Annotated in this window: 44 protein-coding genes, 8 tRNA genes, 1 rRNA gene and 1 other RNA gene (1 of these 54 running past the window's edge); 8 read left to right on the forward strand and 46 right to left on the reverse strand. The window is 53.6% G+C overall.

Annotated elements, in window-relative coordinates; translation table 11 throughout:
• The 14 genes from FE783_RS09745 to FE783_RS09815 form a co-directional block, all read right to left on the reverse strand.
• Positions 1-539, reverse strand: the 5' portion of a protein-coding gene (locus tag FE783_RS09745) for a diaminopimelate dehydrogenase (protein WP_138879140.1). 436 nt of this gene lie to the left of the window's left edge; only the first 539 of its 975 coding nucleotides appear in the window; the start codon lies at positions 537-539; its stop codon lies beyond the left edge, outside the window.
• Between the two features lie 181 nt (positions 540-720).
• Positions 721-1,269 (reverse strand): 50S ribosomal protein L25, encoded by a 549-nt coding sequence (locus tag FE783_RS09750; RefSeq protein ID WP_138879141.1) that lies wholly within the window; start codon positions 1,267-1,269, stop codon positions 721-723.
• 1,114 nt (positions 1,270-2,383) lie between these two features.
• Positions 2,384-3,682, reverse strand: a complete 1,299-nt coding sequence (locus tag FE783_RS09760; protein WP_138879142.1) for a HEPN domain-containing protein — start codon at positions 3,680-3,682, stop codon at positions 2,384-2,386.
• A 762-nt stretch (positions 3,683-4,444) separates the two neighbouring features.
• Positions 4,445-4,808, reverse strand: a transfer-messenger RNA (tmRNA) gene (ssrA, locus tag FE783_RS09765).
• 183 nt (positions 4,809-4,991) lie between these two features.
• Positions 4,992-5,471 (reverse strand): SsrA-binding protein SmpB, encoded by a 480-nt coding sequence (gene smpB, locus FE783_RS09770; protein ID WP_138879143.1) that lies wholly within the window; start codon positions 5,469-5,471, stop codon positions 4,992-4,994.
• Between the two features lie 127 nt (positions 5,472-5,598).
• On the reverse strand, positions 5,599-8,184 hold the full coding sequence (rnr, locus tag FE783_RS09775) for a ribonuclease R (RefSeq protein WP_138879144.1): 2,586 nt from the start codon (positions 8,182-8,184) through the stop codon (positions 5,599-5,601).
• A gap of 227 nt (positions 8,185-8,411) precedes the next feature.
• Positions 8,412-8,648 (reverse strand): preprotein translocase subunit SecG, encoded by a 237-nt coding sequence (gene secG, locus FE783_RS09780; RefSeq protein ID WP_138879145.1) that lies wholly within the window; start codon positions 8,646-8,648, stop codon positions 8,412-8,414.
• 158 nt (positions 8,649-8,806) lie between these two features.
• Positions 8,807-9,511 (reverse strand): M50 family metallopeptidase, encoded by a 705-nt coding sequence (locus FE783_RS09785; RefSeq protein ID WP_138879146.1) that lies wholly within the window; start codon positions 9,509-9,511, stop codon positions 8,807-8,809.
• Between the two features lie 23 nt (positions 9,512-9,534).
• Complete coding sequence (eno, locus tag FE783_RS09790) at positions 9,535-10,827, reverse strand: phosphopyruvate hydratase (protein ID WP_138879147.1); 1,293 nt, start codon at positions 10,825-10,827, stop codon at positions 9,535-9,537.
• Positions 10,828-10,898: 71 nt separating this feature from the next.
• A complete protein-coding gene (gene gpmI, locus FE783_RS09795; protein ID WP_138879148.1) occupies positions 10,899-12,440 on the reverse strand; it encodes a 2,3-bisphosphoglycerate-independent phosphoglycerate mutase in 1,542 nt (513 codons plus the stop codon).
• A gap of 1 nt (position 12,441) precedes the next feature.
• The gene (tpiA, locus tag FE783_RS09800) at positions 12,442-13,194 is read right to left on the reverse strand and encodes a triose-phosphate isomerase (RefSeq protein ID WP_138879149.1); all 753 of its coding nucleotides are present in this window, start codon (positions 13,192-13,194) and stop codon (positions 12,442-12,444) included.
• Positions 13,195-13,248: 54 nt separating this feature from the next.
• Entirely contained in the window at positions 13,249-14,430 is a 1,182-nt protein-coding gene (locus FE783_RS09805; RefSeq protein WP_138879150.1) for a phosphoglycerate kinase, read from the reverse strand.
• Positions 14,431-14,566: 136 nt separating this feature from the next.
• Positions 14,567-15,571, reverse strand: a complete 1,005-nt coding sequence (gene gap, locus FE783_RS09810; protein WP_138879151.1) for a type I glyceraldehyde-3-phosphate dehydrogenase — start codon at positions 15,569-15,571, stop codon at positions 14,567-14,569.
• A 73-nt stretch (positions 15,572-15,644) separates the two neighbouring features.
• Complete coding sequence (locus tag FE783_RS09815; RefSeq protein ID WP_138879152.1) at positions 15,645-16,667, reverse strand: sugar-binding transcriptional regulator; 1,023 nt, start codon at positions 16,665-16,667, stop codon at positions 15,645-15,647.
• Positions 16,668-16,936: 269 nt separating this feature from the next.
• On the opposite strand from FE783_RS09815, the gene FE783_RS09820 reads away from it, so the two are divergent.
• Positions 16,937-17,008, forward strand: a tRNA-Arg gene (locus FE783_RS09820).
• 343 nt (positions 17,009-17,351) lie between these two features.
• Positions 17,352-17,933 carry an ATP-dependent Clp endopeptidase proteolytic subunit ClpP gene (gene clpP, locus FE783_RS09825; protein ID WP_138879153.1) on the forward strand — a complete coding sequence of 194 codons (582 nt, stop codon included), beginning with the start codon at positions 17,352-17,354 and terminating at the stop codon, positions 17,931-17,933.
• Between the two features lie 82 nt (positions 17,934-18,015).
• Here the strand turns inward: clpP and FE783_RS37960 are convergent, their stop codons facing one another.
• Both FE783_RS37960 and FE783_RS09835 read right to left on the reverse strand, forming a co-directional pair.
• Entirely contained in the window at positions 18,016-19,965 is a 1,950-nt protein-coding gene (locus FE783_RS37960) for a glycosyl hydrolase family 28-related protein (protein WP_202916163.1), read from the reverse strand.
• A 69-nt stretch (positions 19,966-20,034) separates the two neighbouring features.
• Positions 20,035-20,910: a helix-turn-helix transcriptional regulator gene (locus FE783_RS09835; RefSeq protein ID WP_138879154.1), complete on the reverse strand. Its 876-nt coding sequence runs from the start codon at positions 20,908-20,910 to the stop codon at positions 20,035-20,037.
• Positions 20,911-21,332: 422 nt separating this feature from the next.
• Between FE783_RS09835 and FE783_RS09840 the strand changes: the two genes are divergently transcribed.
• Positions 21,333-22,676 (forward strand): ABC transporter substrate-binding protein, encoded by a 1,344-nt coding sequence (locus FE783_RS09840; protein ID WP_138879155.1) that lies wholly within the window; start codon positions 21,333-21,335, stop codon positions 22,674-22,676.
• Positions 22,677-22,745: 69 nt separating this feature from the next.
• Here the strand turns inward: FE783_RS09840 and FE783_RS09845 are convergent, their stop codons facing one another.
• The 22 genes from FE783_RS09845 to FE783_RS09950 form a co-directional block, all read right to left on the reverse strand.
• Complete coding sequence (locus FE783_RS09845; protein ID WP_138879156.1) at positions 22,746-24,512, reverse strand: stalk domain-containing protein; 1,767 nt, start codon at positions 24,510-24,512, stop codon at positions 22,746-22,748.
• Positions 24,513-24,716: 204 nt separating this feature from the next.
• A complete protein-coding gene (locus FE783_RS09850) occupies positions 24,717-24,986 on the reverse strand; it encodes an HPr family phosphocarrier protein (RefSeq protein WP_138879157.1) in 270 nt (89 codons plus the stop codon).
• 109 nt (positions 24,987-25,095) lie between these two features.
• On the reverse strand, positions 25,096-26,025 hold the full coding sequence (gene whiA, locus FE783_RS09855; protein WP_138879158.1) for a DNA-binding protein WhiA: 930 nt from the start codon (positions 26,023-26,025) through the stop codon (positions 25,096-25,098).
• Positions 26,026-26,031: 6 nt separating this feature from the next.
• On the reverse strand, positions 26,032-27,018 hold the full coding sequence (locus FE783_RS09860) for a gluconeogenesis factor YvcK family protein (protein ID WP_138879159.1): 987 nt from the start codon (positions 27,016-27,018) through the stop codon (positions 26,032-26,034).
• A complete protein-coding gene (gene rapZ, locus FE783_RS09865; protein ID WP_138879160.1) occupies positions 27,015-27,917 on the reverse strand; it encodes an RNase adapter RapZ in 903 nt (300 codons plus the stop codon). The genes FE783_RS09860 and rapZ overlap by 4 nt, the downstream gene beginning before the upstream one ends.
• Before the next feature lie 61 nt (positions 27,918-27,978).
• A complete protein-coding gene (locus FE783_RS09870) occupies positions 27,979-28,935 on the reverse strand; it encodes an ROK family glucokinase (protein ID WP_138879161.1) in 957 nt (318 codons plus the stop codon).
• Between the two features lie 197 nt (positions 28,936-29,132).
• A complete protein-coding gene (trxB, locus tag FE783_RS09875) occupies positions 29,133-30,080 on the reverse strand; it encodes a thioredoxin-disulfide reductase (RefSeq protein ID WP_138879162.1) in 948 nt (315 codons plus the stop codon).
• A gap of 37 nt (positions 30,081-30,117) precedes the next feature.
• Positions 30,118-31,860 carry a tetratricopeptide repeat protein gene (locus FE783_RS09880; RefSeq protein WP_138879163.1) on the reverse strand — a complete coding sequence of 581 codons (1,743 nt, stop codon included), beginning with the start codon at positions 31,858-31,860 and terminating at the stop codon, positions 30,118-30,120.
• Positions 31,861-32,058: 198 nt separating this feature from the next.
• Positions 32,059-33,009, reverse strand: a complete 951-nt coding sequence (locus tag FE783_RS09885) for a ribose-phosphate diphosphokinase (RefSeq protein WP_138879164.1) — start codon at positions 33,007-33,009, stop codon at positions 32,059-32,061.
• Between the two features lie 400 nt (positions 33,010-33,409).
• Complete coding sequence (hisIE, locus tag FE783_RS09890) at positions 33,410-34,099, reverse strand: bifunctional phosphoribosyl-AMP cyclohydrolase/phosphoribosyl-ATP diphosphatase HisIE (protein ID WP_138879165.1); 690 nt, start codon at positions 34,097-34,099, stop codon at positions 33,410-33,412.
• A complete protein-coding gene (gene hisF, locus FE783_RS09895) occupies positions 34,096-34,854 on the reverse strand; it encodes an imidazole glycerol phosphate synthase subunit HisF (RefSeq protein WP_138879166.1) in 759 nt (252 codons plus the stop codon). Before hisF ends, hisIE begins: the two co-directional genes overlap by 4 nt.
• 136 nt (positions 34,855-34,990) lie before the next feature.
• The gene (gene hisH / locus FE783_RS09900; RefSeq protein ID WP_138879167.1) at positions 34,991-35,593 is read right to left on the reverse strand and encodes an imidazole glycerol phosphate synthase subunit HisH; all 603 of its coding nucleotides are present in this window, start codon (positions 35,591-35,593) and stop codon (positions 34,991-34,993) included.
• Positions 35,594-35,596: 3 nt separating this feature from the next.
• Complete coding sequence (gene hisB, locus FE783_RS09905; RefSeq protein ID WP_138879168.1) at positions 35,597-36,205, reverse strand: imidazoleglycerol-phosphate dehydratase HisB; 609 nt, start codon at positions 36,203-36,205, stop codon at positions 35,597-35,599.
• Positions 36,202-37,494: a histidinol dehydrogenase gene (gene hisD, locus FE783_RS09910; protein WP_138879169.1), complete on the reverse strand. Its 1,293-nt coding sequence runs from the start codon at positions 37,492-37,494 to the stop codon at positions 36,202-36,204. The genes hisB and hisD overlap by 4 nt, the downstream gene beginning before the upstream one ends.
• 19 nt (positions 37,495-37,513) lie before the next feature.
• Complete coding sequence (gene hisG / locus FE783_RS09915) at positions 37,514-38,152, reverse strand: ATP phosphoribosyltransferase (RefSeq protein WP_138879170.1); 639 nt, start codon at positions 38,150-38,152, stop codon at positions 37,514-37,516.
• Between the two features lie 247 nt (positions 38,153-38,399).
• Positions 38,400-39,605, reverse strand: a complete 1,206-nt coding sequence (locus FE783_RS09920) for an ATP phosphoribosyltransferase regulatory subunit (RefSeq protein ID WP_138879171.1) — start codon at positions 39,603-39,605, stop codon at positions 38,400-38,402.
• Positions 39,606-40,077: 472 nt separating this feature from the next.
• The gene (locus FE783_RS09925; protein WP_138879172.1) at positions 40,078-40,566 is read right to left on the reverse strand and encodes an acyltransferase; all 489 of its coding nucleotides are present in this window, start codon (positions 40,564-40,566) and stop codon (positions 40,078-40,080) included.
• A 14-nt stretch (positions 40,567-40,580) separates the two neighbouring features.
• Positions 40,581-41,219 carry a pyrophosphatase PpaX gene (ppaX, locus tag FE783_RS09930; protein WP_138879173.1) on the reverse strand — a complete coding sequence of 213 codons (639 nt, stop codon included), beginning with the start codon at positions 41,217-41,219 and terminating at the stop codon, positions 40,581-40,583.
• Between the two features lie 40 nt (positions 41,220-41,259).
• Positions 41,260-42,204 carry a prolipoprotein diacylglyceryl transferase gene (gene lgt / locus FE783_RS09935; RefSeq protein WP_138879174.1) on the reverse strand — a complete coding sequence of 315 codons (945 nt, stop codon included), beginning with the start codon at positions 42,202-42,204 and terminating at the stop codon, positions 41,260-41,262.
• A gap of 36 nt (positions 42,205-42,240) precedes the next feature.
• Positions 42,241-43,182 (reverse strand): HPr(Ser) kinase/phosphatase, encoded by a 942-nt coding sequence (gene hprK, locus FE783_RS09940; protein ID WP_138879175.1) that lies wholly within the window; start codon positions 43,180-43,182, stop codon positions 42,241-42,243.
• Between the two features lie 153 nt (positions 43,183-43,335).
• Positions 43,336-44,454: an ABC transporter ATP-binding protein gene (locus tag FE783_RS09945; protein ID WP_138879176.1), complete on the reverse strand. Its 1,119-nt coding sequence runs from the start codon at positions 44,452-44,454 to the stop codon at positions 43,336-43,338.
• Between the two features lie 86 nt (positions 44,455-44,540).
• A complete protein-coding gene (locus FE783_RS09950) occupies positions 44,541-45,629 on the reverse strand; it encodes a PucR family transcriptional regulator (protein WP_238402962.1) in 1,089 nt (362 codons plus the stop codon).
• A gap of 242 nt (positions 45,630-45,871) precedes the next feature.
• Between FE783_RS09950 and FE783_RS09955 the strand changes: the two genes are divergently transcribed.
• From FE783_RS09955 to FE783_RS09975, 5 genes are all read left to right on the forward strand, one after another.
• Positions 45,872-47,107: a nickel-dependent lactate racemase family protein gene (locus tag FE783_RS09955; protein ID WP_138879177.1), complete on the forward strand. Its 1,236-nt coding sequence runs from the start codon at positions 45,872-45,874 to the stop codon at positions 47,105-47,107.
• Positions 47,108-47,147: 40 nt separating this feature from the next.
• On the forward strand, positions 47,148-47,540 hold the full coding sequence (locus FE783_RS09960; protein WP_238402963.1) for a hypothetical protein: 393 nt from the start codon (positions 47,148-47,150) through the stop codon (positions 47,538-47,540).
• Between the two features lie 6 nt (positions 47,541-47,546).
• A complete protein-coding gene (locus tag FE783_RS09965; RefSeq protein WP_138879179.1) occupies positions 47,547-48,137 on the forward strand; it encodes a gluconate 2-dehydrogenase subunit 3 family protein in 591 nt (196 codons plus the stop codon).
• Entirely contained in the window at positions 48,134-49,711 is a 1,578-nt protein-coding gene (locus FE783_RS09970; protein ID WP_138879180.1) for a GMC family oxidoreductase, read from the forward strand. Before FE783_RS09965 ends, FE783_RS09970 begins: the two co-directional genes overlap by 4 nt.
• An 88-nt stretch (positions 49,712-49,799) precedes the next feature.
• Positions 49,800-50,114, forward strand: coding sequence for an MTH1187 family thiamine-binding protein (locus FE783_RS09975; protein WP_138879181.1), 315 nt, complete (start codon positions 49,800-49,802; stop codon positions 50,112-50,114).
• Positions 50,115-50,201: 87 nt separating this feature from the next.
• Here the strand turns inward: FE783_RS09975 and FE783_RS09980 are convergent.
• The 8 genes from FE783_RS09980 to FE783_RS10015 all read right to left on the reverse strand — a co-directional run.
• Positions 50,202-50,274, reverse strand: a tRNA-Lys gene (locus FE783_RS09980).
• Between the two features lie 22 nt (positions 50,275-50,296).
• Positions 50,297-50,382: transfer RNA gene (locus FE783_RS09985), tRNA-Tyr, on the reverse strand.
• Positions 50,383-50,425: 43 nt separating this feature from the next.
• Positions 50,426-50,501, reverse strand: a tRNA-Phe gene (locus FE783_RS09990).
• A gap of 84 nt (positions 50,502-50,585) precedes the next feature.
• Positions 50,586-50,662 (reverse strand) — tRNA-Asp (locus tag FE783_RS09995).
• Between the two features lie 57 nt (positions 50,663-50,719).
• Positions 50,720-50,795: transfer RNA gene (locus FE783_RS10000), tRNA-Val, on the reverse strand.
• Positions 50,796-50,804: 9 nt separating this feature from the next.
• Positions 50,805-50,881, reverse strand: a tRNA-Met gene (locus FE783_RS10005).
• 16 nt (positions 50,882-50,897) lie between these two features.
• Positions 50,898-50,983 (reverse strand) — tRNA-Ser (locus FE783_RS10010).
• A gap of 81 nt (positions 50,984-51,064) precedes the next feature.
• Positions 51,065-51,193: ribosomal RNA gene (locus tag FE783_RS10015) — 23S ribosomal RNA — on the reverse strand; the annotation flags it as partial.

The raw sequence follows: 51,193 nt of genomic DNA on the forward strand, positions 1-51,193 counted from the left end.
AGGTTAACCGCTTCCTCATTAGGAACCGTATACTGCACCGCGTTGTTTACGCCTTGAATTCGACGAATCGCATCCGAATGCCCTTGACTCACCCCTTTGCCCCAGAACGTATATTCCTTTCCTTCAGGTAATACGGCTTCAGCCAGCAAACGGTTTAGCGAAAACAGTCCCGGGTCCCATCCCGTTGAAATTACACTGGCATGTCCGCTTTTCTTTGCCGAAGCATCTACCGAATCAAAATATTCATTGATTTTAGCGTGCCTGTCAAAGCTGTCCACGGTATGGAACATGGAGGCGATAGACGGGCCTTGCTCCGGTAAATCCGTTGCCGAACCGCCGCATAATATCATTACATCGATTTTCCCTATATAATTATCGATTTCAGACATATGTACCATTTTTGCAGTTGAAGGCATGCTTTCGGGTTGACGTCTAGTAAAAATCGCTGCAAGCTCCATATCCGGATTTTGCCGAATGGCCGATTCAACGCCACGGCCCAAATTTCCGTAACCCACTATGCCTACTTTAATCTTGTCCAAGTTAATTACCCCCATCATAATTGAATATGTTTCCAGTAACCTCTCTTCGGCCGCCACTGGTTATACAAAGAAACCGCCTAAAGCGCATAGGAATAACGCCAGCTATGAGCCAAGCTGGACAAAATATCGTGCCTGCAGGCACGCTGCAAGCACAATATTCTCCTTACACGAATGGGTGAAGTTAAGGTTTAACGACCGAGAGAAGAAACTCATTATCCTCTGAAATGACCGTAACCTCTGACGTAAACTTCGCATCTTTTACATACAACGCTTCTCCGACATCCATACCGCCGATGTCAAATTCAACCTCAGTCGGCAAATATCTCGGTAATGCCTCCACCTCGATAAATGCACGCTGGATTTGCACAACCCCGCCTTGTTTCGTGCCGATCGGTGTGCCATAGAACTTGACCGGAATTTTTGTACGCACAATTTCGTTCGTCTGCACCTGCTGAAAATCGACATGCAGCAAATCACGTGTAACCGAGTCACGCTGGATATCCTCCAGCAGTACGGTGAGTGGATCTTTCCCTTCAAATTGCAGCTCGATAAAACCGGCTGCGCCTTGCTTCAACCATCTTTGAAACTGTGCCGTTGAAATATGAATCATCTCATTCTCCGCATGTTTACCGAAGACAATGCCAGGCAGACGTCCGGATTTGCGCAAATCCCGAAGTCCGGATGAATGTAATCGCATGCGGGGCTCCGCTTGAAAATAAGTAGTGGTCATGCTATGCTCGCTCCTCATTGTACGATTTTTGAGTACTTTTCATAGACAAACAATCTACCCCTGACGGGGCTACGAAGAGAAACATAGCATCACCACCTCCACATCCAATCGGATACATTTAATGTAAAATCCCCGTAAGTATGCACGAAGGCACTCCACTCCGAAGAGTAGAATGCCTATGGGATGCTTCTACCATATCATAGAATGACCATCTTGTCGATTAGATCAAGGCGCTGTACGGAAGCGGTTTACAGGAATGACGGCACTAAACTGTTCAAGTTTGTTCCCTTTGCAGATCGCAGCGGTTGATTTCGATTGCGCGCTCCCTCCGCTTCGCTCCAGTCCGCGCGATCGACCCCAATGTCCTTCGAACAGGGCCTCTCTCCCCTTCTCCCAGTACCAGACAAAAAAGCACTCTAAGGGTGCTCTTGTTTGGTATGGAGGCGAACCGTGCCTGTGTAAGACCACAATTCGCCGCTACTTGATGATTCGGTTGTTTGGGGAAGTGGCTTGAATAAACCTGAGTCGTTTTCTGTAATAGTCAGTCTTTCTTAATTTTCTTGGAACATCACCATCCCAATCGACCAGCCAAAGAGTCAAGGTATCGATGGATGGTAAGGGCCGAGCGGCGGATCACAGTCGCATAGAACTCTATTTCCGCTCGCTCAAATATGAGTGCATCTATTTGAATGAATTCGAAGACCCTCGCACGTTACGCAAAGGGTTAGCTCGTTATGTCCAATTTTTATAACCAGGAACGCCCGCACCAATCTCTTAATGAAGCGAAGCCCGACCAATTTTACGCCCACACTGTTGAAAAAATCGCATCCAAAAACACTAGGCCCACGAGAAGGAGGACATAACTTATTCCTCAAAAATCGTGTCTTAGGGGGAGCATTACACTAGAGGTGAACCCCTATCTTTGCACATAGGCAATGCGAGTTAGAAGCACGAGAGCAGGTTGCGGTGCTCCATCTGATAGGTTGGTAGAGGTAAAACCATTTCCTATGTAAAAACTCCATTCTACTTAGCATGATAATGAGAATTGATTAATTCGAACATAGCTCTTCCTATCCAACTTAATATTAATTCAATGCTATAATAGTAGTACACTTTAGTTAATATTATTCTCTTGTTCGATTATTTCATTTTTTGTTAAATCTTCTTCGGAAAGCCCTTGCTGCATTTCGAGATGCTCTATATCCGTAATTGATTCTAATTTATATATTATGTTGACTAATGCCGCGGTCAAAATATTTATTTGATCTTGATTCAATAAAACAGTAGAACTATGCACTATATAATTTCTTAATTTACTTAAATTATCAATCTCATTTCCTAAATTCTCATCAATCACTTTCTTTTCAACTAAGGTCTTAGTTAAATACGCCACGTTAAATCTTTTCTTCAAAAAATCATGCTCCGAATAAAGATTTTGAGAAATCGCAGTTCTAGCTAAAGCGAATTCTAGCTTTTTATAATGAGAAACAAATTTAAAAAATAAATCATTTTTACTCGAAATTACATTTTCCGCCACTATATCCTTTTCTTCTGCTGATATTACAATTTTATCTAAACTATCAATCGCCTTATTAAGTTTATCCTTTAACTCATCGTATAATTTCTCAATCTGGTCATACTCAAATTTTGTAATTGAATTATTATGTGCAATTTTACATCTAAGTTTATATAAAGTTTCCCATCTGTTTTTCAAAAATGTATGATCACAGTCTACTATTTTGGAAAAGTATCTGTCCCAATTTGATCTAGGTACATATTTGGTTAAATCATCTAATGATAAATCCTCTACCTTTTCTATTTTGCTTATTTTATCTATTAAAGTTGATGGAGGGAATGGAGAATATTCTTTAAAAAGAAAGTTTGCAAGCTGAATAAAATCAGTCTGATATAAATAGTCAGGACTTTCTTCCTTTTTATCCATCCTCACAGAGTTTTTTACCTCTTCAGGTACTGAATCTTTTGTCCACTCTAAACCTACATTTGTAAGCATAAATTTAGTTATTAATTTTCTCATTAGATTTTCTATTTGATAAATGAAAGGATACGCTTTACTTGAATAGAAGAAACTGACATCGTCCCACAAAGTCTGGGGATGCCTTATGCTTGCTTTATGTAATAGATCTCTGACTGCTTTCAATAACTGTTCAAACTCTGAAGTCCTTTCGTAATCTGCACATGAGAACCTAACATGGAAAAACCGTTCATTTTTATCTTTCAACTGGTCCGTTTGCACTTCATAATCTACTTCAAGTTTTTTATGTTTAAGCTTTCGATTTCTAATATCTATGTCGGAATTGGCCTTTAGCAGGTTATTAAAGGCTGCCTCATTTGAGCAAAATGAATTTTTTGTATCCACGATAACCAGATACTCAACCTTTAAAGCTGTTGTCAATATAGCCACACTCCCTGAAAATTTATAGGACTATTGTACCGGATAAATCATTTATCTACAATATTTTCCTATAGCTTTCTTACTGTACCCTATAATAACATCAAATTAGAACACAACCTAATGCTGATGCGGATTTACATTGTGGGGGCGAGGGGAGTATTGATATCTTGATTTAATTTCGGAGCTTACTCGCCGATGATGATATTAGCATTCGATGCCGCGTTCGTTCGCTATGCTCCCTGCGCGCGGGACTGAACCCTCTGCAGGGTTTGCCTCCACATATTCGTACACCAAAAGAAACAGAACACCGCTAAGGGTCCTTTTTCTTTTGGTGTAGGCGATGGGAGTATCGACAATCCAGATTAAACTTCCTGCCTAAGCCACTCTACGATGCAGATCGCAGCGGTAGATTTCTATTGCGCGCTCCCTACGCTTCGCTACGGTCCGCGCGATCGACCCCAATGCCCTCCTTCGCACAGGGGTTCTCCTCCCGAGCCTCCTTGTATACGAATAAAGGCACTGACCAAGGTTACGGTCAGTGCCTTTTCGTACTAGTATGGAGTCGAGGGGAGTATCGACAATCTCGATTAAATTTTCTGACGAAGTTTATTCGACGATGCAGATCGCAGCGGTAGATTTCGATTGCGTGCTCCCTTCGCTTCGCTCCAGTCCGCGCGATCGCCCCCAATGTCCTTCTTCGCACAGGGGTTCTCCTCCTTGCTCCATAGCATGCAAAAAGCACCCTTTCGGGTGCTCTGCATGCTATGGAGGCGAGGGGAGTCGAACCCCTGTCCGAAGATAACGCCACACCAGCTTCTACGGGTGTAGTTACAGCTTTGATGTCACCCTAGAGTCGTCCTGTAACCGACTACCCTTTGGGTCAGCCTGATTGTCTTCTTCAGCTAGCCCCAGGCGGAGACTAGACAGCGTATCCCACTAAGGTTGAGCCCCTATCCCGGCACATGGGCGATGCAGGGTAGAAGCCGCGTCACAGGTTATTAAGCTGCGAAAGCGAGTTTTGGTTGTTGTTTGCCAGTTAATTGGCGTTCGCGTTGATGAAGTGGACGCAGCCCCACTACCCGCTACTCATGCTCGAACTATCCCCGTCGAATCCAAAAACGCCCCCGAGATCGGAAGTCTCGTCATCTGGAACGAGGTGCTTCGCTAAGCGGCTTACGGAGCCGGAACCGACAGCGCAATGTATCGCTGTAAACTTATTATAACACAATTCCCGATTCGTGCGACGGCTTCTTGATGGAAGCGATAGTGCACCTTGGCAGTCTTGCCATGGAAACTATCGACTCACTTGCTACCGCGCGACCTTCTGCTTCTCGCGAAGAGCGCGCTGGATGTCGCGCTGCGCATCGCGCTTGGCGTCGCTTTCGCGCTTGTCGTATTGCTTCTTGCCTTTGGCGATACCGATCAGCAGCTTGGCGTAGCCATTGCGGATATACACCTTGAGCGGCACGATCGTATAGCCCTGCTGCTTGGCCAAGCCGAGCAGCTTGTGAATCTGTTCCTTCTTCAGCAGCAGCTTCCTCGCTCGGGTAGGGTCCGACGGATTGCTGCGGTTTCCCTGCGCGAACGGGCTGATATGCATGTTGTTGACGAACGCTTCGCCATTCCGAATCGTACAGAACGCGTCTGAAATGTTGGCACGGCCGCCCCGAAGCGACTTGATTTCCGTTCCGGTCAATACAAGACCCGCTTCATACGTATCCTCGACGAAGTAGTCGTGAGACGCTTTCTTGTTCTGCGCGAGCAGCTTGCCGTCGCTTTTCTTGCTCAATCCGGTTCCCTCCTTTCGCTAGAAGGAACGGACGACCCAGGCGGGCCGTCCGCTGCCGTTCTTACAACGCTAGGAGTTAATTGTATCAACTTCAACGGTCAAAATCAATGCGAGCCTACCGCTATAGTTATTTTTTCCCGCGCTTCTTCGCTCCTGCCAGCGCGCCGCCTTTCACGCCGCCGTTCTTCGGCTTGCGCGATGCGCCGAAGCCTCCCGGCCGCTTGCCGCCACGCGCTCCGCCGCCTTCCGTCCCCGCTCGGCTGCCGCCACCGCTTCCGCGCGGACTGCCCCCGGCTCCGCTGCGCCCGCGACCTCCGCGTCCGCCTCCAGCGCCGGTCCCGCTTCGTTCCGGCCGCACGTTCGTCCACTCGCCACCGCCGTTATCTCCACCGGCTCGGTTACCTTCACCCGCTGCCGCTCCGCGCTCGCTGCGCTTGCCTGTACCGCCGGCTTTGCCGCTGCGGCTGAAGCCCCAAGCGTCCACTCCGCCTTTGCCGCGGCCTCGCTCCCGATCCCGGCCTTCGTCGCCCGGCTTGCCGCGCTTTCCGCGATTGCCATCGACGAAGCTAACTTTTTGCTGGCGCGGCTGCGCATCCACCATCTCGAAATCGATGTTGTGCTCATCCATATTCACGCGAGCAACGCGTACTTTGACATCGTCGCCGATCCGGTATATTTTGGACGTCCGCTCCCCGATCAGCGCATGCTGCATTTCATGGTAATGGTAGTAATCGTCGTGCAGATCGCTTAGCCGGATTAGACCCTCTACCGTGTTCTCCAATTCGACGAATATGCCGAAGTTCGTTACGCTGCTGATCATGCCTTCGAACTCTTCGCCCACTTTATCAAGCATATACTCGGCTTTCTTCAAAGCTTCCGTATCCCGCTCTGCATCTACCGCAAGCCGCTCACGCTCGGACGACTGCCTTGCGATATCGTCCATCCGAGCGGTCAAATATTCGTGCCGCTTATCGGTCAGCGAGCCGCTCTCCAGCACTTCGCGGATGACGCGGTGTATGATCAAATCCGGGTAACGCCGGATCGGCGAAGTGAAGTGCGAATAAAACTCCGCGGCCAAGCCGAAATGGCCCAAGCTGTTCGCATCATACCGCGCCTGCTTCATCGAACGGAGCATGACCGTACTGATGATCGTCTCTTCCTTCGTGCCACGAATTTCCTCCAAAAGCGTCTGCAGCGCGCGGGGATGAACGGAGTTCCCCTTCCCTTTCACCACATAGCCGAAATTCGTAATAAACTCCATGAAATGCTGCAGCTTGTCGCCGTCCGGGTTTTCGTGAATCCGGTACAAGAACGGCACTTTCATCCAATGGAAATGTTCCGCTACCGTCTCGTTGGCCGCCAGCATGAATTCTTCGATAATTTGTTCCGCAATGGACCGTTCCCGCTTGACGATATCGGTCGGCTTGCCGTTCTCGTCTACAAGTATTTTCGACTCTTGGAAATCGAAGTCGATCGCGCCGCGCTGCATTCTCCGGTTGCGCAGCTTCATCGCCAGTTCTTCCATCAGCTTGAAGAAATCGACCAGATCCTTGTAGCGCTCCGTTACCTCTTCATCTTCGCCGCGCAATATTTTACGGACGTTCGTATAAGTCATCCGCTCCGTCGTCTTGATGACGCTCGTGAAAATATCGTGGCGAACGAGGTTGACGTTGCCGTCGAATTCCATCTCGCACGACATCGTCAGCCGGTCCACCTTCGGATTCAAGCTGCATATCCCGTTGGATAAACGATGGGGCAGCATCGGAATAACCCGGTCGACCAAATAGACGCTGCTTCCGCGGTTATAGGCTTCACGATCGAGCTCTGAATTTTCCCGCACATAATAGCTTACGTCGGCTATATGAACGCCAAGCACGTAGTTACCGTTCGGCAGCTGCTCCACGTTCACCGCATCGTCCAAATCTTTGGCATCCTCGCCGTCGATCGTCACGATCCGTTTTCCCCGCAAATCTCTGCGCCCTTGAAGCTCTTCTTCGCCGATGGAATCCGGTACTTGTTCGGCTTCGGCCATCACTTCCTCCGGAAATGCTTCCGGCAGCTGGTACTTGCGGATGATGGACAAGATGTCCACGCCGGGATCGTCCTTATGGCCCAAAATCTCGACCACCCGTCCTTCGGCCGCTGCGCGTCCTTCCGGATATTGAACGATATCGACTACAACCTTCTGTCCGGTTACGGCCCCTTGGAAAGCATCCTTCGGAATAAAAATATCTTTCGTAATCCGTTTGTCGTCCGCAATGACGAAAGCGTAGCTCTCGAAGCTTTGGAACGTACCGACGACTTGCGTCACCGCCCGGGTAACCACTCGGACGACTTCGCCCTCGAGCTTGCCTCCGGCCGCACTCTTCGACGTAATACGCGCAAGTATGATATCTCCGTTCATGGCGCCGTTCATATCGTTGGCGTGAATGTAAATGTCCGGATGATCTTTATCATCCGGCAGCAGGAAGCCGAAGCCTTTCGCATGCCCCTGCAGCTTGCCCTTGATCAAATTCATCCGCTCCGGCACTCCATAGCGCTCCGTACGGGTCCGTATAATTTCTCCGGCGTCCTCCAGCTGATTCAGCATTTTCAGAAATTGCTTGAACGACTCCGCGTCGCCGATGTCGAAATTTTTCTCGAGCTCCTGGTACGTCATCGGCTTGTACGCCTTCTCGCGCATGAAATCGAGCAACTCTTCTTTTGTAATCATCAATGTTCACCTGTCTCATTAGAAAATAAGTTCTCTCTGCTTAGTATTGACGTTTTCGAAACGCTCAACCCCCTCAAAGAGCTTCAATTGTAAGTTTAAGCCCTTACAAATCATTACCCATAAATGGAAGTGCTGCACGAATGGAACCCGTCCGCATGTTACTCCAGCTTCCAACAACTAAAAAAGCAGCAGGAGCACTTGCACCCCTGCTGCGTTCGTTTCGATCTTTAAGATTTCACAACGTATGCGACGATAAGGGACAACAGGAAGAACGATACCGCAAATCCGACCGTCACCCTGGAAAGAAGCAGCTCCAGACCGCGCGCCTTCTGCTTGCCGAATAAATGTTCCGCACCGCCGGAGATGGCGCCCGAGAGTCCCGCGCTCTTTCCTTTTTGCAGAAGCACAACGGCGATCAGCCCGATCGACGCAATGACCAGCAAAATTTTCAAGAAGATTTCCATCTGATCCACCTCCTGTTCGAATGCCTTATGTATCTACGTGTATGATCCGCGATCAACATGTTCAGAAGCCATAGTACAAAGCAAATATAAATATACCACATCGAACGTCCAATTACAAGGATAGAGACGACGAGGCAAATTCTGCCGGTTCTCCCCGTTCAAGCCTGGCTTTCCCACCGTGAGGAGCGCGCTCTTCCGGACCGGCTCTTCCCGATGAAGGAAGCGATCGCTTTTCTGGCGCAGAGCAGCGCTATAAACAGAAATAATATAGCCCATACGATAGCGGGAACTCCCGTGGAACGGCTTAAACCCGTTGCATCGCCTGCCCGGCCGGGTCCCGACAGCGACAGTACGATCAAATTGATCGGTCCCATGACCGACTCTTCGAGGCAAATAAAGGAAACGAGCAAATAATAAAATTTGCGAATCGATTCGAAAGGAAGAAACATGGCGATGCCGTTGACGATAATGAAGCCGATAAGCCACAAGACGCCAAACGTGTTGTTGACGAAAAAAGCGAGCGACAATACGGCCAGCAGCGTCATAGCCGCATAACCGACGGTCAATTTGCCTTTGCCGTACATTGTGAACAGAAAAGCGGCAAACAGCGAAGCGGTAATATAACCGGACAAGCCGAGCGGAATCGTCTTCCAGCCGCGCTCGATAAAGGAATACGTAACCCCGCTATGATTCGAGTATAGCTGAATATAGAGAACTTTGCCGGACAGCAGCAGCGTCGTAACCGCATGGCCCAATTCATGAACCATCGTGTCCACATTGCGGAAAAAAGAAGAGAAGGGGATCCAGTGCGTCAAAATGGCGGACCCTACCAAAAACAAAATCGTTGTCATCCATCGACTCACGGGAATCCCCTCCTTATCCGTGCTTATTTGAAGTTTTTCAGGTTATAGAACGAGGCGCGGCCCAAATATTTCGCCGTGCTTCCCAATTGGTCTTCGATGCGGAGCAATTGGTTGTACTTCGCTACGCGGTCCGTACGGGACGGTGCACCCGTTTTGATTTGACCCGCATTCGTTGCTACGGCGATGTCGGCGATCGTGCTGTCTTCGCTTTCGCCCGAACGGTGGGAAATCACAGCCGTGTAGCCGGCGCGTTGCGCCATTTCGATCGCGTCGAACGTTTCCGTCAGTGTGCCGATTTGGTTTACTTTGACGAGAATCGAGTTTCCGATGTTTTGCTCGATGCCTTGGGACAAACGGCTCGTGTTCGTTACGAACAGGTCGTCGCCGACGAGCTGAACTTTGCCGCCGAGCTTCTCGGTGAGCAGCTTCCAGCCAGCCCAGTCGTCTTCGGCGCAGCCGTCTTCGATCGTGATGATCGGATATTTGTCAACCCAGGAAGCGAGGAAGTTTACGAACTCTTCGGACGTATACGTTTTGCCTTCGCCTTCGAGGTGGTATTTGCCGTCCTTGTAAAACTCGGTGGAAGCGACGTCCATGCCGAGGAATACGTCGACGCCCGGCTTGTAGCCCGCACGCTCGATCGCGGAGATGATCGTTTGGATCGCTTCTTCGTTGGAGCTCAAGTTCGGCGCGAAGCCGCCTTCGTCGCCTACTGCCGTATTCAAGCCTTTGTCTTTCAGTACGGCTTTCAGGTTATGGAAAATTTCCGTGCCCCAGCGAAGAGCTTCTTTGAAGGAAGATGCCCCTACCGGCAAAACCATGAACTCTTGCACGTCTACGTTGTTGTCCGCATGAGCACCGCCGTTGATGATGTTCATCATCGGAACCGGAAGCTGCTTCGAGTTGAAGCCGCCCAAGTAAGTATACAAAGGCACGTTCAAGGCGTCAGCTGCCGCGCGGGCAACGGCCATTGATACGGCAAGAATGGCGTTGGCGCCAAGCTTCGCTTTGTTCGGCGTTCCGTCCAGAGCGAGCATTTTGTTGTCGATGGCAACTTGGTCCAAAGCGTCGAGTCCGATAATTTCCGGAGCGATGATAGAATTCACGTTTTCTACCGCTTTGATAACGCCTTTGCCGAGGTAACGGCCTTTGTCGCCGTCGCGAAGCTCAACGGCTTCGTAAGCGCCGGTCGAAGCGCCGGATGGAACGATAGCATGGCCTTTCGCACCGGATTCGAGGAATACTTCGACTTCTACAGTCGGGTTGCCGCGGGAATCGAGCACTTCGCGTGCGTAAACGTCGGAAATAATAGTCATGGTTCGTTGAACACTCCTTCACCTGAATAAAATATGCTGTCCGCAAATGAGGCAGACCAAAAAGAAGCTTCTTACTTGGAAACGATCATCGTCGCCCCGGTCATCTGCACCGGCTTGGCCACCTGCAGCAGATCGAGAATCGTCGGTGCGATATCGGCCAAAATTCCGTCGTTTCTTAGTGTAACAGATTTGTCCGTTACAATGAAAGGGACCGGATTCGTCGTATGCGCGGTAAACGGACGGCCATTCTCGTTAAAAACCATGTCGGCGTTGCCGTGGTCGGCCGTAATGATCGCGACGCCGCCTTTGGCGAGCACCGCTTCCACCACTTGGCCCATGCATTCGTCCGTCGCTTCGACCGCCTTGATCGTAGGCTCCAGCATGCCGGAGTGCCCTACCATATCCGGGTTGGCGAAGTTCAGGATGATCGCGTCGTGCTTGTCCGCCTCGATTTCCTTCACTGCTGCCGCCGCTACCTCGTATGCGCTCATTTCCGGCTGCAGATCGTACGTGGCCACCTTCGGCGAAGGGATCAGGATACGAGTCTCTCCCGGAAGCTCGACGTCGCGGCCGCCGCTGAAAAAGAACGTCACGTGCGGATATTTCTCCGTCTCGGCGATGCGAAGCTGCTTCATGTTGTTCTGGACGAGTACTTCGCCGAGCGTATTGTCGAGATCCTTCGGTTTATACGCAACGAAGCCCCCGACGGTTTCGCTGAACAGCGTCAAGCAGACGAAATACAAGTCGCGCGGAGCACCCGGTCCCCGGTCGAAGCCACGGAAATCGGCGTTCGTGAACACTTGGGACAACTGAATCGCCCGGTCCGGACGGAAGTTGAAGAACACGACGCCGTCTTCCGATTCGACCAAGCCGACCGGCTTGCCCTGGGCATCAACGATAACCGTAGGCATGACGAACTCGTCAAACACGGACTTCTCGTAAGAATCGGTTACGGCTTGGATCGGATCGGTGTACTGCGGTCCGTCCCCGTATACCATCGCACGGTAAGATTTCTCTGTACGTTCCCATCTTTTGTCACGGTCCATCGCATAATAACGGCCTTGTACCGTGGCGATTCGCCCGACTCCGACCTTCACGATGTGGGCTTGCAGCCGCTCGATGTATCCTTTCGCGCTATCCGGGGCGACGTCACGTCCGTCCAAGAAGGCGTGTATGAACACTTCGGTCAAGCCTTCCTTCTTCGCCAAGTCCAGCAGTGCGAGCAGATGATCGATGTGGCTGTGCACGCCGCCGTCGGACAAAAGTCCGTACAGGTGCAGCTTCTTCCCTTTTTCCTTCACATGGCGAATCGCTCCGAGAAGCGTCTCATTATCGTAAAATTCCCCGTCCCGGATCGACTTGGATATGCGCGTCAAGTCCTGATACACGATACGTCCCGCACCGATGTTCAGATGGCCGACCTCGGAGTTGCCCATCTGGCCTTCCGGCAGCCCTACGGCTTCGCCGCAAGCGGTCAACGTCGTGTTCGGGTACGTCGCCAAGTAACGGTCGTAATTCGGCTTCTTCGCCTGGGCGACGGCGTTGCCGCTCGTCTCCCCGCGCAAGCCGAAGCCGTCCATGATGATTAGCGCAACCGGTTTCGGTCTGGACATTTTAGCGCGCCCCCTCGACAAGCTGAATGTAGGAAGCCGGCTCTAGGCTGGCGCCGCCTACAAGCGCGCCGTCGATGTCCGGCTGCTGCATGAACTCGCGGATGTTGTTCGGCTTCACGCTGCCGCCGTATTGGATGCGCACTTTGCCGGCGACGTCGGAATTGAACTGGGCCGCAATCCGCTCGCGGATAAAGCCGATTACTTCGTTCGCATCGTCGGCCGTCGACGTTTTGCCCGTTCCGATCGCCCAGATCGGTTCGTAGGCTACGACGACTTGAGCCGCCTGTTCGGCGCTCAATCCTTGCAAAGCGGCTTCCGTTTGCACGCGGCATACGTCCTTCGTCTTGCCCGCTTCGCGCTCCTCCAGACTTTCCCCTACGCAGACGATCGGCAGCAGGCCGTGCTTGAACGCGGCATGTACTTTTTTATTAACCGTCTCATCCGTATCGGCGAAATAAGCGCGGCGCTCGGAGTGTCCGATAATGACGTAGTGTACGCCCAAATCTTTCAGCATGACGCCGCTGATCTCGCCGGTGAAAGCGCCGTTGTCTTCCCAATGAAGATTTTGCGCCCCTACCTTTAGCGTTGTGCCTCTTACCGCTTCGACCAAAGCCGGCAAATTCGTATACGGCGCACAGATGACGCTCTCTACGCCGTCCACCTCTGCCTTGCCTTTAACATCCTCCACGAAAGCTACCGCTTCTTTAACGGTTTTAAACATTTTCCAGTTGCCTGCAATAATCGGCGTTCTCATCGGAATCGCTCCTTTGTTCGCATATAGGGATGGAGAAGTTAGGGCCGTTACCTTTTACTTATCGTTCAGAGCAACGACGCCCGGGAGCGCTTTGCCTTCCATAAATTCAAGCGATGCTCCGCCGCCCGTGGAAATATGGTCCATTTTGTCGGCCAGGTGGAATTTCTCGGCCGCCGCCGCGGAATCCCCGCCGCCGATGACCGTGTAGCCTTCCGTCTTGGCGCAAGCTTCCGCGACCGCTTTCGTTCCGTTTAAGTATGGGTTCAGCTCGAATACGCCCATCGGTCCGTTCCAGACGACCAGCTTCGATTTGGCGATGACGTCGGCGTACAGCTCGCGCGTTTTCGGTCCGATGTCGAAGCCTTCCCAATCGGCCGGAATTTCGTTGATCGGCACGATCTTCGTATTCGCATCGTTGCTGAAATCGTCCCCTACGACAATGTCGACCGGCAGCATCAGGTTGCAGCCTTTTTCTTTCGCTTTCTTCAAGAAGGAGAGCGTCAGGTCAAGCTTCTCGTTGTCGACGAGCGATTTGCCGATTTCGTACCCTTGCGCTTTCAGGAACGTATAAGACAAGCCGCCTCCGATAAGCAGATTATCAGCGATGTTAAGCAAATTCTCGATGACGGCGATTTTGTCCTTTACTTTGGAGCCGCCCACGATGGCGGTGAACGGACGCTCCGGATTGTGCAGCGCTTTGCCCAGCACCTCCAGTTCCTTCTCCATCAGCAAGCCGGACACGGCAGGCAAATGATGAGCGATGCCTTCCGTCGAGGCGTGAGCGCGGTGAGCGGCGCCGAAAGCGTCGTTCACGTACAGGTCCGCAAGCTCGGCGAACGCTTTGGCCAGCTCCGGATCGTTCTTCTCTTCGCCTGCGTGGAAGCGCACGTTCTCCAGGAGAAGCACGTCGCCTTCGTTCAGCTTGGCGATTTGCGCTTTCACCGTTTCTCCGATCGAATCATCGGCTTTGGCAACCGGCTTGCCGAGCAGTTCGGACAACCGGGCGGCGGCCGGGGTCAATCTGAGCTCTTCGACGACTTGTCCCTTCGGACGGCCCATATGGCTCGCCAAAATGACTTTGGCTCCCTTATCCGCCAAGAAGCGGATCGTCGGAAGCGTCTCGCGGATGCGGGTGTCGTCGGTAATTTGACCGTTCTCGAGCGGTACGTTGAAGTCTACGCGGACAAACACCTTTTTGCCGGATACTTCGACGTCTCGAACGCTTTTTTTGTTCATAGTTATCCTCCTTAGAGCTTTTGCGTCAGCAAAAGCTTGCATCGTAAGCATAAACTGAGCTTTTCCTATTATAACGTATGCCGGTACACACAGGGAAAGAGGAGAATCGCTTCTCCTCTCCCCGGGTGCTATTCGATTACAGGCCTTTGCTGGCGATGAAGCCGGCCAAGTCTACGACGCGGTTGGAGTAGCCCCACTCGTTATCGTACCACGATACGACTTTCACGAGGTTGTCGCCTACGACCATCGTGGACAGTGCATCGATCGTCGAGGAAGCCGGGTCTCCGTTGAAATCGCTCGATACGAGCGGCTCTTCCGTGTAGAACAAGATGCCTTTCAAAGCGCCGTTAGCTGCTTCCTTCAAGGCAACGTTCACTTCGTCAACGGTTACGTTCACTTTCAGCTCGGCTACGAGGTCCGTTACCGATACGTTAGGAGTCGGTACGCGGAATGCCATGCCGTTCAATTTGCCTTTCAGCTCAGGCAGTACGAGGGATACGGCTTTCGCTGCGCCCGTCGTCGAAGGGATGATGTTCTCCGCGGCTGCGCGCGCACGGCGCAAGTCTTTATGCGGCAGGTCGAGCACTTGCTGGTCGTTCGTGTAGGAGTGGATCGTGCTCATCATGCCTTTGACGATGCCGAACTTGTCGTTCAATACTTTGGCGAAAGGAGCCAAGCAGTTCGTCGTACAAGAAGCGTTGGAAATAATCGTATGTTTGGTCGGGTCGTATTGGTCGTCGTTAACGCCCATAACGATCGTGATGTCTTCGTTCGTCGCCGGAGCGGAAATGATAACTTTTTTCGCGCCGCCCTTCAGGTGAGCTTCCGCTTTTTCCTTCGCCGTGAAAATACCGGTCGATTCCACTACGATTTCTACGCCTACGGATGCCCATGGCAGGTTGCCCGGGTCGCGCTCTGCGAATACTTTGATTTCTTTGCCGTTTACGAACAGCGCGCCTTCGCCAGCTTCGACCGTTGCGTTCAAGCGGCCATGAGTCGTATCATATTTCAACAGGTGAGCGAGCGTGCTTACGTCCGTCAAGTCATTGATTGCGACGATTTCTACATTGTCGTTGTTCAGCGCTGCGCGGAATACGTTCCGCCCGATCCGTCCGAATCCGTTAATACCTACTTTTACCATTTGTAATTCCTCCTTGAGCATGTGGACTCTTTTATGTCAAGACAAGCTCGGAAGCCCGTCAAGATAACAACCTTTAACCCAGCTTCATCAGCTCCGCCGCAGCCGCCTCATCGGTCACCAGCACATCCTCGTGGCCGAATTTCATAACCGCCGCTATCGCTTCGCCTTTGCTTTTGCCGCCGGCTACCGCGATGACGACTTCCGTAGATTGGATATCCTCCAACCGGAGTCCGACGGTCGGCATTTTGTGGACGACTTTGCCGTTGCGGTCGAAATAGTAGCCGAACGCTTCCGCAAGCGCACCCTCCGCGACAAGCTCGCCGATCGTTTGCTGATCGACCTTCCTTCGTCTTGCCATCACCATGGCGTCCCCGATGCCGTGGACGACGATCCGGGCGCTGCGAATGACTTCGACGACTTCCAGTATGTTCGGATCCTGCATGAGAGATACATAAGCTTCTTCGCCCAAATGATCGGGAACGTGAAGGAGTCGGTACTGACCTCCCGTTTTCTTGGCCATCGTGGATGCGATCGAGTTCGCCTGAAGCTCCACGCTCTCGCCCAAGCCGCCGCGGGCGGGTACGAACAGATTGCCTTTCATTTGTACGGAGGCCGTCAGATGATCCGCCACTTCGGCAAGCGTAGAACCGCCCGCCACAGCTACGACATCGTCCTTGGACGCGTATTTGCGAAGCGCTGTCGCGCCTGCACGGCCAAGCTCCTTCTTCGCCAGCTCCGATTGATCGCAGTCGCCCGGTACGATAATGACCTGGCGCAGCGAGAACCGTTCGCGCAGCGTTTCCTCAAGCTCCGACAACCCAAGCAGTTCCCTTACGATCGGCTCCATGTCCGCAAGCAGCTTCCGGCCCGCTTCGCTCAGCTTCATTCCCGATGACTCGGTTACGAGCAAGCCTTGCTCCTTGAGGAAATCGACCTCGGACCGGAGCACGCGCTCCGTCAGCTCCAGATGAGCGGCCAAAGCCCGTCTGCCGACCACGCCGGTCGTAGAGATATGATGCAAAATCGTATATCTTTTTTTCAATACATCGGTCAAATCCGGCAGCAGCCGCTTCTGAATATCCAAAATCAGTCTCATCGACTACGGACACACTCCCGCTTTCGATTACCGCGGCATGCAATCGGGACTTTTATGGTCCCGCATATACATTTTCGGTCCCGCTAGTTCATTTTTATTATATGCATCTTTTTCTGAAAATGCAAGCCGACAGAAGCTTGTTCAAACGTAAAAATTTGATGATGTCAAATGTTTCATCGAAAAAATTTATACGGAACAGCTTGCAATTTGCCGGCCCATTGTATATAATCAATTTTGCGTCTGAAAACAGCCTAAGACGAACACAATATGCGCTCGTGGTCCAATGGATATGACGTAGGCCTCCGGAGCCTGAGATCAAGGTTCGATTCCTTGCGAGCGCGTCATACTATGCAAACGACAAAACGCCCTTCGGGCGTTTTTTTAATTTATCAATATAGATCGCGGTACACGACAGATCAGAGTCGCAAGTATCTGTTATTTTCTTCAAAAATAATTTGACCTTTCTTGACCTTTGATCCATTTTGCGCTATTATAATTTACACATACCCGATATGGGTTGAATCCGCTTGATTCCATTAATCGGGCGAAACTTGAACGGCGGATCTGTAAAATGGTATGCGGCTGGGCTTACCGGATGGACAATCCGGAAATAATAGCGAGTAAGCATATCATTTCGGAGCTGCAATTAGGTTTCTTGCCGGAATTCCAAAGGAGGCTATGGTCATGAGTTTTATTCCAATGGTAGTCGAACAGGACGCTCGCGGCGAACGCGGGTACGATATTTACTCCCGTCTTCTGAAGGACCGCATCATTTTCCTCGGTACGCCCGTGAACGACGCGGTCGCCAATGCGATTATCGCGCAGATGCTGTTCCTGGCCGCGCAAGACCCGGATAAACACATCAGCCTGTACATCAACAGCCCGGGCGGCTCGATTACGGCCGGCATGGCGATTTACGATACGATGCAGTTCATCAAACCTGACGTTTCCACCATTTGCGTCGGCATGGCCGCCTCGATGGGCGCGTTCCTGCTCGCTGCAGGAGCCAAAGGCAAGCGCTTCGCACTGCCCAACAGCGAAGTGATGATCCACCAGCCGCTCGGCGGAGCCGAAGGCCAGGCAAGCGACATCGAGATTCGCGCGAAGCGGATCATCAAGCTGCGCGAGAAGCTGAACGGAATTTTGGCCGAACGCAGCGGTCAGCCGCTTGAGCGGATCGACAAAGACACGGACCGCGACTATTTCATGAGCGCTGAAGAAGCCGTCAACTACGGCCTGGTCGACAAGGTCGTAACGAAAATATAACATTCTGCAAAACGAAGAAGCTTGAAGAACCGACCACCGGTCTTCAAGCTTCTTTGCCGTTTCCGCAGGCGCCGCCGCCGCTCTATTTGCCCACCCATCCGGTAGAGCCGCTGCCGCTCTCTTTCACATACAAAGTCTGTGCGGAACCGCCATCTCTGCGAAGGAACACGGACCCGCCAGGCGCGCTCTGCACGCCTTCGGGCGAGCCGCTGCCGGCCATAATGCCCGTCCCCCCATACAGCCACGTAACAGGTCCATTCAACGTGCTGTTGGCGACCGACGCCCCTTCCTGCCCGCCCAATGAATCGTATCCGTTGGCGAACATATTGCCGACTACGTTCATATGGACGGCCGCACCGGTCACCCGCATGCCGGAAGAGGCTTCGTTTCCGACTTTTGCCGTCATATTCATGGCCACAATGAGCATATCGCCCGCCAACGTCGAGAAATATAACGAATAGGTTGCTGCACCGAGCACCGTATTGCCTATAACCGTAAGATTCGGAACCCTGTACATATGGATCGCGGTAGTCACATTCGCGCCGTCGCCGATAATCACGTTGTTCGCCACCGTAATCGCGCCGAAGGCTCCGGCCGGCGAAGCGCCGAATTCTTCGGCTACGATTCGGCAGCCTCTCAAGCTGTTTCCGGCGATGACGATTCCGGTAGTCAGCTTATTCGGCTCGTCCGAATAGCCTTGACGCGTCACGCGTATTCCTTTTGCATTCGAGGTGCCGGTGATTGCGTTTCCCGTAATCGTGACATCGATCGAATCGTCTACCCATATGCCGTTGACGTTATCGGTGCACGTATTTCCCGTAACGGCGATCAGCTTCCCGCCATTTTCAATCTGGATGCCTGCCGCGTTTGGCCCGGACCCGGTGACGGAACAGCCGGTAACGGTTGCGTCATGCACGCCGTACAGACCTACTGCCGCGGACGTAACCGGATCATGTATATGGCACGACTCTACCGTAACACGGCTGATCCGACCGTTCGGAGTCGACCGAAAGTTGATGCCTCCGCTGCTTTTCGCCGTCTTGTCATGGTAAGAACGGACGCCTCGCACGATAATGTTCCGGGCCGTCTTGCCCGAACCGTCCGAGAAATGGAACTTGACCGGGTGCCAAGAACGGTAGACGGTAACGTTCTCGATCGTAACATTCTCGATATGGACGGACAGCGAAGCGTCGAACCCGTCGCCGGCCCCGAATTCGATGCTGGATAAGTTGCCTCCCGGCGAGATCGGATACGTATTCTCGATCCGCAAGCTCCGAATGGAAATATGAGAGCCCTCTAAATAAAACAGAACTCGTCTATTCGTGTACGTAATCGCTTGCGTCACGGACGTGCCGGCCGTCCCGGCAATCGTAACGTTGGCGGGGACACGCAGGGCATAGCCGAAGTCGAGAGAGCCCGGCGTCTGAAACGTATAGCGGGACGCTATAAGGTACGTTCCCGGAGGGAGGAATGCTTCGCCGCCGACTTCCGCCGCTGCGTTGATCGCCTTCTGTATAGCGGCGGTGTCGTCCTGGATGCCGTCGCCCGAAGCCCCGAACCAGTTGACCGGAAAGACGCCGTTTACTTGCATTCTTTTGAACCGCGCACCGTACAACGAAACAAGAATGGTACCTGTATTATCGGATGTCAAAGCATCTGCCGGATCGTATCGGAAATATCCTTCCTTGCCGGGATCGGTCAAATAGTACAGGTCGGCATCCGGGGCCGTCGTCATAGCTCGCAGCTCCGCCATGGACGCACACTGCGCGCACCATTCGTCCGGCCCCGGGTTGCCTGGGCCATATACCGAGTCGTTTACCCCTAGATGCCGTCCCGGACCGCTCGCGCTCGCTTGGAGCAGCCCGCCCGCAGCGAATGCTACGCCGGCTGTCCCTATTGCGGCCAGCATCTTTCTCCGGCTGATCGCACGTCCCCGATTCGGATCGCTATGCCGGCCATCACAATCGAGATTGCCGGGATTAGTCAAATCTCGGGCGGTGTCCTGCCGCCCATAGTTTTCCCTGTCGTTCATCGTAATCCACTCCTCGCTAGAAACGATCTGCAGATTATCCGGAGGGAAACCGCTTTCAAATTTGAAATGTCATTTCCGCTGTTGAAGCGGCCCGCCCGCCGAATGAGCCAGTTTTTTGTACGTTTCCGGCGTATGCCCGACCTGCTTTTTGAATAGCCGGCTGAAATGGGCCAAATGCTTGAACCCGACTTCATAGCACACCTGGGTCACGGAAACTTCCTTTTCGTACAGAAACAAAATTTTCGCCTGATTGATGCGCCGTTCGTATAAATAGTCGGTTATCGTTTTACCCGTCGCTTCGCGAAACAATTTCATCAAATGAAACTTGCTGATGTGAACTTCTTTGACGAGATCGTCCAGCTTCAAATCTTCCATGAAATGCAGATCGATGAAGCCGATCAGCCTCTCCACATACTGCTCCCGCTCCGAATCGCTGCTCCGCTTCTCCTCGATGACCGAGCGGCCTTGAACAAGGATGAACATGAGCAGGTCGTAGAACGCCATCAGGAAGCGGTTGTAATGGACAATGTCATTCCGATAGTAGAACCGGTTGATTCGCTCCAAAATGTCCTCACATTCCTCCTTCGCTTCGGGCGATAGACGGAAGTGATGATTTTTAAGCACATTAAACGGCTTCAACGGATCGCAGGAACGCAAATTCGCATCGAAAATTTGCACCAAATACGGGTCGAACGAAAACATCGTGCGAACGTACTCGGACGGCTCGTATACTTTTGGACCATGGGGCGTCATGCCGTTCATAATAATCAGATCGCCGGGCGCAAGACGGATGATCCGCTCCCCCAACATGTAGTCGCAGTCGCCGCTGTGGAAATAGTAAATTTCGTATTGCGGATGCGTGTGGAAAAAGGACAAGCCGTTCTTCAACCCTCTCCAGTTGTAGTAATAGTCCGTCAATACACGATAAGGATGTCGTGGATTCATCTGGTCGGGCTCTCCTTCCCTGAACCGGGCATAAATTCTGCATAACGATCGTCAAGCCGAGAAGCGGATGTTTATTGGAATCATTATACAACAGAACCGGACAGGCGGCGAGGTTGCCCCGTTGGCTTCACCCCTTTGGTTGGATGGGGATATGGTTCTCCCCAAATGTAGCACATCGGCGGCGGTTCCGTTTGATCCTGATTTCGCTAATGACGGCTGCCATTTGATTCGGATTGCGATATTGACCGCTTCGGTCGCTCGAATCGGGCGGCTCTTTTTCGTCGTACCGCAGAAACCGCAACTTCAATCAAATCGCCGTTGAATTGCCGCAATGCCGATCAATTCGCCCAAAATAATCTGTGCTATAGTTACTCATGCGACCGATTTCCATCGTTTGCAAATTAAAGACGAGGTGAGCACAGTTGGCCAAATTAAAAAAACAAGGATGGGGCGTCATTTTGGCGGCAACCGCGGTCTTGCTGACAACCGCCTGCGGGTCGGGGGCTGGCGGCGGTGCGGGTACGAAGGACGGGGACTCCAAGCAAGCGCAATCGCCCGAACAAACTCCGCCGAAGCCGGTCGAGCTCGTATTCTATGACGGGGGAGGCGACTGGCCGGCAGAACGGTTTCAAAGGGAAATCGGCGAGCCGATCAAGAAGAAATTTCCGCATATTACCCCTACGTTCGTCCCCTATACGAACGGGAAGAAGGTGCAGGAAATGATCACGGCCGGGCAACAGCTGGACGTCATTTTCAGCTCGACCGGCTTGGTATACAACAACGTGCTTCAATACAATCTACAGTACGACATTACTCCACTAATTCAAAAGTACAAGTACGATTTGAATCAAATCGAGCCGATGGCCGTGGATCAGTTGAAGCAGCTTGCAAACGGCGGCATGTACGGGCTGCCGGTCTTCATGTCCCCGTCGCCGCTGTATTACAATAAAGATATTTTCAATAAATTCGGCGTCGCTTATCCCAAGGACGGCATGACGTGGGATGAGCTTTACACATTGGCCAAGCAGCTTACCCGGGAAGAAGGAGGAGTGCAGTACCGCGGCTTCTTCGCTTCGATCTCCCATTTGGCCAGGCTGAACCAGCTTTCCTACCGGACCGTAGATCCGGCTACCAATAAAGCGACCTTGGATAACGACAATTGGAAAGCATTCATGAACAACATCGTCCGCTTCTACGAAATTCCCGGCTACAAGATGGACGCCAATCTGACCTTCGTTACCAACAAGCGGAATAAGTTCATTCAGGAGAAGTCGGTCGCCATGTGGCTGCCCGTCAGCACGCAGCATACGGCGCAGGAGCTGGCCGACCTGAACTGGGATATCGCTTCGTTTCCGGTCGACAAGCAGAAGCCCGGCGTAGGTCCGCAGCCGTACCCGAACGCCTTCTGGCTGACGAGCATAAGCAAGGAAAAGGACGCGGCGTTCCAAGCAATCGCATACTTGGCATCCGAATCGTTCCAATTGCCGGGAGTGAAGCGCGGCGAATTCGTATCCGCGCTCAAGAGCGAGACTCTGCGCAAATCGTTCGGCCAAGAATCCGACTTGTATAAAGGTAAAAATGTTAAAGCGATGCTGCCGGCCTCGTTCGCTCCGGCCGTGCCGATTACTCGCTTCAATAGCATCGCCGAGTCGAACTTGCTGACCGCCTTCAACGATATTATTTTGGGCAAGAAGGATGTCAATACCGCACTGCGATCGGCCGATGAAGCTTCCAACAAAAAAGTTCAGGAAGAGCTTAGCAAATAAACGGCCAAGCAGCGAAAAAACCTTCACTCCACTAAAAAGTGGGTGAAGGTTTTTTGGTGTCAAGCCATTCTAATCGAGCGGATAGAAGATCAAATTAATCGGGAACGCTGAGCCCGCAGGCGGCGTGAACTCGATATCGAGCGACGGCTCCTTGCCGGTCGTGCGCGCGAGCAGCTGCACGGTTTCGAACGCCGTGATAACGCCGGAGGTCGGTGCCAGCACGAACTCGCCGTTGATTTTGAACGGGCCTTTGAACGGACCGCCGCGGGCTTGGAGCAGGATCGCCATTTTCCGGGGCTTCTCCGAGTGGATTTTGTAAACTACGCCGTAGTTGCCGTCATCCGTCACTTCTTTTTTGCGGGTAGGGTCATAACCGATCTGCCATTGATCGTACTCGTTGTCTCCGAAAATGAGACGGGTCGATTCCGTAAACCAGCTGGCGTCAATGTCCCATCGCTTCTCCGTGATCGGGAACGTGCCCCGGATATGCTGATCGTTGGGCAGCTGCTTGTACAGCAGCGGGTACATCGAGATCGGCGTCTCGATGCTTGCATCCATAGCCATAAACGCAAAATCCACCGGACCGTCCGTCTCCACGTCATAAATGACGTTCACGCCTTGCCCCGGCAAGAAGTCCGGCATTTGCACATACGTCCGCGACTCGCCCGGCGGAACCACGATTTCCCCTTTGGGAGCGTCGCCCAGCAAAAATTCGACGGATGCCTCATGGCCGATCAAATTGGCGTATATGGATGGATACACTTCGCCTTTATTCGTTGTCTTGATCGTGACCGGTTTCTTGCCCGAATTCGTCGCCATAATGACGAACTGAACCTTCTCCTTCATCCCATTGACGTGATCCGCATACAGCCGCGCTTTGCCGTTCACCGTGTCGGCATAGAAGATGCCCTTCTCCTCGAACGTTTCCGGACTGTCGCTGACGAGCAGCTTGCGGGAACGGTCTTCGGTCACCGTTTTCTTGAACGCCGGCAAATCGTTGAAATACGCGTACACTTCCGTCCAGTTCGTCTTGATTAACGACTGAAGCGGATATGTATTGATTTTGAACGCCATCGGAGACTTGTAAACGATTTTGTCCGACACTTCGATGTAACGGGAATACGTATCGCTGATAAGTCCTTGGCCATCCTTGACTCTTAACGTGACTAAATATTTGCCCGGCCAGAAGAAAGCTTCCTCCTTGCCTGTCCATTCGTATTGCAGCCCTTCGGCGTCGGGATCGTAGCTGAGATCGATATATTGGACCGGTTCGCCGATCATGTAAGTCGGCTTGCCGAACGTAAATCTCGCTACCGGGCGGGAGTTCCCTTTCTCGTCGACGCGTGACGGAGGCTTCTTGACGTAGGTCACCTCGAGTCTCTTCTTCTCGGCATTGAATTCGTATTTGGCCCCCAGAAAATCGTACAGCCAGCTTTCCTTCACCATCAGCTTGTCGTTGAACGTACGCGCCACGGAGTCGAAGGTCAAATAAACGCCGTTGATGAATACCGACTTATTGACCGCATCGATCTCGATTTTGGCCCGCGAAGTTCCGATTTCCGTCCGCTTCGTCTTGTCGTTGAACTTGAGCTCGATGCCCATCTGGTCGCCCAGAAACTTGATCGGAACGAACCGGTTGCTTCCGTCTTTCAATACGCCCGGGGTGTCCAGATCGATTTTCTTGCCGTCTACGTAAGCGATCGGCTCATCTTCGTTCAACCAGATGTTCATCGTCGTTGTCCCGACCCCTGCGCCCGATGCCGGTACGACCGTCGCGATCATAAGCGCGAACAGCATCGCAAGCGCCGCCCATCTCCTTAGTCCTTTCGTAATCATGCGTTCTCTCCACTCTATCTATACTTGGCATTTGCCTGTCGAAACATTAGACGCCCATCTGGGTAAAAGGTTGCATATTTCCGCGCGGAGCAACACAAAAAGCTTCCTCGCGAAAGGAAGCTTCGTGACGCTTGAACGGTCATCCGTCAAGCGGATATTCGCTTTCTCGGGAACTATCGCGTAATTACCTTACGAGATAGTTCCTTATTGGTTCTCCAGTTCCTCTTTGCCGACCAAGGCGACTAAAGCGGTTACAGCCTGCTCTGCGTCCGAACCTTCGGCACTAATGTAAACTTCGGTTCCCGAGCTGATCGCGAGGCTCATAATGCCCATAATACTTTTGGCATTAACTTTTTTATCGTCCTTCTCGACGAAAATCTCCGACGAAAACTTATTCGCTTCCTGCACGAACAGTGCGGCCGGTCTTGCATGCAATCCCGTTCTCAGTCTTACGACTGCTGGACGTCTGGTCATCAAACGATACCCCCTACCTTATGGTCAACGTTCAGAAAATCAATTATTTACATATTATATCATTTATCATCGGACAGTTAAAGGAGACGAACCCGCTATTTCCGAACATTCAGGAATTCCTCAATTTTTCGGCCAGATCGTCCAGCTTGCGGAGCCGGTGATTCACTCCGGACTTGCTGACGCTGCCCTTCAGCAGCTCTCCCACTTCCTTCAGATTCATGTCCGGATGCAGCAGGCGGATTTCCGCCACTTCCCGCAGCTTCTCCGGCAAATTGTCGAGCCCGAATTCCTTCTGCAAATACCGGATGTTCTCGATTTGCCGCACGGCCGCGCCAATCGTCTTGTTCAGGTTGGCCGTCTCGCAATTGACGATCCGGTTGACGGAGTTGCGCATGTCCTTCATGATGCGGACATCCTCGAACCGCAGCAGCGCCTGGTGCGCGCCGATCAGGTTCAGAAACTGGATAATTTTCTCGCCTTCCTTCATGTAGAAGACGTAGCCCTTCTTCCGCTCGATGCACCGGGCGTTCAACTGGAACCGGTTGGCCAATTGGCATAGGGCATGGCAATGCTCCTCGTACATGGAGGCGATCTCCAGATGGTAGGAAGAGCCCTCGGGATTGTTGACCGATCCTCCGGCCATGAAAGCCCCGCGCAAGTAAGCGCGTTTGCAGCAATTCCCCCGTACGATCCGCTTATCGATACCCGGCGTAAATTGGAACCCTTCGGACACGATATGCAAACTTCCGAGTACTTCCTGCACTTTATTCGGAACCCGAACGATATAGACGTTGTTCTTTTTAAGCCGCATTTTTTTGCGGACTAACAGCTCCGTGTGCAGGTTGTAGTTTTTTTTGATCAACATATAGATGCGCCGGGCGATGGCTGCGTTCTCGGTGGAAATATCGAGTACGATACGCTGATTGGTCAGCTGCACCGCTCCGTTCATCCGGATCAGCGCCGCCAACTCCGCTTTCTCGCAGCATTCCTCGCCTTCCACCATCGTTAGCTCTTTCTTCGTTTGCGCCGCAAAAGACATCCCCCGTCACCTCTTTCGAACCATCCAGCTATCCACTAGTTGAAAAATATGATGGCTAAGCCTCTCCGCGTCGTGGCGCAAGTAGGTCCGGAACAAGACAAGCCGGTCCGCGATAACTTTGTACCCGAGCTTCGTTACCTCATCCATATCGAGGTGAACCGCTTTAGCGCCTTGTTCGGCATATTTGCTCTGCACTTGCGGAGGAATTTCTCCGTTATTGACAATGACATAATCGAACATATGATAGCCGACATGATCGTAGACCGCCTGCAAATGATCGCTGACCGTAAAATTGTCCGTCTCGCCCGGCTGCGTCATGACGTTGCAGACGAATATTTTGACCGCTTCTGACTGCATGATCGTCTCCGCCAGCTTCGGGACGAGCAGATTCGGCAATATGCTCGTATACAGGCTGCCGGGTCCGATCAAGATCGCATCGGCTTCGCGGATCGCTTCCACGGCTTCGTCAAGCGGAGAAACGTCGGCGGGTTCGATGAACACACGCTTAATTTTTCCTCCGGCCTTCGGAATATTCGACTCGCCCTCCACAATCGAACCGTCGATCATTTCCGCCTTCAAAATGATTTGATGGTCGCTTGCGGGCAGCACTCTTCCCCGGACGGCGAGCACCCGGCTGAGCGCCTTGACCCCGGCTACGAAATCGCCGGTAATGTCTTTCATCGCCGCCAAAATCAAATTGCCGAGACTGTGTCCGGCAAGGCCGGCCCCGCTCGAGAAACGGTGCTGCAACATTTGCGACAAAAGTGGCTCGACATCGGCGAGCGCTATAAGCACATTGCGAATATCGCCGGGCGGCGGAATTTGCAGCTCGCTGCGAAGCACGCCCGAGCTCCCCCCGTCGTCGGCCACGGTCACGATAGCCGTAATGTCCAGCGGCTTCTCCTTCAAGCCTCGCAGCATGACGGACAAGCCGGTGCCTCCTCCGATGACGACGATGCGGGGTAGATCGGTTTCATTGTTGTCCGCGCTCATCGGCTCACCTCGGGACGGCGATCGCGATCGGCGTCCCGGTGGCTTACCCGCACGGTCTCGGTTTCGCTGTTGCCTAACATTTTGCCCAAATATTCGGCGATGGCGACAGAGCGGTGCTTGCCGCCCGTGCAGCCGATGCCGACGACGACTTGGCTTTTGCCTTCCTTCGCATATTGCGGGATAAGAAACTGGAGCATGTCGATCAGCTTGGTCAGAAACTCTTTCGTCTCGTTCCATTTCATCACATAATCATAAACGTCCGGATCAAGGCCCGTATTCGGCCTAAGCTGCTCCACGTAATGCGGATTCGGCAAAAACCGGACATCGAAGATGAGATCGGCGTCGATGGGAACTCCATACTTGAAGCCGAACGAGATGACGTTCACGGAGATGCTTCCTTTGCCTATACTCGTAAAACGGGAAACGATCCGCTCCTTTAGCTCCGCCGGCTTCAGGCTGCTCGTATCGATAACCTGGGTCGCCATTCCCTTCAGCTCTTCGAGCAGCTTGCGTTCCAAATGGATCCCGTCTAGGGGCAATCCCTCGGGGGCAAGCGGGTGGCGGCGCCGGCTCTCCTTGTATCGTTGAACGAGAGTCGAATCGGTCGCATCCAGGAACAAGATTTCGTACGTTAACGTATAGTTTTCCTTAATCGTTCGAAGCGATTCCGACAGAGCTGTAAAAAATTCACGCCCACGCAGATCGATAACTAGCGCGACTTTCCCGATCCGGCCCTTCGATTGGTCGATCAGCTCCGCAAACTTCGGAATGAGCACGGGAGGCAAATTATCGACGCAAAAAAAACCAAGATCCTCCAGGCTTTGTACCGCGATTGTTTTGCCCGCTCCCGACATTCCCGTGATGATGACCAGCCTCGCCACGTTCGTGCTGTCCTCCATGCGCGTTCCCTCCCATCGCTTGAGACTGTCGGCGGTCCGGACATTTGCTTCTTACTTGATTTTATGAGCGCTGCATCAAATTTAATCCGGCTGCTCCGACAACTCCCGCGTTATTGCCAAGCTTGGCCGGCACGATGTCGACCCCTTGCGTGAACACCTCAGGCACGTTCTGCGCATATACTTTGCGAATTTCGTCGAACAAAATATCTCCGGCGCGAGATACGCCGCCGCCGATCACAAATCGCTGTGGGTTCAGGACGACCGCTACCGCCGCCATCGACTTGCCCAAATAATAGGAAGCTCTCTTCACGATGCGAATCGCTACTTCGTCCCCGTCTTTCGCCGCGTCGAATACGTCCTTGGCCGTAATCGTCTCGTTCAACGACAACGAGGTGGCCTCTCCGCGCTGAACGGCATCCTTGGCCATCCGGATGATGCCGGTAGCGGACGCAACCGTTTCCACGCAGCCCAGCTGGCCGCAGCCGCATTGAATCGCTTCGAGATCCGGAACGACCTTGATGTGGCCGAGCTCCCCGGCCATACCGCGGAAGCCTTGATAAATCCGGCCGTCTACGATAATGCCTCCGCCGACGCCCGTTCCGAGCGTGAAAGCTACAATATTTTTGAGTCCGGCACCGGCGCCGCTCCACGCTTCCCCGAGCGCGGCGACGTTGGCGTCGTTGTCGATCGCGACCGGCAGTCCGAGACGCGACTCGAGTTCTTGCTTCACGGCGACATCTTTCCATCCCAAATTCGGAGCTAGCAGCACCGTTCCGTTAGCCAGGTCCAGGAATCCGGCGATTCCGGCTCCCACCCCGGCCACTTGCTCCCACTGGTATGTCGAGTCGGACACGATTTTTCTCACGTACTGCGCGATGCGGTCGAGCACCGCTTCCGCCCCGTCTTCAGTCCCCGTCGGGCCTTCATACGTATGCAGCAGACTTCCTTGCTCGTCGCAAATGCCCACCTTGATACTGGTGCCGCCCAAATCGACGCCGATATAAATCTTCTCCGACATTACCCCATGTCACCTCAACCGAAAATGTATTCTACTGTTCCAACTATAAGCCAACGTACCGGGAAGGTCAAGTGATGCCGGGCTTTTCCAAAATGGCATAAAACCGCGGCCCTAACGGTATTGTCCCTCTTCTGAGAGGCAAAATTTGAAGCAAAAAGGAAAAGGAGAACACGAGGTTCTCCTTCGACCCGTTCTATTTAAAGCGAGACGCTCCAATCGTGTACGGAGTGCCCTTCCAAAAACTTCTCGCAATCGAGCGCCGCCATACAACCGCTGCCGGCTGCCGTAATCGCTTGACGGTATTTGTGATCCTGTACGTCCCCGCAAGCGAACACGCCCGGAACGTTCGTCTCGGACGTTCCCGGATTGACGACCAAATAACCGAGCTCGTCGGTTTTCAGTTGGCCCTTCAGGAAGCCCGTATTCGGCGTATGTCCGATGGCAACGAAAATACCGTTCGTTTCGATAACTTCTTCCTCGCCGGTATCGCCGTCCTTCACCTTCAAGCCCGTAACGCCTTTCTCTCCGGCTACGACTCCTACCGGCGCCTTGTTCAAGCTCCAAGTAATTTTCGGGTTTTCCCGCGCGCGGTCCTGCATGATCTTCGAGGCGCGCAGCTCGTTGCGGCGGTGTACGACGCGTACTTCGGTCGCGAATCGGGTCAAGAAATTCGCTTCCTCCATCGCCGAATCTCCGCCGCCGACGACGATAATTTTTTTGTTGCGGAAGAAGAAGCCGTCGCATGTAGCGCATGTGCTGACGCCGCGTCCGATATTGTCCTTCTCGTTCTCGATCCCGAGCAGCTTGGCGGAGGCGCCTGTCGAAATGATCAGCGTTTCCGTTACGAGCTCTTCGCCGCCCTCGATTTTAAGCGTAAACGGACGTTTCGACAAATCGACTTCGTTCACCCAGCCGGTGCGGAATTGCGCGCCGAACCGTTCCGCCTGCTTGCGCATATTGTCCATCAGCTCCGGACCCATGATCCCTTCCGGAAAGCCGGGGAAGTTTTCCACTTCCGTCGTCGTCGTCAATTGTCCGCCCGGTTCCGGTCCCTCGATGACGAGCGGGTTCAGGTTGGCGCGTGCCAAGTAGATGGCAGCCGTCAGTCCCGCAGGGCCTGTGCCTACTACAATCGTTTTGTACATGCTGCTTCCTCCTTCTGTCTCCAGCTTACATTCTTATTTAGAACGGTTCCGAGCTCGACAGCTTCGGAAAAATCGCGTCCATTTTTTCCTTCAAGCCGCATGCCCGATCGATGATTTTAACGTTTTTGCTGACCGTCGTCACCGAGATGCCGTAACGAAGCGACACTTCGTGATACGAAATTTCGCGGCGGTGCATTTTGGCGGTCAAATATTCCAGCGCCGCAGCCCAGCCTTCCACCTTGCCGATCTTGGGCGCGTCCGGGTACACGCGGGTCAGAAACTCCACCCATAACGTCTCCAAATCGTGCTGCTGGATCATGTCGTACCGTTTATCCATTTTGTGAAGCGCGGCTTCCATCACTTCCTGCCATTTGTCTTTCCAAATCGGCAAATTCGGCGACCACGGCGAAGAGGCAAGAGGAGTTTCTCTCCCGTCCAGATTGACGTAGATCGGTTCCTTCGCCCGCATGCTGCGCAAAACGAATATGGCGACCTTCTTCAAATACTCGTCTTCCTCCGGATCGAGCAAAAATTCCCGAAGCGCGTCCTCCACCTCGCTATCGGCGATAATGCCGAACGCTTGGATCACCTGCAGCTTCGTCTCGACGTCTCCATGACGGAGCGCCCAGAAAAACGAAGAGCGAACGAGCGGATCGCGCTTCATATGATCCGGGATGCCGTCGGCGGCTTTCTCCAGTACGCGGAACTGCTCTTCAAACGGCAAATGATAATGGTAGCCGAGCGCCTTCTTGTTCCCGTTCTCCGCTTCCTTCATCTGCTCCAAGTAGTAGCGGGGAATATCCGTCCCGGGATCGAGCTTCTCGACCGTACGCCACAGCTTCTCGGCCTCGGCGTATTTGCCGATATTGCAGGCCGCCACCGCGGTATAGTGGTAAAGGCAAGGGTCAAGCCCGGACTCGCCCGTTTTCAGCAAACGGCGAAACAGCCGGTACGCCGTCTCGTGTTCCGACAAGATGCCCATCGTCGTCGCAAGCTTGAAAATGTGATCGTAATGCATCGGATACGTCTTGCGCAAGCTGAGAAGCAGTTCGTTAAGCTGCTCCTGATCGCCGTTGTGCTGATGGAATATCGCCAGATTGCAGAGGGCATGCAAATTGCCCGGCTCCAGCTCCAGCACCTGCCGGATCGTAGCCAGCGCTTTGTCGAACAAGCCCATATAGTAATAGGCCAGCGCCAAATTGTTACGGGCTGCCAAAAAGTCGGGAGACTTCTTGACCAGCTTCTCCAAAATCCGCACCGCTTCCGAAAACTTCCCTTCCTCCAGCAGCGTACGGGCCTTGTCGTGCTCGAACAATCCTTCGCGGCTCTTGATCGAGGTCAGCTTGGTCGGGCGCTCGAGCTCATAGCCGAGCAGTTCCATCATTTCTTCCGATTCCTCGAGAAAATGGCCGTTCGGATCGTGCTCCAAATAGTAAACGAGCGCTTCTTCCGCCGCCTCATAATTTTCCATATTGGCGTAATTGTTGGCCATATAGAAATAACATTCGGTCATGGTCGGATCGATTTGCTCGACGATTTGCTGCAGTATGCGGTTCGACTCTTCGTAATTTCCCGTTTCCGACAGAACGCCTGCCAGGTTGCAATGGTTGACCGGATTGTCCGGCTCGAACTCGACGGCCCGGCGGAAATATTTCAGCGCCTTATCGTAGCGGTTTCGGTCCAACGAATGGACGGCTCTCTCGAAAAAGAACGTGGCATCCATCTGGACCGTGATGACGTTGCGTTTCTTCGTCTTGGCCACATGCTTTTTCTTTGCCATGCTTCAGGCACCTCCGGCAACTATACTTACCTCAGAGTATATCACACATCGTTTCGATTACCTAGGAGCTGTTACGTGATGCCGCGTCCAGTAAAACATCCCATCTTGTCCGGAAAATACGCGGCAGCTCCTGCTGCTGTACGGCAATATCGCGATGCGCGGCCGCCGGAGACCGAAGCGGTTGAAAGACAGCCCGGCTTATACGCCGCCGTATTTGAACAGCGTGCTGATCGAACCGCCGTCGATGATGATGCGGATCGCATCCGAGAACAGATGAGCGAGAGACAATACTTTGAACCGTTCCGGGTGGCCGTTCGGCAGCGCGATCGAGTCGGTAATGACGACCTCCTGGATATTCGGATGGTCGAGACGCTGCAGAGCCGGTCCGGAGAACACCGGATGGGTCGCGCAGACGAAGCTGTCTTCGGCCCCTCTTTCCTTTAGCCCTTCCACAACTTTGACGATCGTATTCCCCGTATCGATCATGTCTTCGATAATGATCGGAGTGCGGCCTTCCACGTCGCCGATGACGTGGGTGATCGTCGCTTCGTTGTGCGCATGGCGCTTCTTGATCATAATCGCAAAAGGCGCGTTCAGGATGTTGGCCAAGTTTTCCGCCGTGGTGGCGCGTCCGGCATCCGGCGAGACGACGACCGGATTTTTTATTTTTTTGTTGCGGATATAGTCGCTGATCAGATCGAGCGAAGTCATATGGTTAACCGGTATGTTGAAGAACCCTTGGATGGCGGGCGCGTGTAAATCTACCGTTAAAATGCTGTTAGCCCCTGCCGTCGTAAGCAAATCGGCTACGAGCTTGGCGGAAATCGGTTCGCGCGGGGCGGCTTTGCGTTCCTGTCTGGAATAACCATAGTACGGGATGACAAGGTTGATCGTTCTCGCGGATGCCCTCTTGGCCGCATCGATCATGACGAGAAGCTCTACGAAGTGGTCGTTGATCGGATGCGAGAAAGTCTGCACCAGGAAGACGTCGCAGTTGCGGACCGACTCTTCGTACAGGCAGTACACCTCGCCGCTCTTAAAGCGGGACAGCTTGATTTGCCCGAGCGGAATGCCCAACTCGGCGCAAATGCGCTCCGCCAGCTTCGGATTGGACGATCCGGAAAAAATTTTACAATTGTCCTTGTACATGGTTACCTCCTAAAAATGGTTAAAGCCTCTCAGCATAGTTCAACGAAACTTAACTTGACTTGGGGAACGCTTTATAAGTTGTCCAAGTTTATTATACTCCCTCGACATGTTTTTTCAAAAGGATTCGCGCCCGCTTTTCATGAATTCGTCACAAAGTGACGGGTATATCCAGCAGACGACGGGATACGACCGCCTTTTACAGCAGCCTTTATCCAGCAGTTGGATAAACATTGCTCCTCTTCATGGCATGATGGCCTGACGCGAATGTTGTCGAATGTTCTGAATATGATCTGCTTCATGGGGGTAATCGATTCGTCGGGGAGGTTGCTTTGTGAAAAAAAAGACCCGCCTTCTATCCGGTGACCGGGACATGGCAGATCTTGCTCCCTTAAGCGCGGGATCAGTCGCTGATCGCGTATTCGCTTTTCTGCTTCAGATGGCGCCGGGCAAGCTCGGAGAGAAGGTCGTCGAGCGGCAGCTTCTGTTCCCGCAGCAGCACCATCAGATGAAAGATCAAGTCGCTCGCCTCGTAGCGAAGCTCCTCGTGACTGCGGTTTTTGGCCGCGATAATGACCTCGGCCGCTTCTTCTCCGACCTTCTTCAATATTTTGTCGACGCCTTTCTCGAACAAGTACGTCGTATAAGCTCCCTCCGGACGCTCGGCATCTCGCTGTGCAATGATATGCTCCAGCTTCTCGAGAATGTCGAACCGTCCTGCTTGCTGATTCGATCCGCCTGCCGCTCCTTCAGAAGAGGCAATTTCATTGAAGAAGCAGCTATATGCGCCGGTATGGCAAGCCGGACCTGTCTGCTCGACCGTGACGAGCAGCGTGTCGCCGTCGCAATCGTAGCGGAGCGAGCGTACTTTCTGGATATGCCCGCTCGTTGCGCCTTTATGCCACAGCTCGGAACGGGAACGGCTCCAGAACCAAGTTTCCCCGGATTCGACAGTCAGCCTGAGCGATTCCCGGTTCATATAGGCGAGCATGAGCACCTCTTTGCTGACCGCATCCTGAACGATAGCCGGCACGAGTCCTTGTCCGTCCCATTTGACCGCTTCCGCCACCTGCTCGAACGTAAGTCCGCTCATCGGATCTCCACCCCTTTGCCTTTTAAATCTTGTTTGACTTCCTCTATCGTCATTTCTTTATAGTGGAAAATGGTCGCGGCCAATCCGGCGTCGGCTTTTCCTTGCGTGAACACGTCGTAGAAATGCTCCTTCCGTCCCGCGCCGCCCGAGGCGATGACCGGAATGCCCAAGCTTTCCGAAACCGCGCGCGTCAGCTTCAGGTCGAAGCCGTCCTTCGTCCCGTCCGCGTCCATGCTTGTGAGCAATATTTCGCCCGCTCCGAGCCCTTCCACCTGCTGCGCCCATTCGAGCGCCTTGATGCCGGTCGCATTGCGTCCGCCGTGAGTGTATACTTCCCATTCGTCCCATGCTTCATTGTACTTGGCGTCGATCGCCACAACGATGCACTGGGAGCCGAACTTGGCCGCTCCGTCGGCTACCAGGCGCGGATTTTTCACGGCCGCGGTATTGATGCCGATCTTGTCCGCGCCCGCACGAAGCAGCCGCTTCATATCGTCGACGCTTGAGATGCCTCCGCCAACGGTGAACGGGATCGTGATTTCACCGGCCGTTTTCTTCACGACCTCGACCATCGTCGCCCGTCCTTCGAACGAAGCCGATATGTCCAGGAAGACAAGCTCGTCCGCCCCTTCCTTGTCGTAGGCGGCCGCCAGCTCGACGGGATCTCCGGCATCGCGCAGATTGACGAAATTTACGCCTTTTACGACCCGCCCGTCCTTAACGTCCAGACAAGGTATGATTCGTTTCGCTAACATACACTTCTCCCCCGGTTCGCTTCAATTGACGCGTAAGCCCGCGTCGTTTAGGAAATTTAACGGAATAACGTACCAACCTTCTCTCTGACGAGCAGGACTTGCCGGTCCACGAAGCCCCGGATTCCGTTAAAGTTCCTCATTTGCTCAGCGTCAGAAACCGTTCCAGCAGCCGCATGCCCAGCTCGCCGCTTTTCTCCGGATGAAACTGCATGCCGTATACGTTGTCGCGGCCGACAATAGCGGTAACCGCTTGATAATAGTCGGTCGTGGCCAACAGATCGGCCGTCTGCTCGGGAATCGCATGATACGAATGAACGAAGTAGACGTACCCTTCCATAAGCCCCTCCAGCAGCGGCGAAGGCTTGCGGAACGAGAGCTTGTTCCATCCCATATGCGGCACCTTGTAAGGCCCGCGGAACCGGATCACCTTGCCCGGAAGCAAGCTCAGCCCTTCATGGCGTCCGTGCTCCTCGCTCTCCGCGAACAGCAGCTGCATCCCGAGGCAAATGCCGAGCAGCGGCTTGCCGCTCGCCGCATATTGCAATACCGTTTGTTTCAAACCGGTCTCGCGCAAATTGTCCATCGCGTCCCCGAACGCTCCGACTCCGGGCAGGATCGCTCCGCGAGCGGCCATAATCTCTTCCGGATTCGATGTTACGTGCGCTTCATACCCAAGCCGCTCGACGGCTTTGCTTACGCTGTGCAAATTCCCCATGCCGTAATCGATGATGGCGATCACGCTTTAGAGCACTCCTTTCGTGGAGGGAACGCCCTGTACGCGCGGATCGATCGAAGTCGCTTCGTCCAATGCCCGGCCGAGCGCCTTGAAGATTGCCTCCACCATATGGTGCGTATTACGCCCGTAATGGACGATGACATGAAGCGTAATGCGCGCTTCCAACGCGAACTTCCACAGAAATTCGTGCACGAGCTCGGTCGTGAAGCTGCCCACCTGCGCCGACGGGAATTCCGCCCGGTATTCGAGGTGAGGACGGTTGCTAATGTCGATCGCCACTTGCGCGAGCGCCTCGTCCATCGGTACGAACACGTTAGCGTACCGTTTGATGCCACGCTTGTCGCCGAGCGCTTCGCGGAGCGCTTGACCGAGACAGATGCCGATATCTTCGGTCGTATGGTGATCGTCGATCTCGATATCTCCTTCGGCTTCGACGCGAAGGTCGAACTGGCCGTGCTTCGTGAACAAATCGAGCATATGATTCATAAAATGGACGTCTGTCGTTAGTTCCGATTTGCCGGTGCCGTCCACGTTCAACGACAGCTTGATGTTCGTTTCGTTCGTTTTCCGCTCGATGCCGGCCGTACGGGCCGGCCGGTTAGCCATTTCGCTCATGTTCGCTTCCCTTCCTTTTCCAGTCGGACTTGGATCGCTCGCGCATGGGCTTCCAGCCCTTCGTGCTTGGCCATCGTCATAATGTCCTCGCCGTCCCGCAGCAGCGCTTCCTTGCTGTAATGAATAACGCTCGATTTCTTCAAGAAGTCGTCGACGCTGAGCGGCGACGAGAACCGCGCCGTACCGTTGGTCGGCAGAATATGGTTCGGACCGGCGAAGTAGTCGCCGACCGGCTCGGTGCTGTAGGGGCCGAGAAAGATCGCCCCGGCGTTCTCGATCCGCCCGAGCCAGCCGAACGGCTCCCGAACGAGCAGCTCCAAATGCTCGGGAGCAAGCCGATTGGAGGTGGCGACCGCTTCGGCTTCGCTCTCCGCCAGCAGAATCGCGCCGCGTTCCCGGATCGACTTCTCCGCAATTTCTTTGCGAGGCAGCGTCGCGAGCTGGCTCTCCACTTCCGCCCGAACCGCCTCGGCCAGCGTCTGCGAGATCGTGACCAGGATGGAGGAAGCCATCTCGTCATGCTCGGCTTGCGACAGCAGGTCTGCGGCGATGTAAGAAGGGTCCGCGCTGTCGTCCGCCAGCACGAGAATTTCGCTCGGGCCTGCGATGCTGTCGATATCGACGACGCCGTACACATACCGTTTCGCCAGCGCTACATAAATATTGCCCGGGCCGACGATTTTATCGACCGGAGGGATCGTTGCCGTCCCATAAGCGAGCGCTGCAACGGCTTGAGCTCCTCCGACTCTGTACATTTCCCGGATGCCTGCTTCGGCCGCTGCAACCAAAATGTACGGATCGATTCCTTCCTTGCCGCCCGTAGACGCTGGCGTGACCATCACGATCTCGGGTACTCCCGCTACCTGAGCCGGAATAGCGTTCATGAGCACGGAGGACGGATAAGCCGCCTTGCCTCCCGGCACGTACAAACCTACGCGGCGCAGCGGACGGATGATCTGTCCCAGCGTCGTTCCGTCCGCCTGCACGTCCATCCACGAATTGCGCTTCTGCTTCTCGTGAAAGCTGCGGATATTCGCCGCGGCCCGACGCAGCGCCTCGATGAAACGCGGCTCCACGCGATCGTAGGCGGCCGCTATTTCTTGTTCCGTAACCCGGAGCTGGCTCGCCTCCAGCTTTACTTTATCAAAGTTCTCGGTAAACCGCAGCACGGCGGCGTCGCCTTCCGTGCGTACGCGATCGAGAATGTCTCCTACGGTTCTGTTCTGCTCGGGAGTGCCGTATTCCACTTCGCGAGCAAGCTTGAATTCATTGGCCTTCATAATCCGCATCGTGTCTTAAGCCTCCCGTTCATCGCGCGCCGGCGGCGCTAATCGCCGACTGCAGCCGATCGCAAAGCTGCTGGACGGCGCCGTTCTTCATCCGGTAGCTGACCCGGTTCGCGATCAGCCGGCTTGTAATGTCCGCTATTTTCTCCAGTTCCACAAGGCCGTTCTCTCGAATCGTGTTGCCGGTCTCGACCAAGTCGACGATCCGGTCGGCAAGACCGATCAGCGGCGCCAGCTCGACGTTGCCGTTCAGCTTGATCACTTCGACCTGCTGCCCTTTCTCGCGGAAATATTGCGAAGCGACATTCGGGAATTTGCTCGCCACGCGCGGATTCAGCACCGGCTTCCAGTCCGGAAGGCCGATGACGGAAAACCTGCACCGGGCGATGCCCAAGTCGAGCAGCTCGTAAACGTTCCGGTTTTCTTCCATCATGACGTCTTTACCCGCGATCCCGATATCGGCAACTCCGTATTCCACGTAAGTCGGAACGTCAGCGGGCTTCGCCACGATAAATTCCATGCCCATGTCGTGGACGGGAACAATAAACTTCCGCGAATCGTCCAAGTCTTCCGGCAAAGGCAGACCCGCCGCCTGGAACAGCCGGTGTATATGCTTGACGATTCTCCCTTTCGGAATCGCCACCTTCAACAGGTCTTGCATCGTTACCATCCTTTCTTATCGAACTATCGTGAATAACTTGCAAAGAGATGAAGCCGATTAGGTCCGGGGGTGGGAATATGCGCTCCAGCCTCCCGTTGAAATCAGGTTCCTTTTAATAGACTTTGTGGTAGGAACCTGATTTCAAATGAGGCCCGAGTGTGGAAATTGCACCAGGTTTGCGCAATATCCACACTAAAACTTTCCGCCGCATATTTCCCACCCCCGTTTGCGACTCAAGCATCTCTTTTCACTTATTCACGAACTCGATCACTTCGTCGTATCCGCTCACGTCCGATCGATTCTGCACGATGTCCAGCAGCCGTACGCCTGCCTTGGCGGCATCAGCGTCCACCCGCGCCGTCTCGACGATAATGTTCTCGCGCGCACGCAGCCCCTGCGCGCACGCCAACGCTTCTTTCGCTTGACCGGGAACATACAGAACGAGCACGCGGTATGGCTCTTGCGTTTCTTCCAAATCCGCCACTTCCAGCATCCGGTTCGTTTTCAGCGCGAAGCCGGTAGCCGCCGCCGGACGGTCGAACTGCTTCAATAAGTTGTCATAACGCCCCCCGCTGCATACGGGAAAGCCGAGATCCGCCGCATAACCTTCGAAGGTCATGCCGGTATAATAAGTAAAATCGCCGATCATCGTCAAGTCGATCAGCACATGCTCGCTGACGCCGTATGCCTCCAGCACGTCCCACACCTGGCACAAATGCTGAATCGCTTCCTGCGCCATCCGGTCCCGCGACAAGCTGCGCGCCTGCTCGCATATTTCCTGCCCGCCCCGCAGCCGCAGAATTCCTTCCAGCTCCAGACGTACCGAATCGGTCAACTCGTATTTGCGCAGCAGGTCCCGATATCCGACATGGTCGCGCTGCAGCAGCCTTTCCTTCAGCGCGCTCTGTTCTTCTAGCTTGTCGGGCAGCGCCTCCTGGAACAATCCGTTCAGAAACCCGACGTGGCCGAGCGCAATTTTGAAATGGCGGATGCCCGCCGCCTTCAGACTTGCGATGGCAAGCGCCACTACTTCCGCATCCGCATCCGCGGAAGGATCGCCCACAAGCTCTACGCCGGTTTGGAAAAACTCGGCCTCGCGTCCCGCCTCGTCCTCGAACGCGCGGAATACGTTGGAGTGGTAGGACAGGCGCAGCGGGAACGGTTGATCCTTCAACAAGGAAGCGACGACGCGGGCGATCGGAGCCGTTACGTCCGAGCGCAGTACGACGGTCGTTCCTTTCTTGTCCAGCAGCTTGAACAGCTTCCGGTCGGACGTGGAGCTCGCCACCCCGACCGTATCGTAATATTCGAGCGTGGGAGTAATGATTTGCCGGTACCCCCACTTCCGCATGCATTCTAGCACGTTCGTTTCTATGCGCCGCAGCTTGGCGACCGTATCCGGCAAATAGTCTTTGACGCCGGGCGGCTTCTCAAACACTTTCGGTTTCGACATGAGGCACCTCGTTCTATGAATCAGATACTTCATCGCATTAAAGCGATACCATGCTACCATACTACCTAAATAAAGAATGTATTTGTAAGTTTACCATGACGCTACTGCACCGTCAATTGCATTTTCAAAATGTTTTCAATCCTCACGTTTCCGCGGGTTGGACTTGTCACGACGTTGTCGATTGATCCTTCCATACTAGAGCTGGCGGCAAGGAAGGGGCGGGCTTGATCATCCGGGGAACGTTTGTTGCACCGTAGGCTCGCAAGTCGGTTATCTGCAAAAGTGCATCTTGTTTGCGTCATTGGTCCCGTTCCGCTAATTCGCCGGGCCAAGCAAAAAAAACGGCTCCGTTCCGTGAATAACGGAACGGAACCTTCCTCTAAGCCCTTTTGGAGCGCGCGCTGACATGTAAATAACTGAAGTCGAACTTCCGCTTGTGGGCGTACAGAAGGTCCGAACATGCATCGCACGCTTACTCCCCCGCCCGGCGGATGACTTGAAGCGGATTGCCGGCAACGAAGCTGCCCGGCTCCACATCGCGGTGAACGACGGACCCGGCCCCGACGACCGCATGATCGCCGATCGTAACGCCCGGCAAAATCGTCGTATTGGCGCCGATCATCACGTTCGAGCCGATAAACACGTCACCGAGCCGGTATTCGCGTATCAAATATTCATGGGCCAATATCGTCGTGTTGTACCCGATGATCGAATTGGAGCCTACATGGATTTTGTGCGGGAAGAAGACGTCCACCATCACCATCAGCGCAAAAGCCGTATTCTCCCCTACCTCCATGCGCAGCACATTGCGGTAAATCCAGTTTTTGACGGGCAGCGAAGGGCAATAGCGGGTAAACTGGATGAAAATAAAGTTCCGTACCGATTTCCACTTGCTGACCGTCTTATAAATTTGCCAGAGCGCGTTCGGCCCTTCGACCGGGTACCGTTCCGTTCGTCTCACTGTCCGATCCCTCTTTATCCGACGATTTCCAGCAAGTCCCTCATGTCGCGAATGATATAGTCCGGATGGAAAGTCCGCAAGTGATCCTCGCCCTTCAACGACCAGGACACACCGACCGTCTTCACTCCCGCGTCCCGCCCCGCGACGATGTCGTATTTGCTGTCCCCGACCATCAACGTTTCCCGTGGATCGACGTTCAGCTGCTCCAACGCCTTCCGTATCATTTCCGGATCCGGCTTGCCGTTCGCGACGTCATCTATCGTTACGATCGCATCCATATAGGAGTCGATCCCGCACATTTTGAGCCCCATAAGGGTTGTCATCCGCATTTTATTCGTTGCGACGCCCATTCGGATATTTCTGCTCCGCAGCTCGGCCAACACTTCGCGAACATGCGGGAATTCCGCGACCAGCTCGTCATGCTTGTCCAGATTAAACTTCCGGTACTTGACCACAAGCTCGTCCACCTGATCTTTTCCCGTAAAAAACCGCAGCTGCTCCAATAGCGGGAACCCCATATGGGGAATGATCCGCTCCCTCGTATACGGCTGCTCCGTCTCGCCTTCCAGCGTATGCAGAAACGACTGAATGATCAGCTCGTTCGTATCGACAATCGTGCCGTCCAAGTCGAATAGTACAGTCGTGATAGCCAATGTCTCAAATCCTCCCTGACGGTCTCGATTCTCTTCCTGTTCAAATCCCTTCGCCGGCTTCCGATGTCGAGATCGCGGCCGTTTTCGTCGAACGGATCGGATCGGAATAACGCTCCGCGGACCAGCCTTTTTTACGGCGCACGATTATGAGGATAACCGCGGCAATAATGATGAGAATCGCCAGCAATTGCGAAATGCGGACGTTGCCGTAGTCCATAGAACCCGCTTCGAATACGAGATTCATCGGGGACCATAGCGCATTGATCAAGGAAGCGAACCAAGACGGCGCCGTGAACGCCAAACTGTCCGTACGAAGCCCTTCGATAAAAAACCGTCCGATCGAATACCAGATAAAGTAACTGAAAAACAATTCCCCGGAACGAAGAAACGGACGACGGCGCAGCCAGAACAAGAGCAGCAAGCCGACCAGGTTCCAGAGCGATTCGTATAGAAACGTCGGATGGTAAAACTGGCCGTCAATGTACATTTGATCGGTAATCCAATTCGGCAAATGCAGCGTATCGCGCAGGAACGATTCGGACACAGGCCCTCCGTGCGCCTCCTGATTGACGAAATTGCCCCACCGGCCGATCATTTGACCGACGATAAGCGACGGCGCGCAAATGTCCACGATTCTCCAGAAGTTATAGCCTTTCCGGCGAAAATAAATGTAGCCTGCGATAATGGCTCCGATCAACGCCCCGTATATCGCGATGCCGCCGTGCCATATTTGGAATATTTCAAGCAAATTGTTTTTGTACGCATCCCACTTGAACGCGACGTAGTACAGACGGGCGCCGATTATGGCCGAAGGCACGCCGATCAACAGCAGATCCATGAAGAAATCGGGGGAAATGCCGAACCGTTTCCCTTCCATAACCGCGAGCCACAGCCCTACGAGCGCCGCCGAGCCCAATATGATCCCGTACCAGTGCACCGATATCGGCCCCAGCGAGAAAGCGATCGGATCGAGTAAATAAGCCATACTCCATCTCCTTGTGCCATTTTTTTCGCAATACGGTTATTCCGAATCGTCCAAATCTCCCGATATCGACTCGGTCAGCTTGTTCGTAAATTGCAGAGCGGCGTTATATCCCATTCGCTTCAGCCGGTAATTCATTCCCGCCACTTCTATAATGACCGCCAAATTTCGTCCGGGACGAACCGGTATCGTGACGAGCGGCAAATCGGTATCGATGATGCGGGTCAGCTCCTCATCCAGTCCGAGCCTATCGTACTCCTTGTCCTGCTGCCAAGTTTCGAGCCGGATGACAAGCGATATTTTCTTATTGGTCCGGATCGCTCCCGCCCCAAATAGCGTCATGACGTTAATGATGCCGACACCGCGGATTTCCAGCAAATGCTTGATCAAATCCGGCGCATTGCCGATCAGCACGTGATCCGGGGTTTGGTGAATCTCGACCGCATCGTCGGCGATGAGCCGATGTCCGCGCTTGACCAATTCCAGGGCCGTTTCGCTTTTGCCGATACCGCTGCTGCCGGTAATGAGCATTCCGATACCGTATACTTCGACAAGCACCCCGTGTATCGTAGTCGTCGGCGCCAGCTTGTTTTCCAGAAAATCGGTAATCCGGCTGACGAGCGTCGTAGTCGCCAAAGGACTGCGCAGCACCGGCAAGCCTTGCTCGCCCGCTTCCCGGATCAGCTCCTCCGGGACATTTTGCCCGCGGGTCACGATCATGCAAGGGGTTTCCTCTTCCTTGCACAGCCTCGTAATCCGATCGCGCCGTTCCTCGGCAGATAGCGTCTCGAAAAACGTCAGCTCCGTCCGCCCCAATATTTGCACGCGTTCCCGGGGATGATAAGCGAAATATCCAGCCATCTCCAAGCCGGGCCGATACATGTCCGCTACTTTAATAAGCCGCCCTAGCCCTTCTTCTCCGGTCACGACCTCCAGGTGAAAATTACGAACGAGGTCGGAAACTTTCGTCTTTTTCCCCATTGCCTGACGTCTCCTTTATGTTCCAATGTTTTCATGGTAATGGAAATGCGGTGCGAAAGCAACCTTCACATGCGTATATATGACGGGCAACCGCAACGAGCGGCCGGAAAAGCAAAAAGACCGACGCTGCCGTCGGCCTTCCTGAATGATCGATTAAATCAATACGTTTGCTTCGGTTTCTTTATCGAAAATATGAATTTTGTTCATATCCACGGCAAGCTTGATCGTCATGCCTTCTTTAAAGCCGGAACGGCCGTCTACACGGGCTACGATGGATTGCGTACCGAGGCCGCTCAAGTGCAGTTGAACTTCGTGACCCAAATTCTCGGCCACTTCGATCGTTGCGCTGACATGGCTTTCCGGGGAGCTTTCCAGGAAAATCGGCTCATCGTGCAGGTCTTCCGGACGGACGCCGAACACGACTTCTTTGTTGATGTAGCCGCCATCGCGAAGAATTTGCGCTTTGCCCTCAGGCAGAACGACGTCGATGCCTTGTCCTTTGAAGTGGACTTTGCCGCCGCTTTCCGAAAGCGAACCGTTGATAAAGTTCATCGCAGGCGATCCGATAAAGCCGGCAACATACATATTCATCGGGAAGTTGTAAATTTCTTCCGGCGAAGCCGCTTGTTGGATAACGCCTTGGTGCATAACGACGATGCGGTCGCCCATGGTCATGGCTTCCGTCTGGTCATGCGTTACGTATACTACGGTCGTTTCCAAACGTTTCGCCAGCTTGCTGATCTCGGCGCGCATCTGTACGCGCAGCTTGGCGTCCAAGTTGGAGAGAGGTTCGTCCATCAGGAACACTTGCGGATCGCGGACGATGGCGCGGCCCAAGGCTACCCGTTGGCGCTGACCGCCGGAGAGAGCTTTCGGCTTGCGGTCGAGCAATACTTCGATATCGAGAATTTTGGCCGCTTCGCGCACGCGTGCGTCGATTTCGGCTTTTTTGAATTTGCGCAGTTTCAGACCGAACGCCATGTTTTGATAAACGTTCATGTGCGGATACAAAGCGTAGGATTGGAATACCATCGCGATGTCGCGGTCTTTCGGAGCGACGTCGTTGACGAGGCGGTCGCCGATGAACAGTTCGCCGGACGTAATTTCTTCCAGACCTGCAATCATACGGAGCGTTGTCGATTTTCCACACCCGGAAGCACCTACAAGCACGAGGAACTCTTTGTCCTTGATCTCCAGATTGAAGTCTTTAACGGTAGCTTCTGCGGCACCGGGATATTTTTTTACGATATGATTCAAACGTAAGCCTGCCATGGATCATTCCTCCTAGTATTCATATTCCACAGCTTTATATTAACCTACGGCCCGTTTCATGACTATGCACATTGTTTACAAAAAAATCACGCTCTTTTCGTTACTTTGTACAATAGGAGCGCAACATGCACCAATAACGCATGATGGAACGTGCGGACATCCAGCCCCGTTTCCTGCTTGAACTTGTCCAACCGGTACAGCAGCGTGTTTCGGTGGATGAACAGCTTCTTGGCCGTTTCGCTCACGCTGCAGTCGAGCGCGATAAACTGCTCGAGCGTCGTCATCATCTCCGCATCCTTCAGCAAGTCCATCCGCTTCAGCACGCGCTCCAGAAACAGTTGCTTCTGTTCTTCGCCGATCGGATGGAGCAGCTTCTCCAGCTGCAGCCTCCAGGGCATATGAATGTTGTCCGCAACATGATACGTCCGTCCGAGCGTCATCGCTTCCCGCAGTTTGGATACGGACGCCAGCAGCGATTTGGCCGGCTGCATCGGGTAGTCGACCGCGATTTGGCATTCCCCTACCCATTCGGTCACGAGCATCTCGTGCAGTGCGTCGCCGAGAGAAGCAAGCATATCCTCCGCCGTTTCTTCTTCCCCTTCTCCGCCTTCCTGCAGAAGCGATTCCGGCCCGAGAACGAGCCACTCTTTATCCAACAGCGGAATGAGCACGATTTCCCCGTCGAAGAAATGGACAAGCAGCTTTTTCAAGTCCTGATACGTCGCCTTTCGCTGGTCCGAATAATCACCGTATACAAGAAGCGGGATTTTGGGTGCATATAGCGCAAAGTTAGCAGCCAGCGAGTCCGGGAGCTCCGCGTCGGTAATTCCCTGCTCCAGCTGCTGGGCAATCCAGGACCGGATCTGATGCGATTTACGCTCGTCCTCCGAATGAACTTGCGGGGCGCTCCGTTTTTCCTGCATCCGGTACGCTTCCAGCATCAGCTCGATCAATTGCTTCTCGTTCGGGGTCAGTAACGGCTCGTCTACCGATACGGCTTGAACATGCCCCCCGTCTTTATATAGAAAAAAATAGTATCTGTCTTCGATGACGCGGCTTTTCCCCGCATCGTCCTCCGCGGACCGGTTCCACTTGGCGGCAGGTATCCGTTCGCGCCGGAATTCGGTGCCGAGTATTTGCTCTGCTTGCTGCTTGATCCGATCCCACATCACCATGATGAAATTTCCCCCCAGACCGACATCACATTTTTCGCGTTACATGTGATATACATTCATGATACACGTTTTGCAAAGGGATGGAAACCTGACACGCTTCGTCAGAAGCCTCCGCCGTTCGGCCGGTTGTCTTGATTAATCGCCAGACGGAACTATTTTTTCGGTTTAGTAAAGCAGGCGAATGGAAATAATTTTCTTATTCCAACTTTTCGATAGCAGACTGAAGAAAGAAGGTAAGCTCGATATTATTCCCATACGGTAAACAATTCGTTGACGTAAAGATCGACTGCCCGAATACGCCCGCGATCCTCGATTATGAGTCGGCGGCGGGGGCTTCGCCGGATCGGATCATCCTTGAAGCACTGAATCATCCCGTAGCGGGAAAACCTCTTCATGAATTAGCCGCAGACTTCAAACGCGCCGTCATTCTGATTAGCGACGGTACGCGGTTATGCCCGAGCCGCTTATTTCTGCCCGCTCTTCTTGGAGCGTTGAATCATGGGGGTATTCAAGACGACCGGATTCGAATCGTCGTAGCGCTGGGCTTGCATCGGAAACATACCGATACGGAATTACAGCAACTCGTAGGCGATGAAATTTTCCGTCGTGTCCCTGTGATCAATCATTCCGCACTGCCCGAGGATTGTGTCGCCTTGGGCACGACCAGCCGCGGAACGCCGATCGAGATCAATCGCCTCGTAGTCGAAGCCGATTTGCTCATAGCTACGGGCAATATCGAACCTCACCGTCTGGTCGGGGTATCCGGCGGCGTCAAAGCGCTCATTCCGGGTACCGCATCGAAACGATGCATCGAAGCGAATCATGCACTGTCCCAGCGCTATAAAGCCGCTCTAGGAGACCCTGACAATCCGATTCACCGCGATCTGGAGGAAGTGCTCGACTATGTGCCGATCCATTTTCTGTTCAACGTTATCGCCAACCATCGGCAAGAGCTGCTTGAGGCTTACTCGGGTGAGCTTATCCCCACTCACCGGCGCGGACTCGAAGCCGCCCGGAAACGTTTTTTCGTGCCCGTAACCAAGCAGTATGACATCCTATTGGCCTCTACGGGGGGCTTCCCTAAAGATTTGCAGCTGTATCAAGCGATCAAGACGCTGCAAAACGCCTCCGCCTTTACTAAGCCCGGAGGCTCGATCGTGCTGCTCGCTCGCTGCGAAGAGCTGTTCGGCAACGGCATTTTCCAGTATTGGATCGAGACGATCCGGGACCGGGCGACGATACTGCGCAAATTGAACGAGAAATTCGTAATGGGCGCCCATAAAGTCGCGCAAATCGACCAAATCTTGTCCAAACATACCGTTTATTTGTATTCCGATATGCCCGAACCGCTTACGGAACTGGCAGGCTTTACTCCGGTTCGCGACTTGGCGCAGCTGGTTGCGGGCGTCATCCATAATGAAAACTGCGAGGTGGCCTTGATGCCGCACGGCGCACTGACTTTCCCGGCACCGGAATGAAAAAGGGTGGCCGCTATTTATCCATATGGAGGGATGTCACTTGTATTGGGATGCTTGGTCTTTAGACCGCTTTTTGATTTTTTTCGTGAGCGTCGCTTTCGTATTGATCGGCGGTCAAGTCACGATGTTTCATTACCGGCAAAATTTCCACCATAAATCGATGTGGGTTCCGGTCGTATCGGCACCCTTCTTTTTCGTGACGGGACTCGCGCTGACGTTCTATAACGCCGGCTGGCTGCGGCTGCTGTTCACGCTTTTTATGGCCATGGGCGTGCTTGACGGCCTCGTCGGCGTCTATTTTCATGCCAAAGGCGTCCGTCTGCGGGTCGGCGGCTGGGCTATGCGCAACTTTCTGATCGGCCCTCCGGTCATCCTCCCGTTTCTGTTTACGGCCATCAGCGCACTCGGGATTATCGCAATTTTTTGGAGGTGACCGTTCATGAAGAAGAGCCGGTATCCGGATTACGACGTGATGAGCGAGCAAGAAGCATGGGACCGACACTCCCGATCGATCGTCTCGTCCCGCTTGGAAAGCGTACACGGGTATAAATCGCTGACTTTAATGGAGGCCGAAATGCTTCGCGCCATTTGCTCGTCCTTGGCGGGCGACAATCGGACCGATATCATTCAGTTCGTGCTCGGCCATATCGACCGCTCCCTGGACGCCCAGACAGGCGAAAGCGAACGGAAGCCGTCCGTCCCCAAAGCCGGCGACTTGCTCCGAAGCGGGATGAAACGTTTGAATCAATGGTCCGTGTCCGAGTATAAGCATCCGTTTATCGATTTGACCGAAACGGAGCAGTTGACGATCATAACCGCCCTGAGCGAAGGCAAGCTCCCGCTTAGCGGGGATTTGGATTTTCCGCAAAAAGCGTTTTTCAACCGTTTGTTAAGCTGGACGGTTGAATCGTACTATTCTCACCCTACCGTATGGTCGGAAATCGGATATGGCGGCCCCGCCTATCCGCGGGGATACGTTCGGGCAAATATCGGTCAGTTGGACCCTTGGGAGGCGAAACCGGATACATGACGCTGCAGCGCAAATATGCACATGATGAAGTGGACGCCGTCATAGTAGGGGCCGGAGCCGCCGGCGGCGTGCTGGCCAAAGACTTGAGCGAAGCGGGCATGCGCGTGGTCGTCTTGGAGGCCGGGCCGTTCCGAGACCCGCAGCACGATTTTGCGAGCGATGAATTAGCCATGAAATCGTTGGGTTGGGAGGACACCCGCCTAGTGGATGGAGCGGATCCGCTCAAGATGGGCCATAACAACTCAGGCCGCGGTGTCGGAGGAGGTACGACTCATTTTACCGGAGTGTTCGTCCGGTTTCACGATTCCGATTTCCGCTCACGCACGCTGGACGGGGTCGGGGAAGATTGGCCGATCGGCTACGCCGATCTGGAACCGTATTATGCCAAAATCGAGAAAGAAATCGCCGTCTCCGGTCCGAAGCATTTCCCGTGGGGCAATTACAACGGGCCTTACCCTTACCCGGAACGCGAACCGTTAAGCCCGAACGCTTATATGTTCATGAACGGCTGCGACAAGCTCGGCATTCGTTCGGTCGTGGCGCCTTTGGCCATTTTATCCGCTCCGTTCGAAGGGCGCCCTCCCTGTATCAATCGGGGCTTCTGCAACCAAGGCTGCATGCCGAATGCCAAATTCAGCACATTGATCGTACATATTCCGAAAGCGATCGCCGCCGGTGCCGAAGTGCTTGCCGACTGCATGGTCACCCGTGTGCAAATGAACGATGCCGGACGGGCCACAGGCGTCGAGTTCATCCATAACGGCCAGACGTATGTGCAGAAAGCCCGCATCGTCATCGTGTCGGCCTACGCCGTCGAGACGCCTCGACTGCTCTTGAATTCCGCCACTTCCCAATTTCCCGACGGACTGGCCAACCGGAGCGGTTGGGTCGGCAAAGCGATCATGACACACAGCAGCCAGGACGTTTATGCCAAATTCGAACAGGAAATCCGTTTATATAAAGGAACGCCGGTTCTTGCGACAACGCAGGACTTTTATGAAACCGACAAAAACAACGATTTTGTACGCGGTTATTCGCTGCATGCTCACGGCGCCCGGCCGGTCGGCTTCGCTAACGGCATTTCGCAATCGGAACAAGGCCCCGTCTGGGGGCAGCGTCTGCGGGGTACCATTTTGGATTACAATTTGTACGGCAGAGTCACGATGGTCGGCGAAGTGCTTCCCTCTGAATCCAATCGGGTGACGCTTGCCGCAGAGAAGGATCAATACGGGTTACCAAGGGCTCATGTATCGTTCAGCTATGGCGATAACGATCGCAAGCTGATCGATCATGCTGTCGGCACGATGAGCTCCATATTACGGGCAGCCGGCGGAACCGTGGAGTACGTAGTACCCGATACGGCGCATCTTATGGGAGGCTGCCGGATGGGGAGCGATCCCGAGGCGTCCGTTGCCAACTCCTATGGCCAAACTCACGACATCCCGAATTTATTCGTATGCGATGCCAGTCTCTTCGTAACGTCGGGAGCCGGCAATCCGACCAATACGGTTATGGCATTAGCTACCCGCACGGCGGAGTTCATCCGGCAGGGAGCGAAGCGGCTCGAGCTGTAGTTTGCATTGGCCAAAGGCTGGGTATCCGATTACAATACGGTATATAGGCTTAATTCGCCAATACTGGATGTTGCGGGAGGGAAGAAGCATGCCGATCGTTGAAGTCACGATTGTTCCGGTTGGCACGGGAACAACCAGCTTGAGCCGTTATGTGGCGGATATGCAAAACTTGCTGGAGCAGGCGCGCGAGCCGATCCATTATCAGCTTACCCCGATGAGCACCATTATCGAAGGGGAACTGACGGATTTACTGGAGGTCGTACGCAGACTGCACGAAAGTCCTTTTGTCCAAGGAGCGGACCGGGTGTGTACCACGATCAAAATAGACGACCGCCGGGACCGCCCATCCTCCATGGAACAAAAAATGAAGTCGGTCGCCGACCGGCTGCAATCGTCAACGTAACAAAAGAGAAGGTCCTCCCGAGCAGTCGATGCGGGGAAGGACCTTCTTCAAATTAAAAAAACCTTTCCGCAACGGGAAAGGTTTCGATGAGCCATGTAGGACTCGAACCTACGACACCCTGATTAAAAGTCAGGTGCTCTACCAACTGAGCTAATGGCTCACATTTGAGTAAGCTTGATAAATGGTGGAGGCTGATGGATTCGAACCACCGAACTCGTCAGAGAACAGATTTACAGTCTGCTGCGTTTGGCCACTTCGCTAAGCCTCCATATTGAAATGTCCCGTGCCGTTTGCGGCATTTTGGACATACATGGTGGCTCGGGACGGAATCGAACCGCCGACACGAGGATTTTCAGTCCTCTGCTCTACCGACTGAGCTACCGAGCCGTATGTAGTTAAGTTAGTGTCTTCACGGTCCCCGAAAGTAATCGGAGTCGACTTCGAAGCTTTACTTCACTTTTTGGGGTAAAGTGGCGGAGCTGACGGGATTCGAACCCGCGGTCTCCTGCGTGACAGGCAGGCATGTTAGGCCTCTACACCACAGCTCCAAGTTGCTGGTCTTTCTATAATTCCCGGCAAGCCAAACGGCCATGCTAGGAAAACGATGGTGGACGCTGACGGGATCGAACCGCCGACCCTCTGCTTGTAAGGCAGATGCTCTCCCGGCTGAGCTAAGCGTCCTAATGAAGTTGGTAGCGGCGGAGGGAGTCGAACCCACGACCTCACGGGTATGAACCGTACGCTCTAGCCAGCTGAGCTACACCGCCATAAATCAGGTTAAAACGGAGAGAGAGGGATTCGAACCCTCGCGGCTGTTACACCCTAACGCTTTAGCAAAGCGCCCCCTTCGGCCTCTTGGGTACCTCTCCATAATTATTCCCTGAAAACTGAATGCGAAACGAATCGAGTTGAAGCTGGAATCGAGCGCCCCGGGGGTTTACCGGGGCTAGTTGGATAAGCCCTCGACCGATTAGTATTCGTCAGCTGCACGCGTTGCCGCGCTTCCACCCCGAACCTATCAACCTGGTCGTCTACCAGGGGTCTTACGAATTGGGAAATCTCATCTTGAGGGGGGCTTC

It is taken from the genome of Paenibacillus mesophilus, from assembly GCF_005938385.1.
Lineage (GTDB): Bacteria > Bacillota > Bacilli > Paenibacillales > NBRC-103111 > Paenibacillus_AB > Paenibacillus_AB mesophilus.

What these genes read in the sequence shown, in the direction of transcription:
- FE783_RS09845 (WP_138879156.1), bottom strand. Translation starts at nt 24,512, where the DNA reads ATGATTACGAAAGGACTAAGGAGATGGGCGGCGCTTGCGATGCTGTTC.
- tpiA (WP_138879149.1), bottom strand. Translation starts at nt 13,194, where the DNA reads ATGAGAACGCCGATTATTGCAGGCAACTGGAAAATGTTTAAAACCGTT.
- rapZ (WP_138879160.1), bottom strand. Translation starts at nt 27,917, where the DNA reads ATGGAGGACAGCACGAACGTGGCGAGGCTGGTCATCATCACGGGAATG.
- hisF (WP_138879166.1), bottom strand. Translation starts at nt 34,854, where the DNA reads ATGTTAGCGAAACGAATCATACCTTGTCTGGACGTTAAGGACGGGCGG.
- FE783_RS09870 (WP_138879161.1), bottom strand. Translation starts at nt 28,935, where the DNA reads ATGTCGGAGAAGATTTATATCGGCGTCGATTTGGGCGGCACCAGTATC.
- hisG (WP_138879170.1), bottom strand. Translation starts at nt 38,152, where the DNA reads ATGCAAGACCTGTTGAAGGTGGCGATTCCGAAAGGGAGAATCGTCAAG.
- FE783_RS09965 (WP_138879179.1), top strand. Translation starts at nt 47,547, where the DNA reads ATGAAGAAGAGCCGGTATCCGGATTACGACGTGATGAGCGAGCAAGAA.
- FE783_RS09945 (WP_138879176.1), bottom strand. Translation starts at nt 44,454, where the DNA reads ATGGCAGGCTTACGTTTGAATCATATCGTAAAAAAATATCCCGGTGCC.
- FE783_RS09975 (WP_138879181.1), top strand. Translation starts at nt 49,800, where the DNA reads ATGCCGATCGTTGAAGTCACGATTGTTCCGGTTGGCACGGGAACAACC.
- FE783_RS09920 (WP_138879171.1), bottom strand. Translation starts at nt 39,605, where the DNA reads ATGTCGAAACCGAAAGTGTTTGAGAAGCCGCCCGGCGTCAAAGACTAT.
- eno (WP_138879147.1), bottom strand. Translation starts at nt 10,827, where the DNA reads ATGACTATTATTTCCGACGTTTACGCACGCGAAGTGCTCGATTCCCGC.
- FE783_RS09815 (WP_138879152.1), bottom strand. Translation starts at nt 16,667, where the DNA reads ATGAGACTGATTTTGGATATTCAGAAGCGGCTGCTGCCGGATTTGACC.
- secG (WP_138879145.1), bottom strand. Translation starts at nt 8,648, where the DNA reads ATGGAAATCTTCTTGAAAATTTTGCTGGTCATTGCGTCGATCGGGCTG.
- lgt (WP_138879174.1), bottom strand. Translation starts at nt 42,204, where the DNA reads ATGGCTTATTTACTCGATCCGATCGCTTTCTCGCTGGGGCCGATATCG.
- FE783_RS37960 (WP_202916163.1), bottom strand. Translation starts at nt 19,965, where the DNA reads ATGAACGACAGGGAAAACTATGGGCGGCAGGACACCGCCCGAGATTTG.
- FE783_RS09750 (WP_138879141.1), bottom strand. Translation starts at nt 1,269, where the DNA reads ATGACCACTACTTATTTTCAAGCGGAGCCCCGCATGCGATTACATTCA.
- FE783_RS09950 (WP_238402962.1), bottom strand. Translation starts at nt 45,629, where the DNA reads ATGGTGATGTGGGATCGGATCAAGCAGCAAGCAGAGCAAATACTCGGC.
- gap (WP_138879151.1), bottom strand. Translation starts at nt 15,571, where the DNA reads ATGGTAAAAGTAGGTATTAACGGATTCGGACGGATCGGGCGGAACGTA.
- FE783_RS09805 (WP_138879150.1), bottom strand. Translation starts at nt 14,430, where the DNA reads ATGAACAAAAAAAGCGTTCGAGACGTCGAAGTATCCGGCAAAAAGGTG.
- hprK (WP_138879175.1), bottom strand. Translation starts at nt 43,182, where the DNA reads ATGGGGAAAAAGACGAAAGTTTCCGACCTCGTTCGTAATTTTCACCTG.
- FE783_RS09860 (WP_138879159.1), bottom strand. Translation starts at nt 27,018, where the DNA reads ATGAGCGCGGACAACAATGAAACCGATCTACCCCGCATCGTCGTCATC.
- FE783_RS09880 (WP_138879163.1), bottom strand. Translation starts at nt 31,860, where the DNA reads ATGGCAAAGAAAAAGCATGTGGCCAAGACGAAGAAACGCAACGTCATC.
- FE783_RS09850 (WP_138879157.1), bottom strand. Translation starts at nt 24,986, where the DNA reads ATGACCAGACGTCCAGCAGTCGTAAGACTGAGAACGGGATTGCATGCA.
- FE783_RS09835 (WP_138879154.1), bottom strand. Translation starts at nt 20,910, where the DNA reads ATGAATCCACGACATCCTTATCGTGTATTGACGGACTATTACTACAAC.
- trxB (WP_138879162.1), bottom strand. Translation starts at nt 30,080, where the DNA reads ATGTACAAAACGATTGTAGTAGGCACAGGCCCTGCGGGACTGACGGCT.
- FE783_RS09885 (WP_138879164.1), bottom strand. Translation starts at nt 33,009, where the DNA reads ATGTACAAGGACAATTGTAAAATTTTTTCCGGATCGTCCAATCCGAAG.
- rnr (WP_138879144.1), bottom strand. Translation starts at nt 8,184, where the DNA reads ATGATTACAAAAGAAGAGTTGCTCGATTTCATGCGCGAGAAGGCGTAC.
- hisB (WP_138879168.1), bottom strand. Translation starts at nt 36,205, where the DNA reads ATGAGCGAAATGGCTAACCGGCCGGCCCGTACGGCCGGCATCGAGCGG.
- FE783_RS09970 (WP_138879180.1), top strand. Translation starts at nt 48,134, where the DNA reads ATGACGCTGCAGCGCAAATATGCACATGATGAAGTGGACGCCGTCATA.
- hisIE (WP_138879165.1), bottom strand. Translation starts at nt 34,099, where the DNA reads ATGAGCGGACTTACGTTCGAGCAGGTGGCGGAAGCGGTCAAATGGGAC.
- clpP (WP_138879153.1), top strand. Translation starts at nt 17,352, where the DNA reads ATGAGTTTTATTCCAATGGTAGTCGAACAGGACGCTCGCGGCGAACGC.
- hisD (WP_138879169.1), bottom strand. Translation starts at nt 37,494, where the DNA reads ATGCGGATTATGAAGGCCAATGAATTCAAGCTTGCTCGCGAAGTGGAA.
- whiA (WP_138879158.1), bottom strand. Translation starts at nt 26,025, where the DNA reads ATGTCTTTTGCGGCGCAAACGAAGAAAGAGCTAACGATGGTGGAAGGC.
- gpmI (WP_138879148.1), bottom strand. Translation starts at nt 12,440, where the DNA reads ATGTCCAGACCGAAACCGGTTGCGCTAATCATCATGGACGGCTTCGGC.